56 protein-coding genes and 1 tRNA gene (1 of these 57 running past the window's edge) are annotated in these 57,671 nt (G+C 40.7%); 35 read left to right on the forward strand and 22 right to left on the reverse strand.

What is annotated here, in order from left to right; translation table 11 throughout:
- The first annotated feature begins 184 nt into the window (after positions 1 to 184).
- The gene (locus CWB80_RS07750) at positions 185 to 763 is read left to right on the forward strand and encodes a hypothetical protein (protein ID WP_138598915.1); all 579 of its coding nucleotides are present in this window, start codon (positions 185 to 187) and stop codon (positions 761 to 763) included.
- 515 nt (positions 764 to 1,278) lie between these two features.
- On the opposite strand, the gene CWB80_RS07755 is transcribed toward CWB80_RS07750, so the two are convergent.
- Positions 1,279 to 1,683 carry a hypothetical protein gene (locus CWB80_RS07755; RefSeq protein ID WP_138598914.1) on the reverse strand — a complete coding sequence of 135 codons (405 nt, stop codon included), beginning with the start codon at positions 1,681 to 1,683 and terminating at the stop codon, positions 1,279 to 1,281.
- Between the two features lie 992 nt (positions 1,684 to 2,675).
- Here CWB80_RS07755 and CWB80_RS07760 point away from each other — a divergent pair.
- The 7 genes from CWB80_RS07760 (at position 2,676) to CWB80_RS07790 (ending at position 8,363) form a co-directional block, all read left to right on the forward strand.
- Complete coding sequence (locus CWB80_RS07760) at positions 2,676 to 3,548, forward strand: hypothetical protein (protein WP_138598913.1); 873 nt, start codon at positions 2,676 to 2,678, stop codon at positions 3,546 to 3,548.
- Between the two features lie 369 nt (positions 3,549 to 3,917).
- Complete coding sequence (locus tag CWB80_RS07765) at positions 3,918 to 4,931, forward strand: DNA cytosine methyltransferase (protein ID WP_138598912.1); 1,014 nt, start codon at positions 3,918 to 3,920, stop codon at positions 4,929 to 4,931.
- Entirely contained in the window at positions 4,921 to 5,949 is a 1,029-nt protein-coding gene (locus tag CWB80_RS07770; protein WP_138598911.1) for a DUF262 domain-containing protein, read from the forward strand. Before CWB80_RS07765 ends, CWB80_RS07770 begins: the two co-directional genes overlap by 11 nt.
- Before the next feature lie 7 nt (positions 5,950 to 5,956).
- Positions 5,957 to 6,631 (forward strand): MAE_28990/MAE_18760 family HEPN-like nuclease, encoded by a 675-nt coding sequence (locus CWB80_RS07775; RefSeq protein ID WP_138598910.1) that lies wholly within the window; start codon positions 5,957 to 5,959, stop codon positions 6,629 to 6,631.
- Between the two features lie 233 nt (positions 6,632 to 6,864).
- Positions 6,865 to 7,704 (forward strand): DUF2971 domain-containing protein, encoded by an 840-nt coding sequence (locus CWB80_RS07780; protein WP_138598909.1) that lies wholly within the window; start codon positions 6,865 to 6,867, stop codon positions 7,702 to 7,704.
- A gap of 187 nt (positions 7,705 to 7,891) precedes the next feature.
- Positions 7,892 to 8,092: a YodC family protein gene (locus CWB80_RS07785; protein ID WP_138598908.1), complete on the forward strand. Its 201-nt coding sequence runs from the start codon at positions 7,892 to 7,894 to the stop codon at positions 8,090 to 8,092.
- A gap of 4 nt (positions 8,093 to 8,096) precedes the next feature.
- On the forward strand, positions 8,097 to 8,363 hold the full coding sequence (locus tag CWB80_RS07790) for a DUF6953 family protein (RefSeq protein ID WP_138598907.1): 267 nt from the start codon (positions 8,097 to 8,099) through the stop codon (positions 8,361 to 8,363).
- Between the two features lie 171 nt (positions 8,364 to 8,534).
- Here the strand turns inward: CWB80_RS07790 and CWB80_RS07795 are convergent, their stop codons facing one another.
- The 3 genes from CWB80_RS07795 to CWB80_RS07805 form a co-directional block, all read right to left on the reverse strand.
- The gene (locus CWB80_RS07795; protein WP_138598906.1) at positions 8,535 to 8,771 is read right to left on the reverse strand and encodes a hypothetical protein; all 237 of its coding nucleotides are present in this window, start codon (positions 8,769 to 8,771) and stop codon (positions 8,535 to 8,537) included.
- A gap of 742 nt (positions 8,772 to 9,513) precedes the next feature.
- A complete protein-coding gene (locus tag CWB80_RS07800; RefSeq protein ID WP_138598905.1) occupies positions 9,514 to 9,906 on the reverse strand; it encodes a hypothetical protein in 393 nt (130 codons plus the stop codon).
- A 49-nt stretch (positions 9,907 to 9,955) separates the two neighbouring features.
- A complete protein-coding gene (locus CWB80_RS07805) occupies positions 9,956 to 10,270 on the reverse strand; it encodes a hypothetical protein (protein WP_138598904.1) in 315 nt (104 codons plus the stop codon).
- Between the two features lie 108 nt (positions 10,271 to 10,378).
- On the opposite strand from CWB80_RS07805, the gene CWB80_RS07810 reads away from it, so the two are divergent.
- From CWB80_RS07810 to CWB80_RS07820, 3 genes are all read left to right on the forward strand, one after another.
- The gene (locus CWB80_RS07810) at positions 10,379 to 10,711 is read left to right on the forward strand and encodes a hypothetical protein (RefSeq protein WP_138598903.1); all 333 of its coding nucleotides are present in this window, start codon (positions 10,379 to 10,381) and stop codon (positions 10,709 to 10,711) included.
- Between the two features lie 182 nt (positions 10,712 to 10,893).
- A complete protein-coding gene (locus CWB80_RS07815) occupies positions 10,894 to 12,690 on the forward strand; it encodes a tyrosine-type recombinase/integrase (RefSeq protein ID WP_171041499.1) in 1,797 nt (598 codons plus the stop codon).
- A gap of 73 nt (positions 12,691 to 12,763) precedes the next feature.
- Positions 12,764 to 13,819 carry a tyrosine-type recombinase/integrase gene (locus CWB80_RS07820; protein WP_138598901.1) on the forward strand — a complete coding sequence of 352 codons (1,056 nt, stop codon included), beginning with the start codon at positions 12,764 to 12,766 and terminating at the stop codon, positions 13,817 to 13,819.
- Between the two features lie 144 nt (positions 13,820 to 13,963).
- On the opposite strand, the gene CWB80_RS07825 is transcribed toward CWB80_RS07820, so the two are convergent.
- A tRNA-Leu gene (locus CWB80_RS07825) sits at positions 13,964 to 14,048 on the reverse strand.
- 420 nt (positions 14,049 to 14,468) lie between these two features.
- Here CWB80_RS07825 and CWB80_RS07830 point away from each other — a divergent pair.
- The gene (locus CWB80_RS07830) at positions 14,469 to 14,969 is read left to right on the forward strand and encodes an RDD family protein (protein WP_138598900.1); all 501 of its coding nucleotides are present in this window, start codon (positions 14,469 to 14,471) and stop codon (positions 14,967 to 14,969) included.
- A gap of 64 nt (positions 14,970 to 15,033) precedes the next feature.
- Here the strand turns inward: CWB80_RS07830 and lptG are convergent, their stop codons facing one another.
- The gene (gene lptG / locus CWB80_RS07835) at positions 15,034 to 16,101 is read right to left on the reverse strand and encodes an LPS export ABC transporter permease LptG (RefSeq protein ID WP_054552636.1); all 1,068 of its coding nucleotides are present in this window, start codon (positions 16,099 to 16,101) and stop codon (positions 15,034 to 15,036) included.
- The gene (gene lptF, locus CWB80_RS07840; RefSeq protein WP_138598899.1) at positions 16,098 to 17,210 is read right to left on the reverse strand and encodes an LPS export ABC transporter permease LptF; all 1,113 of its coding nucleotides are present in this window, start codon (positions 17,208 to 17,210) and stop codon (positions 16,098 to 16,100) included. The genes lptG and lptF overlap by 4 nt, the downstream gene beginning before the upstream one ends.
- A 322-nt stretch (positions 17,211 to 17,532) precedes the next feature.
- Between lptF and pepA the strand changes: the two genes are divergently transcribed.
- The 3 genes from pepA to CWB80_RS07855 all read left to right on the forward strand — a co-directional run bounded on the left by pepA (position 17,533) and on the right by CWB80_RS07855 (position 22,499).
- Complete coding sequence (gene pepA, locus CWB80_RS07845) at positions 17,533 to 19,047, forward strand: leucyl aminopeptidase (protein WP_062570143.1); 1,515 nt, start codon at positions 17,533 to 17,535, stop codon at positions 19,045 to 19,047.
- Between the two features lie 126 nt (positions 19,048 to 19,173).
- Positions 19,174 to 19,620 (forward strand): DNA polymerase III subunit chi, encoded by a 447-nt coding sequence (locus tag CWB80_RS07850; RefSeq protein ID WP_054552639.1) that lies wholly within the window; start codon positions 19,174 to 19,176, stop codon positions 19,618 to 19,620.
- A gap of 23 nt (positions 19,621 to 19,643) precedes the next feature.
- The gene (locus tag CWB80_RS07855) at positions 19,644 to 22,499 is read left to right on the forward strand and encodes a valine--tRNA ligase (RefSeq protein ID WP_138598898.1); all 2,856 of its coding nucleotides are present in this window, start codon (positions 19,644 to 19,646) and stop codon (positions 22,497 to 22,499) included.
- A 110-nt stretch (positions 22,500 to 22,609) separates the two neighbouring features.
- Here the strand turns inward: CWB80_RS07855 and CWB80_RS07860 are convergent, their stop codons facing one another.
- Entirely contained in the window at positions 22,610 to 23,887 is a 1,278-nt protein-coding gene (locus CWB80_RS07860; RefSeq protein ID WP_054552641.1) for an outer membrane protein transport protein, read from the reverse strand.
- Between the two features lie 336 nt (positions 23,888 to 24,223).
- On the opposite strand from CWB80_RS07860, the gene CWB80_RS22895 reads away from it, so the two are divergent.
- On the forward strand, positions 24,224 to 24,547 hold the full coding sequence (locus tag CWB80_RS22895; protein WP_054552642.1) for a hypothetical protein: 324 nt from the start codon (positions 24,224 to 24,226) through the stop codon (positions 24,545 to 24,547).
- Here the strand turns inward: CWB80_RS22895 and CWB80_RS07870 are convergent.
- From CWB80_RS07870 to CWB80_RS07915, 10 genes are all read right to left on the reverse strand, one after another.
- Entirely contained in the window at positions 24,507 to 25,724 is a 1,218-nt protein-coding gene (locus CWB80_RS07870) for a cyclic di-GMP phosphodiesterase (RefSeq protein ID WP_138598897.1), read from the reverse strand. The genes CWB80_RS22895 and CWB80_RS07870 overlap by 41 nt on opposite strands.
- A gap of 186 nt (positions 25,725 to 25,910) precedes the next feature.
- Positions 25,911 to 26,246 carry a ribonuclease E inhibitor RraB gene (gene rraB, locus CWB80_RS07875; RefSeq protein ID WP_054552644.1) on the reverse strand — a complete coding sequence of 112 codons (336 nt, stop codon included), beginning with the start codon at positions 26,244 to 26,246 and terminating at the stop codon, positions 25,911 to 25,913.
- A complete protein-coding gene (locus CWB80_RS07880; protein WP_082389235.1) occupies positions 26,246 to 26,932 on the reverse strand; it encodes a 1-acylglycerol-3-phosphate O-acyltransferase in 687 nt (228 codons plus the stop codon). The genes rraB and CWB80_RS07880 overlap by 1 nt, the downstream gene beginning before the upstream one ends.
- Positions 26,933 to 27,095: 163 nt before the next feature.
- Entirely contained in the window at positions 27,096 to 29,393 is a 2,298-nt protein-coding gene (gene parC, locus CWB80_RS07885; RefSeq protein WP_054552646.1) for a DNA topoisomerase IV subunit A, read from the reverse strand.
- A gap of 10 nt (positions 29,394 to 29,403) precedes the next feature.
- Complete coding sequence (locus CWB80_RS07890; RefSeq protein WP_138598896.1) at positions 29,404 to 30,504, reverse strand: PQQ-dependent sugar dehydrogenase; 1,101 nt, start codon at positions 30,502 to 30,504, stop codon at positions 29,404 to 29,406.
- 51 nt (positions 30,505 to 30,555) lie between these two features.
- Positions 30,556 to 32,445 (reverse strand): DNA topoisomerase IV subunit B, encoded by a 1,890-nt coding sequence (gene parE / locus CWB80_RS07895; protein ID WP_054552648.1) that lies wholly within the window; start codon positions 32,443 to 32,445, stop codon positions 30,556 to 30,558.
- Positions 32,446 to 32,478: 33 nt separating this feature from the next.
- Positions 32,479 to 33,039 (reverse strand): YqiA/YcfP family alpha/beta fold hydrolase, encoded by a 561-nt coding sequence (locus CWB80_RS07900; RefSeq protein ID WP_054552649.1) that lies wholly within the window; start codon positions 33,037 to 33,039, stop codon positions 32,479 to 32,481.
- Entirely contained in the window at positions 33,024 to 33,806 is a 783-nt protein-coding gene (locus tag CWB80_RS07905) for a metallophosphoesterase (RefSeq protein ID WP_138598895.1), read from the reverse strand. The genes CWB80_RS07900 and CWB80_RS07905 overlap by 16 nt, the downstream gene beginning before the upstream one ends.
- On the reverse strand, positions 33,793 to 34,251 hold the full coding sequence (locus CWB80_RS07910; RefSeq protein WP_138598894.1) for a DUF1249 domain-containing protein: 459 nt from the start codon (positions 34,249 to 34,251) through the stop codon (positions 33,793 to 33,795). Before CWB80_RS07910 ends, CWB80_RS07905 begins: the two co-directional genes overlap by 14 nt.
- Positions 34,252 to 34,260: 9 nt before the next feature.
- Complete coding sequence (locus tag CWB80_RS07915; RefSeq protein WP_138598893.1) at positions 34,261 to 34,893, reverse strand: NUDIX domain-containing protein; 633 nt, start codon at positions 34,891 to 34,893, stop codon at positions 34,261 to 34,263.
- 150 nt (positions 34,894 to 35,043) lie between these two features.
- Between CWB80_RS07915 and tolC the strand changes: the two genes are divergently transcribed.
- The 3 genes from tolC to CWB80_RS07930 all read left to right on the forward strand — a co-directional run bounded on the left by tolC (position 35,044) and on the right by CWB80_RS07930 (position 38,050).
- Complete coding sequence (gene tolC, locus CWB80_RS07920; RefSeq protein WP_054552653.1) at positions 35,044 to 36,384, forward strand: outer membrane channel protein TolC; 1,341 nt, start codon at positions 35,044 to 35,046, stop codon at positions 36,382 to 36,384.
- A 104-nt stretch (positions 36,385 to 36,488) separates the two neighbouring features.
- Positions 36,489 to 37,415, forward strand: a complete 927-nt coding sequence (gene lpxL / locus CWB80_RS07925; RefSeq protein ID WP_138598892.1) for an LpxL/LpxP family Kdo(2)-lipid IV(A) lauroyl/palmitoleoyl acyltransferase — start codon at positions 36,489 to 36,491, stop codon at positions 37,413 to 37,415.
- A gap of 59 nt (positions 37,416 to 37,474) precedes the next feature.
- A complete protein-coding gene (locus CWB80_RS07930) occupies positions 37,475 to 38,050 on the forward strand; it encodes a TcpQ domain-containing protein (protein WP_054552655.1) in 576 nt (191 codons plus the stop codon).
- On the opposite strand, the gene glnE is transcribed toward CWB80_RS07930, so the two are convergent.
- On the reverse strand, positions 38,047 to 40,833 hold the full coding sequence (glnE, locus tag CWB80_RS07935) for a bifunctional [glutamate--ammonia ligase]-adenylyl-L-tyrosine phosphorylase/[glutamate--ammonia-ligase] adenylyltransferase (protein ID WP_054552656.1): 2,787 nt from the start codon (positions 40,831 to 40,833) through the stop codon (positions 38,047 to 38,049). The genes CWB80_RS07930 and glnE overlap by 4 nt on opposite strands.
- Before the next feature lie 72 nt (positions 40,834 to 40,905).
- Here glnE and CWB80_RS07940 point away from each other — a divergent pair, with 72 nt between their 5' ends.
- The 6 genes from CWB80_RS07940 to ruvX all read left to right on the forward strand — a co-directional run bounded on the left by CWB80_RS07940 (position 40,906) and on the right by ruvX (position 45,166).
- Complete coding sequence (locus CWB80_RS07940; protein ID WP_054552657.1) at positions 40,906 to 41,799, forward strand: DUF350 domain-containing protein; 894 nt, start codon at positions 40,906 to 40,908, stop codon at positions 41,797 to 41,799.
- A gap of 28 nt (positions 41,800 to 41,827) precedes the next feature.
- A complete protein-coding gene (locus CWB80_RS07945) occupies positions 41,828 to 42,295 on the forward strand; it encodes a hypothetical protein (RefSeq protein ID WP_054552658.1) in 468 nt (155 codons plus the stop codon).
- A 62-nt stretch (positions 42,296 to 42,357) separates the two neighbouring features.
- Positions 42,358 to 43,092, forward strand: coding sequence for a 16S rRNA (uracil(1498)-N(3))-methyltransferase (rsmE, locus tag CWB80_RS07950; RefSeq protein ID WP_054552659.1), 735 nt, complete (start codon positions 42,358 to 42,360; stop codon positions 43,090 to 43,092).
- A 68-nt stretch (positions 43,093 to 43,160) separates the two neighbouring features.
- Entirely contained in the window at positions 43,161 to 44,114 is a 954-nt protein-coding gene (gene gshB / locus CWB80_RS07955; RefSeq protein WP_054552660.1) for a glutathione synthase, read from the forward strand.
- 24 nt (positions 44,115 to 44,138) lie between these two features.
- Positions 44,139 to 44,696 (forward strand): YqgE/AlgH family protein, encoded by a 558-nt coding sequence (locus tag CWB80_RS07960; protein ID WP_054552661.1) that lies wholly within the window; start codon positions 44,139 to 44,141, stop codon positions 44,694 to 44,696.
- Between the two features lie 20 nt (positions 44,697 to 44,716).
- Complete coding sequence (ruvX, locus tag CWB80_RS07965; RefSeq protein ID WP_054552662.1) at positions 44,717 to 45,166, forward strand: Holliday junction resolvase RuvX; 450 nt, start codon at positions 44,717 to 44,719, stop codon at positions 45,164 to 45,166.
- 67 nt (positions 45,167 to 45,233) lie between these two features.
- On the opposite strand, the gene CWB80_RS07970 is transcribed toward ruvX, so the two are convergent.
- Positions 45,234 to 46,367: a PilT/PilU family type 4a pilus ATPase gene (locus tag CWB80_RS07970; RefSeq protein ID WP_054552663.1), complete on the reverse strand. Its 1,134-nt coding sequence runs from the start codon at positions 46,365 to 46,367 to the stop codon at positions 45,234 to 45,236.
- A 14-nt stretch (positions 46,368 to 46,381) separates the two neighbouring features.
- On the reverse strand, positions 46,382 to 47,422 hold the full coding sequence (locus CWB80_RS07975; protein ID WP_054552664.1) for a type IV pilus twitching motility protein PilT: 1,041 nt from the start codon (positions 47,420 to 47,422) through the stop codon (positions 46,382 to 46,384).
- 2 nt (positions 47,423 to 47,424) lie between these two features.
- Between CWB80_RS07975 and CWB80_RS07980 the strand changes: the two genes are divergently transcribed.
- From CWB80_RS07980 to CWB80_RS08020, 9 genes are all read left to right on the forward strand, one after another.
- Positions 47,425 to 48,138: a YggS family pyridoxal phosphate-dependent enzyme gene (locus CWB80_RS07980; RefSeq protein ID WP_138598891.1), complete on the forward strand. Its 714-nt coding sequence runs from the start codon at positions 47,425 to 47,427 to the stop codon at positions 48,136 to 48,138.
- 17 nt (positions 48,139 to 48,155) lie between these two features.
- Positions 48,156 to 48,977, forward strand: a complete 822-nt coding sequence (gene proC / locus CWB80_RS07985) for a pyrroline-5-carboxylate reductase (RefSeq protein ID WP_138598890.1) — start codon at positions 48,156 to 48,158, stop codon at positions 48,975 to 48,977.
- A gap of 23 nt (positions 48,978 to 49,000) precedes the next feature.
- On the forward strand, positions 49,001 to 49,534 hold the full coding sequence (locus CWB80_RS07990; protein WP_058586592.1) for a YggT family protein: 534 nt from the start codon (positions 49,001 to 49,003) through the stop codon (positions 49,532 to 49,534).
- A gap of 58 nt (positions 49,535 to 49,592) precedes the next feature.
- Complete coding sequence (locus tag CWB80_RS07995; protein WP_054552668.1) at positions 49,593 to 50,033, forward strand: DUF4426 domain-containing protein; 441 nt, start codon at positions 49,593 to 49,595, stop codon at positions 50,031 to 50,033.
- Positions 50,034 to 50,040: 7 nt separating this feature from the next.
- Entirely contained in the window at positions 50,041 to 50,640 is a 600-nt protein-coding gene (locus CWB80_RS08000; RefSeq protein ID WP_138598889.1) for an XTP/dITP diphosphatase, read from the forward strand.
- Complete coding sequence (gene hemW, locus CWB80_RS08005; protein WP_138598888.1) at positions 50,637 to 51,770, forward strand: radical SAM family heme chaperone HemW; 1,134 nt, start codon at positions 50,637 to 50,639, stop codon at positions 51,768 to 51,770. The genes CWB80_RS08000 and hemW overlap by 4 nt, the downstream gene beginning before the upstream one ends.
- A 40-nt stretch (positions 51,771 to 51,810) precedes the next feature.
- The gene (locus tag CWB80_RS08010; RefSeq protein WP_138598887.1) at positions 51,811 to 53,646 is read left to right on the forward strand and encodes a DUF885 domain-containing protein; all 1,836 of its coding nucleotides are present in this window, start codon (positions 51,811 to 51,813) and stop codon (positions 53,644 to 53,646) included.
- A gap of 99 nt (positions 53,647 to 53,745) precedes the next feature.
- Positions 53,746 to 54,429 (forward strand): hypothetical protein, encoded by a 684-nt coding sequence (locus CWB80_RS08015; protein WP_138598886.1) that lies wholly within the window; start codon positions 53,746 to 53,748, stop codon positions 54,427 to 54,429.
- Between the two features lie 4 nt (positions 54,430 to 54,433).
- Positions 54,434 to 55,690, forward strand: coding sequence for a lipopolysaccharide biosynthesis protein (locus CWB80_RS08020; protein ID WP_138598885.1), 1,257 nt, complete (start codon positions 54,434 to 54,436; stop codon positions 55,688 to 55,690).
- Here the strand turns inward: CWB80_RS08020 and CWB80_RS08025 are convergent.
- Positions 55,679 to 56,395, reverse strand: a complete 717-nt coding sequence (locus tag CWB80_RS08025) for an SIMPL domain-containing protein (RefSeq protein WP_054552674.1) — start codon at positions 56,393 to 56,395, stop codon at positions 55,679 to 55,681. The two genes, CWB80_RS08020 and CWB80_RS08025, sit on opposite strands and share 12 nt — an antisense overlap.
- A 169-nt stretch (positions 56,396 to 56,564) precedes the next feature.
- Between CWB80_RS08025 and CWB80_RS08030 the strand changes: the two genes are divergently transcribed.
- On the forward strand, positions 56,565 to 57,671 hold the start of the coding sequence (locus CWB80_RS08030) for a bifunctional acetate--CoA ligase family protein/GNAT family N-acetyltransferase (RefSeq protein ID WP_138598884.1). The gene runs 1,563 nt beyond the window's last position; 1,107 of the gene's 2,670 nt are visible here — the first part of the coding sequence; its start codon is at positions 56,565 to 56,567; its stop codon lies off the right edge, out of view.

Here is a 57,671-nt window from a genome sequence, read left to right on the forward strand (position 1 = left end):
TCGATCAACTGCTTGTTACTGATGGTAAATGCTTCTGTTTGTTTGGCGACGATAGAGTACCACCAACAGGCAGTTGATCTCTTCTCACCGTTTAACCATGAGTGGTGCACTTATTATCTGAATTCGGGATTCATACTTGAATAATTCTTGCAATGCGTTTTAGCTATATTAAACAACTAGGAGCTTGAAGTTAGAGATGGGGAAAAAATATTTAAACTTTACCGACCCTTATGAAAGTAAGTTTCCTGATGTAGTAAAGGTTATAAAAATTTATTTACAATTTTTTATAGGTTTTATTCTAATTACTATTCTTACTATTAAAGGGTTGTGTGAAGCATTTGAAACGTTGGGGTTACTCAGTACATTTGAAGATAATTCAATTGTCAATAAAGTGCTTGGTATAGATACATTTAGTTATATTGCAAATGCGTTAGCAATATCTGCAGGCATTGAGCTTGGACATATGTTATTTACTAACGGCCCAGATGAAGCCATTGAACCTTTAATGCTTGGAGTCACTTCCGCTGCATTTTATACCCTTTCAGCAAACTCTGGAGGCAGTTGGGTCTTAGGTATATATGCTTTAAGTATTTTAGTTCTCATGTTTTGCCTTAAGAAATACAAAGACTGGAAGTTAGATCATACAGATGAGGAGCCTCCATCAACAGATAACTCAGAAAAGTATTCAGTTAAAGTTGCTGAAGGTTCAATTGGTAGCTTCACTGTTGATGTCAAAAATATTGACAACAAACCTATCAAATAGAACTTAAAATTGTTTGGGGACATCAGGATAGAAACCCCATAAAGAAAAATTTTATGATTAGAAATTTAAAAACTTCTATCACAGAGAATTTAAGCGTCTTGAAGCATACCTTTAATATGCCATCAAACAGTATCTGATGCATCTACATTACCCCACTTTGAGAAATAAATGAGGAAGCACTTAAGATAGAAACTGGGCGAAGTCGTAAATACATATAAAACAGACCTTATTGGAACACAAAAAAAGCCCACTGATGTGGGCTTTGGTAAGGACACTAACTAACGAGAATTTGATTACCAACTTTTTGTATTAGCTGAGAAGAATTTTGCTCAAATCTAAACTGGCAGTCACCGATTGAAAAACGGGTAACTGTCAGATCTAGTGCAAACTATTTCTTATTTGAAGAGTATTTTCTTTTCAAAATTTCTTTGATCAGATAATAAACCGCAGCGAATAAGATGATTGTTGCTACACCTGCCCAAAATGGTACCCACCACATCCCTTCCTTCACTAACCTAAAAATCTGTATTATCACTAATACCTGCATCATCAAATCCCCAGTCTGACGCACCGTGGTCGTCATCAAACGTTATTATCCCGCCTTCATCCGATAACATAAAACTATGGTCTGTGTGGTTTACATGGCATTCATCAGTACTCGATATTGACTCAGACAAAGCTAAGTTGTCATTAATATCAATTAACGATACAGGCTCTGTGAGGAGCTCTGAAATATCACTTTCATCTGAAAGCACGCAAGCAGTTGCAGCAGCCATATCTATCTGCACTGAGAGGTTTAAAGGATTGGTCAGTATGTCATCACATACATCAATTGGGGTTATTTGTGTGTCTATATCTTCTTCTATAAATGGCTCCACAGAGCAATGGCCGAATAGTTTTAAACTTAGTAAGTCTGTCATAATTGCACCTTAATTTTCGTTTTGGCGCTATTTGACTTTAAGAATTTAAAACTTATTTGCAAACATATTTTTATAAAAACTTTTATCGACTAAAAAGTTTCAAAAGATAAAAAGTGTTGACTGCTTTTATCTATGGCTTTGTTTCTCGTGCAGCGCTAAACACCAGCCTGTTTACGGTTTAATCACAGCGAATGCTATGCAGGCAAACCATCTTATCTATCTCATAATTTGTTCTCCTTGGCTCTTTGTAGAGCTTGTTTATTAATAAAAGCAAAGATACTCATCCCGCTACAATTCGAGATTCTGTATCTGTTTTTTGTCAACGAGATAATCGTACACGCATTATCAAAGATTAATAAAAGTAGATTATGCAGAAAGTGTTCTGGTGTTAATTACAAAGCGAAGCGTTATCTCGCATCAAAGCAATCGCTTTGACTGCAACAAAAAGCAGTTGTGAAACAACTCAATAAATCGCGGAGTAAGAATAATTGCGAAGCCAATTTTCGAGCGCAGCAGCGCATGTCCGACTGTGGCGGACTAACCCCGCTTTTGTTTTTGTGGAGCAAAAATTTACTGTGGAATAGCGAAGCAATGAAACAGTAAACCTAAAAGTGAGGACACGAACGATTGCCAGCGTTACAAGCAACATGATTTATCAATGCGCAGCCTGGCATGGCAAAAGGGGGGTTAGTGCGGCGCAAGCCGACATGCGCTAAGCGTCAACCCTAGAAGCGAACGCTTCGTAGAGCCAGCTCGTTGACGAATGTCAACATTAGAGCTGGCGTGGGTTGTAAGCGTTTAATCGCAAAGTGAAACCTTTGCGATTAATGAAGTGAAACGCCTTATTTAGTTTATCTATAAGTATTTTCATTAGGTGTACTGAAGCGAATGCTTCTCCTAATGAAAAACCGATAATTCATCGCTAAGTTAGCAAAATTCGTATCACTCAAACCTTCATATCTCTAAGTAAACAAATCACGATGGAGATAAAAATGACGATAGATAAAGATACTTCTGGTATTACCAACAGTAATGTATATCTGCCCTACTTTGACATCGATATGCATTACAAAAAATATAAAAACCGACGACAACAAGGCCAAGCAAAACTAGAGTGGACAATAAAATATGCAATGCGGTTTGGATTTGTATCAGCGATTGTGTGTGCAGAGGCATGGCAAACGAACAGAGCAAAAACCTTAGAGTTTTTAAACAAGCTCGTTGGTATGGGATTACTTCAAACAGCTAAAACAATTCGCGCAGCAGATGGTCGCGTCTATGTATTAACATACGCAGGCGCACAATATGCACGTGAGTTAACACAAATTGACTTTCCTTATCGCTCAACATCAGAGCCAATACACCAAGTGAATCAAAACTCCATTATGCATGACAGCATTTTAAGTTTTGTTCTTGCGCTTGGTATTCAAAATAGTAATACAGACGGTACACCTAATCCGCTATGGAAAGCCTATTTGACTGAATTAGAGTTCAAACGCCTCTTTCCATCAAATAATGTAAAAAACGTTGATGCGCTAGTATTGCTAAACAATAACGAAGTCGCTGCAATTGAAATAGAGCACTCATTCAAGCGAAAACAACAGCATGAACAAAGTATTTTAAAATTTAAAAGCGCACTCTTTGGTGAGCAGAAATTATATGACAAAGTCTTTCTCATCGTAGCATCAACAAAAATTCAGCAAGACACCCAACGATTCTATAAGCAACTACTCAATGAAATGCCAACACGGTATGACAAGAAAACAAAGCAACCACTGCTGACGGAGGCAGAAGCAGAGATACTGAAAGACAAAATAATTATTAGAACAAAGTTTTTGGGTGTGATTGAAAGTAAGTTTTATTGAAATTCAACAATGCTTGTAATTGTGGTCACATGGAGTGTTGGTTTTATGAGAGGTTAAAAAATTATAGCACCTAGCTTTCATAAACTTACCTTGATGCAGTGCTAATAATACTGATGTAGATAACTTCCTTTGTCTCAAAGTTGCTTAGCAATTTTGACCTACGGCCTATGAAAAGCAAAATAGAGCATGGAACTAGCCAACAAGTTGTATAACACAATTCTGAGGTGAAATACGAGACCTCTGACTCGAAGTCTGTTTTTAAAGAAAAGCCTGAATTCTTATATTGATACTGATCTAATTTAACATGTTTTGGAAATTCAGTTGATATATAATACTAAAAAGTAATGACTAGACAAAAGTTAAACTCAAATGAAAATTGTCGATTTATTCTCCGGTCTCGGTGGAATGACTATCGGATGCATTCAAGCTTCATACGCATTAAACGTTCCATTAGAAATAGCATTTGCATGTGATGCATCTTCTTCATGTAGTAATTTTTATCGACATAATTTCCATACGTATATACATAATTATTATGAGGGTGATATTCTAAATATAGAGCCTCAAAACTTAATTTATGATGCCCCCATAGACTACCTTTTTGCGGGCCCTCCATGTCAGGGGCATTCTGATTTAAACAACTCGACAAGACGTGATGATCCAAGAAATTTACTTTACTTAGAAACATTGAAACTCATCAATCACTTCAACCCAAATGTGTTTGTAATAGAAAATGTACCAACTGTAGTTCATTCTAAAGAACGAGTGGTAGAACAGTTATCTAGGCACCTGAAAGGCAAATACTCTGTTGAAGAATATGTTGTCGACTTTCTTAAACTTGGAATTGCGCAAACTCGAAAACGCCACATATTAGTAGGAAGCAGAGTTGCTTTGCCTGAAAACTTCTTAAACAGAATTTATGCAGGCCTAAAACAAACTAATTTGAGACAGGTAATTGGAGATTTAGAAGAAATCAGTTCTACTCAGCTTATAGATGTACCTTCTAGAATGATGCCTAATAACAAAAATAGAGTAGATTTTCTTTTTGACAATAACTTGTATGACCTTCCAAATTCAGAGCGCCCAAAATGTCACCAAGGTGACCATAGCTACAAATCCATGTATGGTCGTCTAAATTGGGATAAGCCAGCTCAGACCATAACAGGAGGATTTGGCTCTATGGGACAAGGAAGATTTGTACACCCATCGAAAAAAAGAGTTATAACACCAAGGGAGGCAGCCCGAATTCAGGGATTGCCAGATTGGCTGGATTACTCTAAAGTTCCTAAAAGAGGTGACATACAACAAATGATTGGAAATGTAGTCCCACCTATTTTATCAAAGCAAATAATCTTGGAAATGGAAGGATATAATGAAAAATAACCAAGATGTTGAAGATCTAAGTCAACTTGAATTACAGCTTCGAGATACTCAAACAACTATTACATACGATACTAAAGAATATGTTGTTGAGGTAATTGTATCTCGATTTGAAAAAGGATTGTTTTACATCCCAGGTTACCAAAGAAAGTTTGTATGGGATTTAAAAAAACAGAGTAGGTTTATTGAATCTGTGCTGATGGGGTTACCTATCCCTTTTATGTTTGGCATCTCTAACCCTAATGGAAAAACGGAGATACTAGATGGCGCTCAAAGAATTAATACGCTAGCATCATTCATTAAAAATGAGTTGACACTTAAAGACCTAGAGCGCATTGATCAACTAAATGGGCTAAAGTTTTCTGACCTACCAACTTCTCAACAAAACAAGTTGTTGGATAGATCAATTCGTATGGTAATTCTACCAGAAACTGTTCCAAATCAAGCTAGACTCGATATGTTTGAGCGCATAAACTCTGGTAGTGAACACCTTAATAAGAGTGAAATAAGAAAAGGCGCCTATTCAGGCCCCTTTTACGATTTTGTGGCTCAATTAGCTGAAGATGAACTTTTCAATAAATTATGTCCAATCTCCGAGAAGTCTAAAGATCGAGGAGAAAGGGAAGAGTTAGTTTTACGATTTTTTGCTTATTCCGAAAAATATAAAGAATTTAAACATTCAGTTTCACAGTTCTTAGATAATTATCTCGTAGAAAAAAATAACGAAGGCTTTGATAAAGATATACTCCTTCAAGATTACAAAAATATGCTGGAATATGTAGCAGAAAATCTCCCTGCAGGCTTTGCAAAAGCAGTAAACTCAAAGTCAACACCACGTGTTAGATTTGAGGCAATAGCAATTGGGGTTAATTTGGCTTTAAAGGAAAACCCTGAGCTGCCCCCAATGAAAGAAGATGTTACTCAAACATTAGAATTTAAAAAGCATGTTACAACACATGCGAGTAATTCAGGACCTAGACTAAGGGGCAGAGTCGAGTTCGTTAGAGATTATTTGTTATAGGGATTATATGGAATCATTCACGGCAGAGTATAATAAGAGAAAGCTAGAAATAGAAGCTTATTTAAATTTGTTGACAGCCTTAGACAAAGACGGTGCGAATATAACTGATATTGATGGCAATATATTCCCCGTTTCATCTTTAGCAAACAAAGTCTGTAAAGCCTCTACTCACCTTATAATATACAACTTAGTCGAGGCAACCGTTTCAGAAGGTGTTAAGAGTATTTACAATAAAATTGCAGATGAAAAGCTTGGCTTTATCGAAATTATGGAGAAACTCAGAAAAGTTTGGTGGCATTCCAAGTCAATTAGTCTTACTACTTGTGCAAGTAATAACTTGATTGACAATATATATGACTATTATTGCGAGGCCCATAACAATACCCCTCTAGATTTTAGCAACTTTATTTCAGGAGTTTCAGGAAATCTTGACGCAGATATTATCAGAAACGTTTGCCATACATACGGAATTACTCCTGTAAGTGATGGAAGAGATCTAGGAAGTGTAAAGCAAAATAGAAATGACTTAGCTCACGGTAACAAGTCATTTTCAGATATTGGTCAAGATCAGGTTCCTTCAGATCTTTACAATGTTAAAATTAGAGTCTTTGATTTTTTAGATGAATTTGTAGCTAACGTAAATACATACCTAACGGAGCTACATTACAAGAACGTTTCGTAGTTTCATAAATGCTATTCGTTATACTTAAATTTTTGTCATTTTTGCACTTTACTTCCATTCCCCCTAATTCTGTTAGGAGTGGAACAAGCTATTAAGTTAGTACGCTAGTATTTAAATGGTAATAGTTTATTGTGTTTGGTGCAGCCTACTAACAAAAGAAGTAATATATTGCGTGTCAAAGAGATGCTCAAATTGCGCACAATTAAGTTGTGAAATTTAAAAACTGGATATATATGACTTTGTATCACTACACTGACCAAAATGGATTTATGGGTATCTTCATCAACCAAGAGTTGTGGGCAACCAAAATTCAATACCTAAATGATGAGAAAGAATATGCTCTCGCATTAACTCTAGCTAAAGAACACTTGGAAGACTTAATAGAAGAAGCCAAGACACATCAAGAAAGAGCGTTAATAACTAAATTAAATTACTATATTGATATTATCCCCAATATCAAGAATATGAATATATGTGTGTCTTCTTTGACTGAAAATGGGGATTTGTTAAGCCAGTGGAGAGGATATTCACGCACCCTGGGTGGATATTCTATCGGATTTAATGAATTTGCTTTTGAGCCTTTTATTACCCTTCAAGGCTTTGAATTAGCTCAATGTGTATATGAGAACAATGCACAAAAAGAACTTGTCAAAAGTATGATTGACCAAGTCATTGATGAGTTTAACTCAGAACCCGAACCTGGATACAAAATGGAAACATATTATGAAAGTGGTAATGAGTTTCTTGACCGACTGGCAAAAATAGCCCCTTTATTAAAAGACTCTAGCTTTGCAGAGGAGTGTGAGTGGAGAGTTATTGCAACAGTTAACTTCGAAGATTTAGAATTTCGTGCTGGTAATTCAATGCTAACGCCATTTTATAAAGTAAATCTAGATAGTGTGGACTTCAGTAGACTGATTGATGAAATTATAGTTGGTCACACCCCTCATCCAGAGCTTGCCATTAGCGCAACTGAAGCATTTGTTTTGAAACATTTCCCTCCTTTGGATAAAGACGATTATCAATGCCCAATTAAAGTAAAACAAAGTAATATACCATTCAGAAATTGGTGACCTATAAGTTTTACGAGTTGCTAAAAGTTCTAGCTTATGTTTGCTTTTCTCTATTTTTAAAATTATTTATTAACTCACAGGAAAACGATTAGGCTACTAAATTAAAATGCCGTAACGCTATTGAAGATAGATAATTAAGCCATATATAAAAATATACAGACCATAATCTTTAAAGTGAGAGTGACGTATGAGTAAGACACCTGATTTCAATGTTGGTGATATTGTTAAGCTAAAGTCCGGAGGCCCTGATATGACAGTTAAAGAAGTACGCATAAATATTAGAGATGAGTTTACAGGTAATTATCGTTGCCAGTGGTTTGCAGGAAAGAAGCTTGATCTTGGAGACTTCCCTCAAGAATCACTATTGAAAGTTGAGGCTGTTATTTAAATTGATGGAAGCGAAAGATATTGCCGAATGGATGCAGACTGAGCTCACGCTTCATGGTTGTATCTATCAGGACGATGCGGTTGATTATGCCATTAAATCTCAAGCTGAAGAATTGCTAAGAGAGAATCCTGATGGCAATTTGGTTCTGGGTAGAAATATATTAACTGAATTCAAAAAGCTAAATGAGAACACGGTTGTATGGGTAAAACCTGATAGGTATTGGCGTTGGCGTGTTGATGAAGATGAGGCTGGGAGAGAAGCTAGAGGGTAGTATTTAATCAAACACAATTAATTCGTTCATAGGCTCGCTGAAATATTAACAACAGGGCTATAACTCAATAGTTGCCCTTTAGAACTAAAAGGCTTCTGACCAAAAATAACTTAACCATAGCGTCCCCCTCTACCACAAACTTAAAAAAAAGCGCCCATTAGGCGCTGAGTATCACAGGTATTTTTCTCTTAAGTTCGATTCAACATAGCCTAAGATTTCTGCAAAAATGAATGCGATAATAAGTCGTGCATATCCATCAATACCCGAAAATGCATAACTTGATGCAGCTTTGTAGATGGAAAAATAGTCCACGACCCAAAATCCAACCGCAATAACTACAGATATATAAATTACATTCACAATAACTCGAACTAAATCTAGAACGAACTTTAAGCGTAATGTCTTCACACAGTTTCTCCTGTTTTATGTACTGTGCAAATACATATGTTTGATCGATGAGAAATCTAAAGAGAAAAGCAGACACACTGTGCCTGCTTTTCTATTTTATTGCTCTGTCATTCATCTGAGTTTGCTGCAACGCATTCGTGCAACTCACACAGCTAACTCTCCCTACAGTTAACTCTTATCGCAAACCGCTTATATATGCGAGCTGACTTCCTAAAGAAGCCAAATCTAGGTCCACCGCCAGGGTGCGGTGGTAACGACATTTGCTAAGTGATGATTGAGCGTCCTGCTTATTTCAGTATGTCTCGCACTATTAAGTAAGAAATAAACAAGCAAAATAAGTGCGTTTATTACCAGTTTAGTAAAGTGAATTCTGGTTTACTATCTTACTAGCGCCGCTATTTTTTACTTGAGCTAGCATGTGATGGATAGTAGAAATGACATTGCTATTGTTCTAAGGCCGTATAGTGAAATCATGCTCCGTTTGCGATGTGTTATAGTTAATTACTAGCAAAGGTAACGAGCTATATTTTTTCCTCACATTGAATTGGAGAAGTGCTATGAACTTTCAGATTGAATACTTAACTTTTCTGGTCCCCCTATCAATGATGATTGGCGGCGCTATTTGGGTATATCTAGATAATAAAAAAGCGAGTGCCAACGAATAGTGTCATTGCAAGTAAGGGCATGACGCTATCTGGTAGTAATATGTTCAAGAAAAAGCGACTCTTTCGAGTCGCTTCAATTAACCATCATTTTCAATGATTGTGCTCCAATGCCACTGCGCTAATTCGAAAAACAAATCAGGCGGCAGTAGAAAGAACTGTTCAAATTCATCAGCCCAGAGCTCGCAGAAATCTTTTATTTGGTCAATGTACAAGATAAGTATGCGATACATACCGCTCCCTTCAAGATACTGACTTTCAAGACTGCTCTCTCGAGCAATTGACTTACTAACACTTACTCCGACGACTTTTCCAACATCATCACGATGAACGTATATGTATTGTGAAAAGTCTAACTCAAGCCTGTCTTCGTTAGTGACATTTGCAAGCCAAAGGCTCGTCGATGCGTCTTGAAATGGTGACTTAGACTCTCTTGTGTACTTTCTGACAATTTGAAATTTTGTTTGGCTCATGTTTATCTCCTGTATGTACTTAAAGATAAACATGTTCACTGCATGCGAATTAATACGAGTTATCGAAGTCAAATTCCAACTGACGTTCATCAACAAAGCTTTCACTATCACCAACGTCATTACCCATTAATAAGTTAGTGTTGCTGCAAAGTAGTAATAATAGAGACCTTAGAAGAGATAACTGTTCATAGCTAAAACTAATTTTGTAGCTACTAGAAAAGCAGTGAAATAACAGCTTCTCTACATCAAAATCATCTTCCGTAAAGTTTAGGTCATAAATAGCGTCATACTCTTGATAAAGGCACTGACTAACTTTCTCTAAAAAATCGGCTGCTACAGCTGCATTAAATTTGTAATTATCCATTTCATTTACTCCATGTTATTAAAATCAAAAATAAGAAGCGGCAGACAATGCAAATTTTGCATAAGTAGCTCGTATTTATTTTCGAAGACAAACTTTTTGGAGATGAATATGACTAACTCAAACGTTGTGGAACTATTTCAGAAGCGACCTGCAGTTGCTAATGATGAAGAATATATTGCTTTATATGAACAAAATGATGGCTACATATATTACGTAAGAAACTATGTTGCCCAGCAGGAGTTTATAGTCGTTAGCGACTCTTTTATGCAAGCGTTGCCTGAAGAAATGCGCCCAGCTACGAACGTGTTTTTCAGTTGTAATTTCTACTTATTGAAACAGTTCAAGCGAGATGTGCAATCACATATTCAACACACTGGACAATTTTTATATTTTTATCACTTGTTTGATAAATCAGTTAACGCGTTTTTTGACTCGTTATAACCTAAAGCCAGCTATGCTGGCTTTTTCATAAGACTGTACCTGTCAAATTTATAAATAATTTTTTTTACCCCATTTTCAAAAATCTTAAAAAACCATTTTTTTTCTTTATCTGGCAAAATTGACTTACGTTAATTTTTAGTAGGTTAAAGATGCATACTTCACACTCAAGTAATGTTAATTCAATGGCGCATACAAATGCGCCATTGGTTAACTGTGCTTGTGCATATGCATCAACAAGGTGGCTAACAACTGACGAGCTTGAGACAAGGCTAGGGTTTCCTAAAGAAAGAATAATAAAGTTAGCCAAAAAAGGTGAACTGCAAGGTGATTACGATGAAGATGAAGACACTTGGTGGTTTTTGCCAGAAGAAGCGGAAGAGTACAACAAGCGAATGCGAGAGGCTTTATCTCAGAAAAAACAGCAGGATCAAAGAGAATCCACCTCATCAAAGCAGAAAGTTACTGAAGTACCTGAAAGTGCTAAGTCCGTACCCACAGAGAAAGTTGCTGAAGTATCTCAAAGTACGACGCCCGTATCTACAGGGGTAGCTGTTGAAGTATCTCAAAGTACAACACCCGTATCTACAGAGAACTTTGCTGAAGTATCTCAAAGTACAACACCCGTACCCACAGAGAATCCATCGACTCTCCAAGATACTACAACAAAACTTAAACACACAGCTGTCGATCAAGAAAAAAGCCATATATCAAATTTCGACTCTTCAGAAATAGCAATTGCTCAGGCTGCAATAGCCAAAGAGGCTGAATCGCAAAGGCTCTATTATGTGCTAAAAGCCAAAGAGCGGATTGATGAATTTTCTATGTTGAATACACAAGAAAAAGGCAAACTTACTCAAAAGTACCTGAAAGATTTAAAATCAGGTTTACCAAAAGGTTCAATTCCTGATTATGTCGAATTATATAAGCTAGGGGTAAAAAAAAGAGGCAATAAATATTATCTTTCTTTTAGAAATAAGAGTGATGAACACAAAGCTATAGCTTCCATTTTTGACTCTGAAGGTACGAGATTAAGCCTTGAAACAGAATGCTTAGAAGAAGCCAAGGAAAAAGCAAATCAGAAAATACATGAAGCCTCTTTAAAAAGTCCAAAACCGCTAAAAGAAACAAAGGGGCGTTATTTAGGAAACGCGTTAGCACAAGCACACACTCAAACATCTTCTTCCACGGCAAGTACAGCTGACGCAAAAATCAAAAAGCTTGGGGTTTGGCACTACATTGCTGGTGACTTACCACTAGAATATTTTGATGTAAGCTTCGTGAATATGGTTATACAGGAAATGCATGAAAATGAATGGTCTGATAGTACGAAACATCAATACGGTGTCGAATTAAGAGCTGCCAGTAAAATTGCGTATGAATTAAAGTGGATATCACACCAACCAACAATCCCATCTTTTAAATCAGGGGAGCGAGAGTTTATTGATTTACCATATTCCACTTGGCAAAGATTCGTAAATCACTACGCTAAAACAATGCAAGAAAAAATGTTTCTAATGCTGTTATGGCATATGGGGATAAGATACACCTCACTGCTGGAAGCTGATGTCTCACAATTCGACTTAAACAAAAAAATCATGCACCTACCTGCCCTAAAAAATAAAGCAAGAGTGATGGTGGAAGTCCCTCTCAGTGATGAGGCTATTCAATGTATTACATCCCTTCTTAAATATCGAAAAGAAAATAGCATTTCGTCCAGCAAGCTGTTTGCAGATAAAAAAGGCAAATTGCCGAGGCTCAATTATCTTCGCTGGCGAGCTGCAATTAAAGCAGCTAATTTACCTGACAGTTTTGTTCCTCATCATGTGAGACACTACTTTGCGACCGATCTAAGACGAAATGGGGCAACTTTAGAGACCATCGCGAAGGCTGGAGGTTGGACATCAACAGAAAGTGTTAAGCGCTATTGTCATATCGGTGTTACTGTAACAGAACTTCAAGCTGTAAATAGTCGAACATAAATAATAAACCCTTCTGTATTTTCCTCTTTTTATCATTAAGTTAATAGCATAGGTATTCACTGGAGCATAACCTATGATCTATAAGAAAAAAGAGAGTAAGTATTGGTACACAAAGTTTGAGCTAAGCTATGGAGATAAGCGCAAGCGTATAAACAAAAGCACCAGACAAACATCAAAAGCTAAGGCAGAAGCCTTTGAAGCATGCTTAAAGCAAGAACTTTGGAGGCAAATCACTGATCCGACGCCTGAAGCACACTGCTTTTCTGAAGCTGTTGAGATTTATCTTGAATCGAGACAATCAAATCGCACAGTTAAAGAAAAAGCATCAAAACTAGAATGGTGGAAGGTCAAATTAGCCGATCCTAATGTCCAGAAAATAGACACTCACTTAGTACTCTCGACTATTGCAAAAAAGCAAGAAATATCAATTGCTACTCGCAACAGATACTTGGCAGAGCTTAAGGCGTTTTTAAACTTCTGTCACCAAGAGCTTGGCTGGATAGATAGAGTACCCGTAATTAAGATACAGAAAGAGCCTAGACGTGCCTTTTTTAAACTAGATAACGCTGATGTTATAAAGCTCTTAGAATGCGCGCCCTACTACCTAAGAAGTGTCCTCATTTTCGCTTTACTCACAGGAATGAGGCGAAGCAATATTTTTTCACTACGATGGTCACAAATCGACTTCTGCAAACAGTGTATCTATATTGATGCGAAAGATCACAAATCGAAAGATCACGTCATAGTACCATTATCTCACAAAGCAATAACGATGCTTTCACAGCTAAAAGAGCAGAGAAGCTCTACTTATGTATTTGTAAATAATAACAATAACCCTGTTAAAGATATTAAAGATGCAATGTGGAAACGCATTACCAAACAGGCACAATTGGATGGTTTAAGGTTTCATGACTTAAGACACAACTGGGCAACTAGGCATATTGAGGCTGGTACAGACCTGTTGGCCTTAAAAGAACTGGGTGGCTGGAAAACTTTAGAAATGGTGCAACGTTATGCTCACCCTTCGCAAGAGTACCTTGCTGAGCAAGCGAAAAATATTGATGGACCAAAATCCAGCTTACAAGAATCCAAGCTAATAGAAGTGAGCTGTGACAAAAACAACTCATGACCATTGTGACAAGTAAAAAGCAGAAACAAAACTGTGGCAAAAAATCGTCACAGTTTGGGTTAATTTTATAAAAAAATGGATGTGACTAAGAAAAACTATATTGCAGAAAAGAAAAAACCCGTTGAAAATCAACGGGTTAAAAAGTGGTACCAGTAGGCGGACTTGAACCGCCACGCCCGAAGGCAACGGATTTTGAATCCGTCATGTCTACCAATTCCATCATACTGGCTTCATTTTTCTTTAACCTTCTAAACACGAGAAGATAAAGAAAAACCACTTTAGAGCGAAAGCTTTTTTTACTGCTTTTGTCTCTATGCCAAGCATTATACAAAGAATGGGTAAGGCAGCAAGCGTTTTGTGCGGCGTCACTGATCAACCGAACAATAATTAAACAAGTTGTTAACTTTAGAGTTTGTCAGTGTCCACTACCCTACTAGTTTTATAGGTATTGAAATTTTAAAGCTTGGATGATTAAAGGTATGGTGGGTTTTGCTTTAATAAATAGTGATGTTTGCATACTCATTTTGATTGTGTAATTAAGGTTAGCAAAGCCAGTTCAGTTCCCAGCATACTAAACAGCCGTTAAGTATTTCTTGTTTGCGAAGGACTTTGCTAAACTACTGCGCAATTTAATTGGATGAGATTGTTTATGTCAGCTGAGTTTCCACGTGCCGGTTTCTGGCGCCGCTTTGCCTCTTTAATTTACGATACCTTGGTTATCATTGCCTTTGCGATGCTGACAACCGTACTGTATTTATTAGCTATTCAAGGGCTTATTTCTTTAGAGTTACTTAGCATTGGTGACGCCGAAGATGTCTCTGCTTTCATTCAAAATTCACCCTTACTATACGGTATCCGTAGCGCATTATTAGTAATAGTGAGTATCAGTTTCTTTAGTTACTTTTGGACTAAAAGCGGCCAAACAATTGGTATGCGCGCGTGGCGTTTGAAGGTGCAAACCCTCGATGGCCATTTAATTAGCTGGCATCAAGGTGCACTTAGAGCCATTACTGCACTATTAGGTTTAGGTAACTTAGTGGTGTTGGTCGATTTTAAAAATAAACGCGCATTGCAAGATTACATTGCAAAAACTGAAGTGATCACTTTAACTAAAGAAGAAAACAAACGTATTTATCGCTCACTTGATTAAAGGCAAATCAAGCATAAAAAAAAGCGTGGTTCAAACCACGCTTTTTTATGATTTAAAACGAATTTTACACCCGTTTATTCAACAGGTATGTTGCAAACCCAATAAACAACAGACTTGGTAACACAGCACCAACCACAGCTGGAATTTGGTAAACCATTACCACAGGACCAAATATCTCATTGGTTAAGTGGAAAGTAATACCAGTTATAACACCCATGATGATACGTGCGCCCATGGTTACTGTGCGAAGTGGTCCGAATATAAACGACAGAGCAACTAACAACATAACGGCGATAGATACTGGCTGCATGATTTTGCGCCATAGCGCCAACTCATAGGTGCTAGTATCTTGTTCATTTTGCTGTAAATAACCTAAATAAGACCAAAGCCCAGTAAACGACAACGATTCGGGCTTAACTGATACAACGCCTAATTTTTCAGCAGTCAGCTGCGAGTCGTAGAACTCTTCTTTGTACTGCTCAGTCGTGATCTGCTCTGGCGTGATCATGACTTTATTTACATCACGAAGTAACCAGCCATCTTTACGATTTAATGCTTCTTCTGCCTTGGTAATTTGCGTAAGTTGCAACGATTTATCAAAGTGATACATATGCACGCCACGTAAAGTACCTTGCTGATCGACATCTTCAATATTAATAAAGTTACTACCATCTTTCGCCCACACACCTTGCTTAGCATTAAATACATCACCACCATAAATCGCTTGGTTACGTATTTCTTTTGCTTTGAGCTGTGCTTCTGGGGCGCCCCATTCACCTAGCGCCATCATACAAATAGCCATAAACATCGCGGTTTTCATGACTGAGACAATAATTTGCAAACGTGACATACCCGCCGCTTGCATAACAACCAACTCACTATTTGATGCCAATGCGCCTAGACCTGTTAAGCCACCAATCAATGCAGCCATTGGGAAGAAGATAACTAAGTCACCTGGCATGCTATACAGGGTGTAAATCAACGCTGTTGCAATATCGTAGCTACCACGGCCAACTGATTTTAACTGCTCAATAAACTTAATGAGGGTACTGATACCTACCAGCACCATTAACGCAAAACCGGTTGTTTGAATTATGCTGCGACCTAAATACCAGTCGAGTGTTTTCATCATGCGCTTAACTCCCGCTTAGTCACAACTGCCTTTAACCATGCGCCGAGCGGACGACCTTTAATAATCAAGAAACCACCAATAAACAAGGCTGATAAATGGATCCACCATAAGCCAATTGAAGGCGGTATTTTTCCATCTTCAACAGCAAACTTAGCGGCATTCAACAAAATGAAATACCCTAAATACAAGCTAATTGCGGGCACTAATTTAGCGAATTTACCTTGGCGCGGATTCACCACACTCAGAGGCACCGCGAGTAAAGTTAATAATGGAATTGAAAGTGGAATAGCTAAACGCCACTGCCACTGTGCAATGGCTTCAGAGGTTTTCATTTTGAATAAATCAAGGGTTGGAATTGCTTCTAACTTACGGCGCTGGTGCTCTATTTCTTGATCTTGAATTTGTACACTGTAACCATCGAACTCAGTTAAGTTCAAAGCAGCAGACTCGCCGTCTGTTTCGTAACGCTTACCATCATTAAGAACAAGTTGCTGTTCACCGTTATCTTGTTCAATCACCACACCACGCTCTGCATACACTAAACGGGCTAAGTCACCTTTTTCACGATCAGGTAACTGCGCAACAAATACCTTGTGTAGCTCTTTACCACTGTTTTCAATGTTGTGAATAAAAACGACCGCTTTTTCGTTACCTGTTTGCTGGAAACGCCCAGCACGTAATGCCGATAAGCCTGCATCGGCTTTTGCTTGTTCTTTTAATTGATATTCTTGCTCACTGGCCCATGGTGCGACATAAAGAGTTAGGGCACCAGCTAAAATAGCCATGGCAGTACTTGAGATAAGCGTTACCCGAACTACGTACCACTCACTGACACCGCAGGCTCTGAAAACTGTCATTTCGCTGTCAGCATAAATGCGACTGTACGCCAAAATAATACCCAAAAAGATACTCAAAGGCAGGATAAGTGAAGCAAGTTGAGGAAGTTTTAGCGCAATCATCGAAAGCACAAGTTTAGCTGGAAGACCCCCTTCAGAGGCGTCTCCTAAAATAACAACAAACTTTTGAGACACAAAAATAGTCATCAAAGTTAAAAATACGGCGACCTGCGACTTGAAGACTTCAGTGGTCAAATAACGAAAAATTAGCAATGCTCGCCCCTGTTAAACATCGAGTTTCACTGGAATAGTAAGGATTTTTGAGTAAACTAGTTATTTTACTCACTTTATTATATGTCATCAGTGTCAAATATCATACCTAGCAAGCGCATATAATCTTGCATTAATGGTACAGATGACATCTATTATGTGATATTGATATTCACATTAAGATAAAGTTCAAAAACACATAAATAGAGTCATGGTTTATGTACTAAGATTAGTGCTACTAAACTAAAAAATGTAAGAAAAGACTCGAAAAAGAAATTCTTACCCTTATAAATTAAGGTTATACGACTCAATATCAGGAGCAACAATGGAATTTAGCGTAAAAAGTGGTAGTCCAGAAAAGCAACGTAGCGCATGTATTGTAGTAGGCGTTTATGAGCCACGTCGTTTATCCCCCATTGGTGAACAATTAGATAAAATCAGTGACGGTTATATCTCAAACTTATTGCGCCGCGGCGATCTTGAAGGTAAGCCTGGCCAAGTATTACTATTACATCATGTACCTAATGTACTAAGCGAACGAGTATTATTGGTAGGTTGCGGCAAAGAGCGCGAGCTTGATGACAAACAATACAAACAAATTATCTCAAAAACGATAAACACACTTAACGAAACAGGTTCAATGGAAGCGGTATGCTTTTTAACTGAGCAACATGTTAAGAGTCGTGACACTTATTGGAAAGTACGCCAAGCAGTTGAAACAACTCAGGACTGCTTATACACCTTCAATCAACTGAAGAGCAAAAAAAGCGACCCTCGTCGTCCTTTACGTAAAATTGTTTTCAACGTACCAACGCGTCGTGAGTTAACCATTGGCGAAAGTGCAATTGAGCATGGCTTAGCCATCGCTGCAGGTAGCAAGTTATGTAAAGACGTTGCCAATATGCCGCCAAATATCTGTAATCCTGCGTATTTAGGTGAGCAAGCGCAAGAAATCGCTGATAACTTCGATAATGTGACTGTTGATATTATTGGCGAAGAAAAAATGGCAGAGCTTGGCATGAATTCATACCTGGCGGTTGGCCGTGGTAGTGCTAATGAATCGGTTATGTCGGTGATCAACTATCAAGGTGGCGACAAAGACCAAGCGCCAATCGTGTTAGTCGGTAAAGGCTTAACTTTCGACTCAGGCGGTATTTCAATCAAGCCAGGCGAAGCCATGGATGAAATGAAATACGACATGGGTGGTGCAGCGGGTGTTATTGGTACTATGCGCGCACTTGTGCAAATGCAATTACCAATTAACGTTGTCGGTGTTTTAGCGGGTTGTGAAAACATGCCTGGCTCAAACGCTTATCGCCCAGGTGATATCTTAACCACTATGTCGGGGCAAACAGTTGAAGTGTTAAACACCGATGCTGAAGGCCGTTTAGTACTGTGTGATGCACTAACCTATGTTGAGCGCTTTGAACCAGATACCGTTGTTGATGTAGCAACACTAACAGGTGCGTGTATTATCGCGCTGGGTTCGCATGCCACAGGTTTACTATCAAACCACAACCCACTGGCCCATGACCTACTAAAAGCATCTGAGCAAAGTGGCGACCGTGCATGGCAGTTACCTTTATGGGATGACTATCAAGAGCAACTTGAAAGCCCATTCGCTGATTTCACCAACTTAGGTGGCCGTGCCGCAGGTACGATTACAGCGGCATGCTTTTTATCTAAATTCACCAAAAAATATAACTGGGCGCATTTAGATATCGCAGGTACAGCATGGCGCAGCGGCGGTAAAAACAAAGGCGCAACCGGTCGTCCGGTGCCTATGTTGACTCAGTATTTGCTAAACCGCGCAGGCGTGAGCGAAGCAAGTCACGATTAAGCCTTACCGCAAGCTTAAAACTAACCCTAAATAAGGCGCCAAATGGCGCCTTATTAATTGAAGCAATTCGCGTTCTATGTCAAAATCCCTGCTTTGATCTGTGTATCTGTGGGGACGAAAGTCACTATGAATATGAACGCACAATTTTACGTTCTAAAACAAGATGATAGTGCCCACCAAGCGGCTGGCGCTGTTTTCGATCTGGCAGCTAAAATTGCTGCGGATCAGTATCGTCTAGGTCATCGCGTATTTATTTACGCTGATAACACCGACACGGCCCACACAATCGACGACATCATTTGGTCATTTGAACCAGATAGTTTTGTACCACACAACTTACAAGGTGAAGGCCCTAAAGGTGGCGCTCCGGTTGAAATTGGTATGACTCCACCTGTCGGCAACAGAAAAATATTAATCAACCTAGCTGAGCACCTACCGGATTTTATTCGCCGTTTTCAGCAGGTTTATGATTTCGTACCCGTTGAGCCAAATGCTAAGCAAGCCGCCCGTGAGCGGTTTAAAAAGCTTCGCCAACTGGGCGCCCATATTGCAACGCAAGAAATTGACATTTAAGCATTTATTTAAGGTTCTGTGTAATGGATAAAACCTATAATCCGCAAGATATTGAACAGTCTTTATACCAAGGCTGGGAAGAAAATGGCTACTTTAAACCGTCTGGCCAAGGTGACGCATACTCAATTATGATCCCGCCACCAAACGTCACGGGTAGCTTACACATGGGCCACGCGTTTCAAGATACCATCATGGATACGCTAACGCGTTTAAAGCGTATGCAAGGCAACAACACATTATGGCAAGTTGGTACTGACCACGCGGGTATCGCAACACAAATGCTTGTTGAGCGTAAGCTTGCTGCTGAAGAAGGTAAAACACGTCACGACCTAGGCCGTGAAGCATTCATCGATAAAATCTGGGAGTGGAAAAACCACTCTGGCGGCACGATCACTAAACAATTACGTCGTTTAGGCGCGTCTGTAGATTGGGACCGTGAGCGTTTCACTATGGACGAAGGCCTTTCTGAAGCGGTGAAAGAAGTATTCGTACGTCTTCACAAAGAAGATTTAATCTACCGTGGTAAGCGCCTAGTTAACTGGGATCCTAAACTACACACGGCGATTTCTGATCTTGAAGTTGAAAACAAAGACAAACAAGGTCATATGTGGAACCTACGTTACCCTCTTGCTGATGGCGTAAAAACCAAAGATGGTAAAGACTACATCATTGTTGCGACAACACGTCCTGAAACAATGCTAGGTGATACAGGTGTTGCTGTTAACCCTGATGATGAGCGCTACCAAGATCTGATCGGTAAAGAAATTTTACTGCCTATCGTAAACCGCCGTATTCCAATTGTTGCCGATGAACATGCAGACATGGAAAAAGGCACAGGTTGTGTGAAAATCACGCCTGCCCACGACTTTAACGATAACGAAGTGGGTAAACGTCACCAACTACCAATGATCAACATCTTCAATAAAGATGCAGCGGTATTAAGCGAAGGCGAAAGCTACACATTCGACGGTAAAGAGCTTGAATTAGATGCGCCAATTCCTGAGCGCCTACATGGCCTTGACCGCTTTGATGCACGTAAAGCGATTGTGAGCGAATTTGAAGAACTTGGTCTACTAGAAAAAATCGAAGATCACAGCCTAACTGTACCTTACGGTGACCGTTCTGGCGTAGTGATTGAGCCACTTCTTACTGATCAGTGGTACGTGCGCGTAGCACCTCTAGCAGAGCCTGCAAAAGAAGCAGTTAAAAATGGCGACATTAAATTTGTTCCTCAACAATACGAGAACATGTACTTCTCGTGGATGAACGACGTACAAGACTGGTGTATTTCACGTCAGCTTTGGTGGGGTCACCGCATCCCTGCTTGGTACGACAACGAAGGCAACGTATACGTTGGTCGTGACGAAGCTGAAGTACGCCGCGACAACAACCTTGCTGATGATGTTGCACTTAAGCAAGACGAAGACGTTTTAGATACCTGGTTCTCATCTGCGCTTTGGACTTTCTCAACGCAAGGCTGGCCTGCAAACACTGATGATTTAAAAACGTTCCACCCGTCTGACGTATTGGTAACAGGTTTCGATATTATTTTCTTCTGGGTTGCGCGTATGATCATGATGACCATGCACTTTATCAAAGATGAAGACGGCAAGCCACAAGTACCCTTTAAAACCGTTTACGTAACTGGCCTTATCCGTGATGAAAACGGCGATAAGATGTCTAAGTCGAAAGGTAACGTACTTGATCCTATCGACATGATTGACGGTATCGACCTTGAAAGCCTAGTTGAAAAGCGCACTGGTAACATGATGCAGCCACAACTAGCGAAGAAGATTGAGAAAAACACTCGTAAAACATTCGAAAACGGTATCGAAGCACACGGTACAGACGCACTGCGTTTTACCCTTGCGGCAATGGCTTCAACGGGCCGTGACATCAACTGGGATATGAACCGCCTTGAAGGTTACCGTAACTTCTGTAACAAGCTATGGAACGCGAGCCGTTACGTATTAATGAACACTGAAGAGCAAGACTGTGGTTTCGCTACAGATGCTGAGAAACAGTACTCACTTGCTGATCGTTGGATTTTAGGTCAATTTGAAGCAACGGTTAAAACCTATACTGAGCATCTAGAAAACTATCGTTTTGACCTAGCAGCAAACACCATTTATGAGTTCACTTGGAACCAATTCTGTGACTGGTACCTAGAACTGACTAAACCTGTACTGTTTAAAGGTAACGAAGCACAACAACGTGGTACTCGTCATACCCTAATCACGGTATTAGAAAGCCTACTTCGCTTAATGCACCCGTTAATGCCATACATCACAGAAACGATTTGGCAACGTGTTGCACCACTTGCAGGTATCGAAACTGCGGGCACTAGCATCATGGTTCAAGGGTTCCCTGTATATAATGAAGCAAATGTTGATAGCCAAGCGATGGACGACCTTGAGTGGGTTAAACAATTCATTCTTGCTATTCGTAACATCCGTGGTGAAATGGATATCAGCCCAAGCAAACCATTATCGGTATTGCTTGCGAATGCGTCTGACGAAGACAAGCGCCGCTTAACGGATAACGAAGCATTCTTAGCGTCGCTTGCTAAGCTTGAAGAGTTCACGCTTCTTGATAACAAAGACGATGCACCAGCGTGTGCAACATCGTATGTTGGTAACCTTGAGATCATGATCCCAATGGCTGGCCTAATCGATGTTGAAGCTGAATTAGCTCGTATTGCGAAGCAGCTTGAAAAAGCAGAAAAAGGCTTAGCACAGGTTCAAAACAAGTTAGCTAACGAGAAGTTCGTAAATAATGCGCCAGAGGCTGTACTTGCTAAAGAGCATGCTAAGCTGGCTGAGTTTACCGATGCGAAAGACAAACTATTAGCGCAAAAAGCGAAAATCGAAAGTCTATAACAGCATATATCAAGCGCGATTTATTCGCGCTTACAAAAAAGCCGCGCTATAACAATGTTATAGCGCGGCTTTTTAATGCTCTGTAGCAGCGACTTTACGTCGCGTTACAATTAAAATTTGTAGTTGTACTGAGCACCTACTAGAACTGCGTGACCTTTTGATTCATAGTCCCATGAAACATCTTGGCCAACTGATGCAGCTAGGCTGTCTTTTTCAGAGAAGTTTTGTGTTTTACCACGAAGAATACTTACACCTAGGTCAATATTTGAGTTTTCGCTGAATGCGTAGTTACCACCAAATGAGAACCAGAAACGATCTGTATCAGGGATAGAGATTGAAAGGTGAGATTGGTCTGCTGGCGACTCATCGTATGCAATACCTGCACGAAGTAAAAGAGCGTCGCTGTACTGGTAGTCAGTACCGATAGAGTAACGCATTGAATCAGAGAAGTTCTCTTCTTTAGAGAATACAGGTGCTTCTTGACTAGGCGTATAAGCTTCTAATTTTTGGAAGCTATCCCAGCCAGTCCATAAAATGCTGTAGTGCACGCCAAGCTTCTTATCGATTTGGTGTGAACCAGAGAACTCAGCAATGGCTGGTAAGGTTAATTTTAACTCACCCGGAACTTTAGTACCCGCTAAACCGCCAACAGCAGCTGGTAGTTGGTTTGAGTACTCACCTTCAAAATCAATATCAGTTTCACTACGGTAGTTAAAACCAAAACGGTTGTTTTCGTCTAACTGATACATAGCACCAATGTTCCAACCAAAGCCGTAGTCGTCACCTTCAAGGTGAGCGATTTGCGTGCTCGCTGGTAAACCTAATGGGTTTGCACCTGCATTACGCACCACTTTCGCATCAGCATAAACATAGTTTAAACCAAGGCCTAGGCTGAACTGTTCGTTGATTTTGTATGAAGCACTTGCATTCATGTTAACAGTCACGATTTCAGTTTCGCCTGCGATAGAGCCTGCTGCGTAATCGTCTTTAAATTCAGTTGAAAGACCAAAGTTTGAAAAAGCACCAAAGCCTAAAGATACTTTGTCGTTTAATGGCATAGTGAAGTAACCAGCAGGAATAAATGCTGATGGCGCGATGCTATCGTCATCGATAGAGCTTTCATCTAAGCCGTATGCAGCACTTTCACCTTCTAAGCTAACATCTGGAATTACAGCAATACCTGCCACTGAGATTTGCTTGTCTTTAAATAAAGACATAAGTGCAGGGTTACGAGCAACAACTGAGGCATCGTCAGCAACGGCTGCTTCACCAGCGTATGCACGGCCTAAACCTGAAACGTTTTGCTCTGCTAATTGGAAAGCTGCAGCAAAGCTGTCAGCAGAAACAACAGCAAGTGATGCTGCAATTAGTGTTTTCGTGAACTTCATAAATCTGTGTCCTCTTGCAAACTTGTGCGAAAACTAATCCAACAATGAGGGCAACCTATTAGTTAAGCATAAAAGATTAGCACTGTATGTTGGCGTTAGATGTTTTATTCTAATGATTATAAACTTTCGAACATTACCTTAATTAAGATCAAAAAACTGTAATTTTTCGTTAGAAATAGGTAAAAAACCCGCATTTTAACAACAAGATAACAACTTATTAAAACTCATCAGATCTCTGATTACAAACCAAACAAACGATATTAATTATCATTTGCATTGACTTATCGCATTTGTAGCTTTAGACTAAAAATAAAAGTTTCTCAGTTGAGTTTGAGTATGGAAATCGCCTTTATTATTGTGGCACTAATGTTATGCGGTGTGAGCGTTCATTATTTTTGTAAAGCAAATTATTGTGCATGTACTAAAGCAGGTGATTGCGACAACCCAGTCAATCACTATTGGTTAGGCGCTATGTTTAGCTCAGTTTTGTCTCTTTTATTGTGTTGCGTAGCCTTACATGTCGAAAAAGGGACGCTATTGTGGTTAGTTTTAATGATAAGTTGTTTTAGTGGGGCATTTATTTCAGCTAAACGCAGCGCCAAAAAACGCTGTGTTAAGTCTAAACAAGCAGATGCTCTTTTAACAAACGAGCCAAATTAAGCTGATAATCTAAGGGTTTAATACTGGCAATAATTTTTAGTTCTTTTTCCACGTTCAAATCGACATCTTTCGCCGTCACGTGGTGCTTATGTTTAGCATTATAAAATACTTTCACTTTTGGTTTGATTGGATTCTCGTGATTCCCTTCCATTACTAACGCTAAACGATCATTATTTAACTTAACAATAGTACCGACAGGGTGTACACCTAGACATTTAATAAAGCGCTGCACTAATTCAGAATCAAACATTTGTTTGTTCGCAAGTAAATAACGCAAAGCCGAAATAGGTTCTTCTCCCATTTGATGAGGCCTATCTGCCGTCATAGCATCATAAACATCAGCAATTGCCATCATTCTTGCAGGGCGGCTAAGCTTTTCAGCGGTAATACCGCGTGGATAACCTGTACCATCTAAACGTTCATGATGATTTACTATCATATCAAGCATTAGTGGAGTAATGCCCTTCTCGCCTTTCACTAAACCTAAACTCTGCGCCACATGTTTTTTAACGACTTGCATTTCGTTATCATTCAATGCGCTTGGCTTAGATAAAACACCTTGCGGCATTTTAGCTTGGCCAATATCATGCAGCAAAGCTCCCATCGCCAGTTCTTTGATCGTCTTTTCTTTATAGCCTAAATACTTAGCAAACACACTCACCAAAATCGCAGTGTTGATCATGTGACGCCAGTTATAAATATGTTTATCTTTGAGACGAGTTAAAATAGTTAATGCATTGTGATTTCGAAAAACGGAGCCGACTATATCAACAGCAATGTCGTCAAGCACTGCCATATTCATTTTTAGTCCAGCTGTAATATCGGAATATAAACTTTGTAGCTTACGACTATGCTGCTCATAGTGAACACTAGCTTTTAGAAACTCTTGTTGAACCGTGATCCCTTGCGGCTCTTCATTAGCAGCAGGTTTTTGTTCAACCTTCGGTTTAGCCGGTTCAGGCTTTGGTTGGTATTTTTTAGGGAGTGCAACATCGCTTTGTGTAAAGTCGATGAGTAGCTCTTCAACCCCCTCAGAGATCAGGCGCTGAATAATTGTTTTATCACGCACTAAACCACGTGTTTTGATCTTAATACTATTTACATGCTCTTGTTGCTTACTGACACTGTCAACAAACATCCCTGGAACAAGTTCGGCAATGGGTAAAGTAATAAGCATAGGTAAGCTTAGCGCATATAAACATCGAGTTTTTTATTATCGCTAATTGATTACAAATGTCTATAGATTGAATAACGAATACGAAATAGGTATTAGTCAGAAGGGTAAACTAACGAGTCAAGCAACTCGCTAGATTGTGGTAGTTCAGTCTAAGAGCTGACGGCAGATAGCTGACAGCTCTAAATCTTACTCCTGAAAGTAAGTGCCCCAGCCGTCGTATTCAACGTCTGTTTGCTGAGCAAGCGCTTCTAACTTGTCTACGTCTTCCATAATGGCTTCTACATCAAGTTCACACTCAACAACCACGTCAAAGCTCCATACTTTCTCGCCGTCTTCTAGCTCAAGTTCAGCTGGTTCTTCAACATCGTAACCTAGTTTAAAAGCGGCTAAAGCTGCTTGCTCTAATTTTTCAAAATTTTCGCTAACAAAGTGGTGTTCCACTTCATAAAGTACTTCAGGATCTGAGCCATCTTCAAGCAATGAAGTAACGATGTCTTCAGTAATTTCGCGCCAATTTTCCATTATTTGTTTCTCACTTGAGCATCTAATTCAGTTATTTTAGCGGCCATAATCTGATGAACATGTGAAGCATGGTCACGAGCAGATACGTCTTTATCAAGATAAATCGGCGCTAACATTTCGAGGTAAATTGTACCATTATCCCAGCGATTTAGCTTAATAGTTTTGTGCGTTGTACTCATACAAACTGGCACAACCGGCACATCAGCACTCATTGCTGTGTGAAATGCCCCTGTTTTAAAAGGTAATAAACCGCGACCATAGCTTCGCGTGCCCTCAGGAAACATCCACACCGACAAGCCTTTTTGTTTTATTTTCTCAGCTGATTTAGAAATTGTGCCCGCCGCTTTTGAGCGGTTAGCACGGTCAATTAAGATATTGCCCGATAACCAATATAGCTGACCAAAAAACGGGATCCATTTGAGGCTTTTTTTACCAAGGCTTACGCAGTTCTCTGGCACCATGGCAGGTAAAGTGAATAGGTCATAGTTATTTTGATGATTTGCTACATAGACAGCAGGACCAATATTTTTTGGAGTCTCGTGATATTTAAGCTCTAGTTTGACACCTAAAATTTTAGCTACCTTGCAAAACCAACCCGCAATAATATGCACGTTATTTGTATGAAACGGCTTCACAATGCATAAAAGCAGCCCAAAAACACAGCTTAAAACAATAAATAACGCCATGAAAATTATGCGAAAAATAGCTAACAAACGAATTCTCCTCGTATTAATCAGCGCGCATTATAACGTGAAAAATAGCATTTCCATAGCTTTAAGCGCACATGTGTACGCTTAAAATTTCATAACGTTTTAACAATAAAAAGGCCTGCAATTGCAGGCCTCTGGTTTACTCAGTTACTTCACTTGGCGACTCATCACTGTCATCAGTTTGAGTCACTTCGACTACAGCTTCATCAACACGCTGTAAGCCTCGGGGTAACTTATTACCTCGTCTACCACGTTCACCATGATAATGCTCAAGATCAGCCGGTTTGAGTGTCAGTTTTCGTTTACCTGCATGCAGGGTTACGCTACTGCCCGCAGGCACCACAGCCAGCACTTTTACAAACTCTTCACGGGCTTGCACTTTCGCACTTGGGATAGAAATAATCTTATTTCCTTTACCTTTACTAAGCTTAGGTAAATCGCGCAGTGGGAATAACAACATGCGGCCTTCGTTAGAAATTGCCATACAGTAATCTGTTGCTACGTCAGTTACTCTAATTGGCGCGAGTAATTCACCGCCTTTAGGAACACTGACCAGCGCTTTACCGTTTTTGTTCTTACTCACCAGATCTTTAAAGTCACTTATAAAGCCATAGCCTGCATCGGAAGCCATTAACAACACTTGGTTGTCTTCTGCCATCACCACATGCTCAAAGTTGGCGCCAGAGCTTAAGTTAAAGCGCCCTGTCATTGGTTCGCCTTGGCTTCGAGCTGAAGGTAAACTATGTGCATCAGTAGCAAAAGCACGACCACTTGAATCTAAGAACACTGCAGGCTGGTTACTCTTACCTCGCGCTGAGGCTTTATAGCTGTCGCCTGACTTATAACTCAGCCCTTCAACATCTAAATCATGGCCTTTACCAACACGTGCCCAACCTTTTTCGGATAACACAACGGTCACTGATTCTGAAGGGATAAGGTCTTTTTCACTTAGCGCTTTTGCTTCTAAACGTTCAACAACTGGTGAGCGACGATCATCACCATACATTTCAGCCGCTTCTTGAATTTCTTTTTTCATCAAGGTCGACATACGACGCTCTGAACCAAGCGTTTGCTCTAACTTGTCACGCTCAAGGGCAAGTTCATCTTGCTCACCTTTAATCTTGAACTCTTCAAGTTTTGCTAAATGACGTAGTTTTAACTCTAAAATCGCTTCTGCTTGAATATCTGTTAAACCAAAACGCTCCATTAAAACAGGCTTTGGTTTATCTTCAGTACGGATAATTTCGATAACTTCATCAATATTTAAAAAGGCCGTTAATAAACCTTCTAAAATATGTAAGCGTGCTAATACTTTATCTAAACGGTGCTGTAAGCGACGGCGAACTGTTTCACGGCGGAACGTTAACCACTCAGTTAAGATACTACGTAAATCTTTAACTTGCGGACGACCATCAAGGCCAAGCATGTTTAAGTTTACGCGGTAGTTCTTTTCTAAATCTGTGGTTGCAAATAGGTGCGCCATTAATGGCTCAGCCTTGATGCGGTTAGAACGCGGAACAATCACGATGCGGGTCGGGTTTTCGTGATCAGATTCGTCACGTAAATCAGCAACCATCGGCAACTTTTTAGCGTTCATCTGCGCTGCAATTTGCTCAAGCACTTTAGCACCTGAACACTGATGAGGCAGCGCGGTGATCACTATGTCACCTTGCTCTTCAGTGTAAATTGCACGCATCTTGATAGAACCACGTCCGGTTTGATAAATCTTACGAATATCGTCTTTCGGTGTGATGATCTCAGCTTCTGTTGGGTAGTCAGGCGCATGCACTAACTCAAGCAACTCTTCGATTTCAGTTTTTGGCTTATCAAGTAATAAACAACAGGCACTGGCAACTTCACGCACATTGTGTGGTGGAATATCGGTTGCCATACCTACAGCAATACCCGTTACACCATTGAGTAAGATGTGCGGTAAACGCGCAGGTAACACCATTGGCTCATCAAGTGTGCCGTCAAAGTTTGCGGTCCAATCGACAGTGCCTTGACCCAGCTCTTTTAGTAAAACTTCTGAGAACTTAGATAAACGCGCTTCGGTGTAACGCATTGCAGCAAATGACTTAGGATCATCGGCAGCACCCCAGTTACCTTGACCGTCCACCAGCGGGTAGCGGTAAGAAAACGGCTGCGCCATTAACACCATGGCTTCGTAACAAGCACTATCACCATGAGGGTGATATTTACCCAGTACATCACCCACGGTACGGGCTGATTTTTTATATTTTGCTTGCGCCGATAACCCCAGTTCGCTCATTGCATAGATGATACGACGCTGTACAGGCTTTAGACCGTCACCTACATGAGGTAAGGCACGGTCCATAATGACGTACATTGAGTAGTTTAAGTAGGCGTCTTCAGTAAAGCGCCCCATTGTTTGTTGTTCTATGCCTTGCATCAGCAAGGTATCTGTATCACTCATTAACGCTTACCTATTTTTTCTTAGCACTAACGCGATAGATCACATTAGCAAAGTCGTCTGAGATCAATAAGCTGCCATCTGCAAGCTCTGCAAATGCAACTGGGCGACCAAATGTTTCTTCGTTTTGCATAAAGCCTGTGATGAACGGGGTGTACTTAGTAATACGACCTTGTTCAACATTCGCTAGCATCACTTTGTAGCCTGACTTTTTACTGCGGTTCCATGAACCATGCTCAGCAACAAAAAGCTGCTCTTTGAATTTAGCAGGAAACTGCTTACCGTTATAAAAATGAATACCTAAAGGAGCAACATGAGCACCAAGTGCAAGGGCTGGCGATTTGTAGTCAGCAATACTTTTACCTTTACCAAACTCAGGATCTAAAATCGCCCCAGCGTGAACATAAGGGAAACCATAATGCGTACCCTCTTCACCTTCACCAACACGGTTAATTTCACAAGGTGGCATGTCATCGCCCATCATGTCACGGCCGTTATCACTAAACCAAAATGCATTCGTTGTAGGGTGATAATCAAAACCAACTGAATTACGAACGCCTTTGGCAATTGTTTTAATTTCTTTTGTGTCAACATCTAACGAGAAGATACGACCATATTTTTCGTCTTCAGCACAAATGTTACATGGTACACCCACTGGCACAATTAACTCACCAGTTGGCGCAAAACTAATGAATTTCCAGCCATGGTGACGATCAGTTGGAAACTTATCGTATACCACGTCGTATTTAGGATCTTTTAAATTTTTATCAACGTCTTTAAAACGGATGATACGTGACACTTCAGCCACATATAAATCACCATCTTTAATCGCTAAACCTGATGGCATTTCAAGACCTGTGGCAATAACCATTTTTCTGTCAGCCACACCATCACTGTTATGGTCAATCAACGCATAAACATTGCCTGCTTTACGTGAGCCTGCGTAAACAATACCTCTTTTTGATACCGCAATTTGACGTGCATTTTCTACATCATCAGCAAACAGGCTAATAGAAAACCCATCAGCAACTGTTAACTTATCAAGAATATCTTTTGCCATTGCAGGCGCTGATAACAAGCTCAGCGACAATAATGAGGTCAGTAGTTTTTTCATTTTTTCTTGCCCTTTAATTCGTTGCTAGCAACTAGGTTGCTACACCTTTAACTAAACTTCTGCGCGGTTTCCGTGATCTTCTAACCACTGACGACGATCTGACGAACGTTTCTTTGCAAGAAGCATATCCATCATTTCCATGGTTTGCTCTTCTTCATCTAAGGTTAATTGCACTAAACGACGCGTATTAGGATCCATCGTGGTTTCGCGTAATTGTAACGGGTTCATTTCACCTAACCCTTTGAAGCGTTGAACATTAACCTTACCGCGTTTTTTCTCAGCTTCAATGCGCGCTAAAATACCGTTCTTTTCGTCTTCATCAAGGGCGTAGTAAACCTCTTTACCAATGTCGATACGAAATAGCGGCGGCATAGCTACATACACATGGCCTTGTTTGATAAGCGATGGAAAGTGACGAACAAACAGCGCACAAAGCAAGGTAGCAATGTGTAATCCATCTGAGTCAGCATCGGCCAAGATACAAATCTTGTTATAACGCAGACCAGATAAATCACTTGAATCAGGGTCAATACCCAGAGCGACAGAAATATCATGCACCTCTTGCGATGCTAAAATCTGCCCAGATTCAACTTCCCAGGTATTTAAAATCTTACCGCGCAGCGGCATGATTGCTTGGAATTCACGGTCGCGCGCTTGTTTTGCTGAACCACCTGCTGAATCACCCTCTACTAAAAACAGTTCAGTACGGTCATTATCTTGGGCACTGCAATCCGTTAATTTACCCGGTAATGCAGGGCCTGAGGTAACACGCTTACGCACAACTTTTTTAGCAGCACGTAAACGGCGCTGCGCATTTGAGATACATAACTCAGCTAATAATTCTGCCGTTTCTGTATGCTCGTTTAACCATAAACTAAATGAGTCTTTTACCACACCTGATACAAACGCAGCGCATGAGCGAGAAGACAGCTTTTCTTTTGTTTGGCCAGCAAACTGTGGGTCTTGCATTTTAACCGACAATACGTAGCTACAACGCTCCCAAATATCATCTGGTGTTAGCTTTACACCACGTGGTAATAGGTTTCTAAATTCACAAAATTCACGCATTGCTTCAAGCAAGCCTTGGCGTAAACCATTAACGTGTGTACCGCCTTGTGCAGTAGGAATTAAGTTTACATAACTTTCAGCGATTGATTCACCGCCTTCAGGTAGCCAAACAACCGCCCAGTCAGCGCCTTCGGTTGAACTTGAAAAATCACCAATAAACGGCTCTTTTGGTAATACTTCAAAGCCTTTGACTGCTTCAACTAGGTAATCTTTTAAGCCTGTTTCGTAATACCACTCTTGGCTTTCTTTGGTTTGCTTGTTAGTAAACTTAATGCGCAAGCCTGGGCACAATACCGCTTTGGCTTTTAATAAGTGATTAAGCTTAGTAATTGAAAAGTTAGCTGAGTCAAAATAGCTCGCATCTGGCCAAAAACGTACAGTTGTCCCTGTGTTACGTTTACCCACAGTACCAATGACGTTTAGATCTTCAACCTTGTCACCGTTTTCAAAAGCCATACGAAATTGCTGCGCATCACGGCGCACAGTCACTTCAACACGAGTCGATAGCGCATTTACAACCGAAATACCTACCCCGTGTAAACCACCTGAGAACTGATAGTTTTTATTAGAGAACTTACCACCGGCGTGCAGCTTGGTAAAAATAAGTTCCACACCCGGGATACCTTCTTCAGGGTGAATATCAATCGGCATACCACGGCCATCATCGATAACCTCAAGGGAGTTATCTTCATGAAGGATGACATCTATTTTAGTGGCATGGCCTGCCATTGCTTCATCGACACTGTTATCGATAACTTCTTGACCTAAATGATTAGGTCGAACCGTGTCGGTATACATACCTGGGCGGCGTTTTACGGGCTCTAATCCGTTTAAGACTTCAATTGCTTCGGCGTTATAATTTTGCTGACTCATAGTTTTTATATCTTTTATGCGCTTAGCTATGTTTTACGTGATTTTAAGAAAATCTACAATACTTGCAAAGGTTTGTTCGAAGCCGATAAAACTATGATCGCCTCCAAATTCAACGTGTTGCTTACACTGAGAATAATATTTAACCGCCTGCTGAAATGGCAGTACTTCATCGCCCGTTTGCTGTAGCAAATAAATCAATGAAGGGGTGTCTAATTGCGGCAAATATAAACTGCGCAATGCATCCATGTGACGAGTACCAAGTTCATAATGACTATCTTGATACGGGTTATAATTTTCCCCTAAATAGTTACCGAGTAACTCAAATGGGCGAACCGCAGGGTTAATGACTACCGCGGGTATTGAATAACGTTGCGACAAATAGGTCGCATAAAAACCACCTAATGAACTACCTAGTAATACAGTATCATCATTTAGCAGTTGTTCTAATTGTAAAATTGCATGTAATGGCTCATGAGTTAATCGCGGCACCTGATAATCGACATCAAATTGCGCCATGTGCTCACCAAAACGAACAGCTTTGTAAGATTGCTCAGAGCTATTAAAGCCATGAATATAAATTACTCTTTTAGCCATACTACATCCGTGGTTAGCAGTAAGTTTTGTTGCTCATCAATTATTAAGTCGATGATTCGAAATGCGGGGCCTAAATCCTCTTGCTGCCATGCCATCGTGTGTTTGCTAAATTGTATTGAGCAGGCCGGTGTCGCATACACACTAAGGTTACGGTAATTTTGCGTGTACTCATGATGCACATGACCATGGAACACGCCCACACACTGCTCAGTATTGACGCAGGTATTTAAAAATTGCGGGCCATTTTCTAGCATATGTTTATCTAGATAGGCTTGAATAGGCAGTGGGTTATGATGACAAAACACCACACTTTGAACCTGCCCTACCGCTTGGCTTAATTCATCTAAATGCGTTTGTGTTACCCAGCCGGCCGGCGTCGGGCCTTTTGAGTTAGCTAACAGCAACTGCCCACCTAAAAAGGTAATGCGTTTATTGTTTAAAATTTGCGGGCTTATAAGCTTTTCATATTCAGCAAGTTCATCATGATTACCCGGCAGCCAAAACACCGGACAACTCAGCGCTGAGTCTGCTATTAATTTAGCAAAAAGCTGGTAAGACTCAGTGCTGTGATCTTGTGTTAAATCTCCACCAAATACCACACAATCCACATCTAATTCAGCAATCGCTTCTAAACAGCGTGAAAAATACGCTGCCGTATTCACGCTAAAGTATTCACCATGGATGTCTTTTGATAAGTGGCAATCAGTGATGTGGGCAACTTTCAGTGCTGTTTTATCAAAATGGAAGGCGTCACTAAACCAAGCCATTATTTACATCCCAATTTAAAACTGCTCGGCCGTTTTCAACACAAGCCACCAGCCAGTCATACAAAAAGGCGTTAAGCTGATATTTTTCATCTTTTTGGTGCATATTCGGATTAGGGTAAGCATAGGAAGGCTTGATGCGCTGATGAAAATCATGATGCACGATTTCGGCTACTTTCGCATCATGATACATGCGCACAGTTAAATACAAAGGCTTAACCGAAGGCAAATGACCGGCTTCTTGTCTGATAGAAATATCTGTGGTGTATTTTGCTGTATCGTCAACTTTAACCGCAAAAGTGCTGTGCCCTAATTGCACTTTACGTTCCTGACCTATACGTCGCTCATTAGGTAATAGTTTTAGCGCACGCACGTAATTATGCTCACACAAAGTTAAGTACTTAGGTAAGCTTTGAATATAACGCTGCTGGGCACTGACGTACGACAAAATAATCCCCTATGAGTTTTTCCAATCAGACAGTATACGTTGCTTATTCAGTGCTAACCACTGTAATGAGATAACTGTCGCTGCATTATCTATTTCACCCTGTTCTAGGCGCAGCATAGCTTCATCATATGACATTACATGAGTTTTGATATCTTCATCTTCATTATCAAGGCCAAAAATACCGCCTTGATACCCTGCTAAGTCAGTGCGCGCTAAATATAAATACAAACGTTCAGTGGTGCCGCCGGGGCTTGAAAGATACGACATCATAAATTCCAGCTCGTTAAGCTCAATACCGGCTTCTTCGAATGCTTCACGTTTGGCAACATCTTCATAATCAGTACTGCCATCAGCCATGCCTGCAATACACTCAAGTAACCAAGGTGACTGCTTTGATGCGAGTGCCCCGATTCTAATTTGTTCAATTAATAAAACTTGGTCAGTTTTAGGGTCATAAGGAAGTACAGCAACAGCATGGTCGCGCTCTAAAATTTCACGTTTAACTTCTACTGATTTACCACCCGCAAACAAGGCATGATGAAAGCGATAGATATTAATTTTAAAGAAACCATTATAAACACGCTCAATTGGCTTTAACTCTATGTCATCATGGTTAAATTGTGAGACTGCTGATATTTTCATCCTTTATTTCCTTTACACTGCAAGCAAAAATTACGACCAATTATATTCTGTTACACTTGGACATGCAGATTTACGTAATTTTTTTTTGGTTATTCATTAAAAAAGAGTACCATGGTGATAGTACAAAATTGTCTAAGGACTGAACGAACAATGAAAAAAACTCTACTCGCTGCGCTGATCGGGTTTTCAAGCGCACTGACTGCAACAGCTAGTTATGCTGAAGACTTACTACAAGTTTACGAGATTGCTACAGCAAACGATCCTACCGTACTTAAAGCAAAAGCCCAAGCAGATGCGCAAGCTTATGAAAGTGATCGCGCGTTAAGTGCACTATTACCACAAATTGGCTTAAGCCTTGGTTATGAAACAACCAAGTCTGATCTTTATGAGGGTAATGATACTACAGGTTATGCTGGTTATGATTACGATCCTGATGTTTTCAGCCGTGGTATTAGCCTAAACCAAACACTATTTGATTTAGGCGCTTGGAACTCGCTAGGTATTGCTGATAAGCAAGCATTACAAGCAGACGCTCAGTATGATTTTGCACGTCAAGATCTAATCGTTCGTGTAGCTGAGGGTTACTTCAACGTACTAAGTGCAATCGATAACCTTGAGTTTGTTCAAGCAGAAAAGCGTGCCATCGAGCGCCAATTGCAACAAACTAAAGAGCGTTATGCGGTAGGTTTAACAGCAATCACTGACGTACACGAAGCACAAGCTCAATATGATAACTCTGTTGCACAAGAAATTGTTGCTAAGAACAGTGTTGAAACAGCGCGTGAGCAACTTCGCGAAATTACTGGTAAATACCACGCAAAACTAGACATGTTGAATACAGATACATTTTCAACTGTTGCGCCAAATAAACAATCGTCTGAGTACATCAAAATTGCTGAAGACAACAACTTAAATCTGCAAGTTTCTAAAGTAACGGTTGATATTGCAAAAGATCAAATTGATTTAGCAAAAGCGGGGCACTATCCGAAGCTAACATTAAGTGCTTCTTACGGTGACAGCCTAACCGATCTAAATAGCAACTCACATCAACCTCGTGAAGATAGCGCTAAAATTGGCGTTAACTTTAGCCTACCGATTTACTCAGGTGGTGCTACAACTGCAGCAACAGATCAAGCTCGCGCTTTTTATGTTGCCGCAAGTGAAGATTTAGAAGCAAGTTTACGTGCAGTAACTCGCTCGGTTATTACATCATATAACCAAGTAGTGTCTGACATTGCCACGTATAAAGCCTTACAACAAGCTGTTGTTTCTGCAGAAAGTGCACTTAAAGCAACTGAAGCAGGCTTTGAAGTTGGTACACGTACTATCGTTGACGTATTGATCAGCACGCAAAACTTATATAACGCAAAAAGTAACTTAGCAAATGTTCGTTACCGCTATGTTGTTTCAACACTTCGCTTGAAACAAGCTGCTGGTACACTAACTAGTGAAGACCTTATTGCTATTAACCAAGGTTTAAAAGAAATCTAAATATTTCTTCGAAACTTATACCAACAAAGCCAGCCTCGCGCTGGCTTTTTGTATTTTTAAACACTTACAGTTAAACTAGCTTTTTTATTTTTAGAGATTTTTTTGTGGTTAGTTCATCACCGTTTAAAGCGTCTTTTTTGGGCCCTCGCTACTGGTTAACTTGGGTTGGCATTTTCTTTTTATATCTTATCTCTTGGTTGCCACATAAATTGCAACTAGCGCTTGGAAAACTGCTCGGCCGCCTAGTACACCGTTTTATGAAACGTCGTCGCCATATTGCTGAGGTGAATATTCGTTTGTGCTTTCCTGGAATGCCAGAGCATGAACAACGCGAACTAGTTCGTAAAAATATGGAAAATACCGGTATTGCGATGATGGAAACCGGCATGGCTTGGTGGTGGCCCGAGTGGCGAGTTAAAAAAGTGTATGGCTCGATAAAAGGGTTAGAATATTTTCAGCAAATTCAGCAATCAGGCAAAGGCGTTTTACTTCTTGTTCCACACATTTTACACCTTGAAATGGCGAGTCGGGTAATGGGCTTAAAGCACCAAGGTATTGGTTTTTATCGCCCACATAATAATCCTCTAATGGAGTATTTTACTACCAATGGTCGCTTACGCTCTAATGAATATCTAATCGGTAAAAAAGATGTCAAAGGCCTACTGCAAGCCCTCAAAAACAAGAAGGTTTGTTACTACTTGCCAGATCAAGACTATGGCCGTAATCGTTGCGAGTTTGCACCGTTTTATGCGGTAAAAGATACAGCAACAACTACAGGTGCACTGCTGTTTGCCAATAGTAAGAACTGCGAAACCGTAAGTTTAACGAGTCGTCGTGATGAGAATGGATGCTATCATCTAGAAGTGCTTCCTATTTTAGAAAATTTCCCTAGTGGCGATAACCTTGCTGATGTAACACGCGTTAACCAGCGTATGGAACAAGCAATAAACGTGGCTCCTGAGCAGTACATGTGGCTACATCGCCGCTTTAAAACTCGTCCAGATAAGAATGCACCTTCTTATTACAAGTAGAGTGACATTTTGCTGTATGTATGGTTTTATTAAGCTAATTAACAACAAGAGTATTAGAAATGTGGTTTTGGGTTAAGCATTTATCATTAGCTGTCATTTTGATTGCTGCTGCTATTTATTTTTTATTTGGCAGCGGCCCCGTATTAGATATCAAAAATACTCAAAATGCAGCAGCCCAAGGTCTATCACGCTTTTATTCAGCCCTTCGAAATCAGGTCAATGACAAAGATAACGAGCGAGATAAATATGTTCTTAAATTACCGACACCTGAAACTAGTCTAGATGTCGCACTATTTGAGCGTGAAAAAGTCGTTGAGCCTTCATCGCCAAACTGGACAGGAGATATACAACCTCGTCGCTTTGAAAATGGCACGACTTTAAAAGATGTATTATCTGATTATGCTAAAAATGAAGATATTGTGTTGTATTGGTATCTTAGTAAAGACTACGTAGTAAAAGATCACTTTCGAGTTGATAGCAACTTCGTTTCTGCATTGTATCAAGTAGGTCGAGCAATCAACGATGATTTCGAAAATGAGGTTTACACTTATTTTTGTTTTAAGCAAAGAGCGGCTGTGATCACTGAGCTGCCCTCTGCTTATGTACGTGAAAATTGCCGCCGTTTAAAAAGCTAAAACACCTGTAGCCACGCCTGACTAACTAAGTCGATATGCTGAGTTAACTCAGCACGTGGCGCACAACGCCCCTGCTGATTCAAACTCATTACATGATAACGTGAACGATAGGCTATATACGCAGCCACTAACTCTTGCTGCATTTGCTCACTAATACAGCCTAAACGCGCCGCATCGGCTAGTATACGCACATTATCAGACCAGCTCGTTAGCTCTGGATGTTGCTTAGCATTATTTAGCACCAGATACTGAGTAATAAATTCAATATCTGTAATACCGCCCCTATCTTGCTTCAAATCAAACAGCTCATCGTTACCCTTAGCAAGGTGAGCGCGCATTTTTTCGCGCATCTCAACAACATCCGTTTTTAATTTTTCGTTATCACGGGTTTGGCATAACACATCTATACGAATTCGCGCGAAACGATCTTTTAATGATGCTTGACCGTAAATCATGCGTGAGCGAACGAGAGCTTGATGTTCCCAAGTCCATGCTTGAGTTTGCTGATAGTGGTAGTAACTTTCTAAATTAATAGCCAGTAAGCCTGACGCCCCTTCAGGACGTAAACGAGTATCAAGCTCGTACAAAATACCAGACGCCGTGCGAGTATTGAATAAATGCATTAAGCGCTGTGCAAGTTTTAAATAAAACTGACGCGAATCAATCGACTTATCACCATCGGTATAACTGCTGCCATCGTGGTTATGCACAAACACAAGGTCTAAGTCTGAATCGTAGCCAACTTCAAAGCCACCCGTTTTACCGTAGGCGATTACCGCAAAGCCTTTTTCTTGCTCTGACGTATTAACGGGCTGACCAAAGCGTTCAACACACGCATGCCATGCAATATTGACCGCTTGCTCTACAATTGCCTCAGCAAGCGCTGTAAGGTGGTCGCTTACCTTCATCACGCTGAGTACACCAGTTGCATCAGCCGCTGCAATGCGTAGCTGATGCGTTTGCTTAAACTGACGAAGAGCTTCCATTTGCAGCTCTAGATCACCATGCTCAATGCGCAAGAAGTATTGTCTAATTTCATCTTTGTAAGCAGATAAAGGTGTCGGTTTATAAAGCACCTGAGGATCGATCAGCTCATCAAGTAAAATTGGGTAACGAGAGATATGTTCGCCAATCCATTTACTATGACAACATAGTGCAACCAGTTGATTTAAGGCTCCAGGGTTTTCATACAACAGCTCTAGATAAGCGGTTCGTGAAATGATCTTATTCAATACTTGGCAGATCATCATAAAGGCGTCACTGCTCGCTTTTGCTATCGTTAATTGTTTAAGTAAAAGCGGCATTAATTTATCTAAAATGTCACGACCTCGACTACCAACCTTCGCCTTAGTTAAACGCGCCTTAAAATCTTCCAATGCTGCTTGCCAATCAAGGTTCGGCTCACACATCAGGCTAACATCCGTCATTTCCCATGCGCTGATGTACTCATTTTCACACGGGTCGCTGGTTTCACTTTCAAAACCAATCACCTGTTCGAATTCACCATGGACTTGAGACATGATCTGCTCGATACTAGACAAACACTGATTAAAATCGTCTTTATTGAGCAAATAACATAAACGTTGTTGGTTTAATTCGTCATCAGGTAGAGTTTGCGTTTGCTTATCAGCAAATATCTGTAAGTACTGCTCAATTTGACGTAAGTCTAAATAGTTTTGTGTAAGTAAATCAGCCTCTTTGTTGGACATAACCTGATTGTTAACCAGTTCTTTTAAAGCAACTAATAATGACTGAGTTTGCAGGTTAGCTTCGCGACCACCTCGCACCATTTGCAGCGCTTGTACCACAAATTCCACTTCTCGAATGCCCCCTGCGCCTAATTTAATATTGTTTGTAAGGCGTTTTCGGCGTACTTCTTGAGCTATCATTTGCTTCATTTTACGCAGCGATTCAATCACCGAGAAATCAATATAGCGGCGATAAACAAATGGCCGTAGCAATTCATAAAACTCATTCCAATAACGGTTTTCTGTGCCGATTAATCGCCCTTTTAGCATGGCGTAGCGTTCCCATTCACGTCCTTGCTCTTGATAATAATCTTCCATAGCATGAAAGCTCATCACCAAAGGCCCACTTTCACCAAATGGTCGCAGGCGCATATCAACCCGAAATACTTGGCCATTTACCGTAGTTTGATTAAGCGCCATAATCAGCTTTTGCGCCACTTTGGTATAAAACACCTGCGCTTCAATAGAGCGACGCCCACCTTGCGTTGCAATATCACGAGGGTAAGAAAAAATTAAATCAATGTCAGAGGAGTAATTAAGCTCTCCTCCACCTAGTTTCCCCATGCCTAAAACTAACATTTGCATTGCATTACCGTCATCATCAAGCGGCATACCACTAACTTTAGCTACCTGCGCAAACGCCCACTGATTGGCACTATCGATAAGCTGATTTGCAAGCGCTGAGATATAAGCGATGCTATCAGCGATTGGGTTTGCACAGCACAAGTCAAGAAAAGCCACTTTCAACCAGTACTTTTCTCGATACAAACGCAGTTTTGCCATTGCAGCATTGTCGTCAAGCTCATTGATTTCTGTACTACTTAACGGAGCTTCAACTGCACGATTAGCAAGCTCCTTATCATCAAGTAACCAGTCTTTTAAGTTTGGCTGAGATTGTAAGCAGTTCCACGCAAAGTCGCTTAAAGACAACAAGTTAATAATTTTCTGTTGTTCAGTTTGCCCCTCATACAAGCTCGCGAAGCGGGTTTGGCCTAACTGATGAAGTGACTCTGGAAGCGCGTGTAAATTACTCATTAAATACTCTCTTTTAACTTGCCAATAACCGTACTAGAATGATAATCAAAGAATTATTTAGCAGGGACCTGCATGTCATATTTATCACTATCTAACACTAGTTTAGTCGCGATTGCTATTAGTTTCGCTGTAATCTGCGCCACTATAGTACTGCTACGTATTCTAACGCAAATCAAAGCAAAACAAGCGCTTAAAGAAGAGCTTGCGCAACATGATAACTTTGCCATGGGAATAAGCTTTGCCAGCGAAATCATGGTCGTTATAGCAACTATCGCTTATATATTTGATGAGATTAGCTTAAGTGCAGCCCAATCTAATCCGCTAAAAGTACTTTTACTCATTGTGCTGTTGTTTGCTTTTATAAAAATAGGCCATTTAATTCATCGTAAATGGATTTTGCATCGCTTTAATGAAGAAGCCGCTATTCTAAAGCAAAATGTCTGCGCCGCCTTGGTCGATTCAGGCATGCTAATCGCAAACTGTATTATTGCTCTTGGTCTTTATAACTGGTGCCATACCCAAGGCTATAGCAGCTTATTGATCGCCACAGTGAGCTTTTTTGTGCTGCAAGGTATGTTTGCCCTTGATAGTAAAATCCGTGAGTATCGTTTTGCAAAAGCTAACCAAGGTGCGTCGCTACAAAGTAATTTTAATCTAGAAAATACTTCCATCGGTATCCGCTACGCCGGTAAGTCTATTGGCCTTGCTCTTGCCGGTTATGCTGGTCTTGCCAGTGCATCATTTATTAGTGGTAAGATGGTAGAAAACTTATTCACTTTGGTATCTCATTGCGGTGCTATGTGGGTATTACTTTATATTTTGAGCTACATTATTAAGTATATTTCTTTACCGAATATAGATACTTCTCTTGAAGTTGATCATCAAGATAATATTGGTATTGCGTGTATTGAGTTTGCCGTTTTTGGCGCAATAGGCTATTTACTTATTAGTATGTTTTCAATTTGATACGGAAGTTTTAGTACCGTGAGACTCTATGCCCTTTAAAGTTAATGATTATTTACTAGTTGATATAGACAATGAGTTTAGCCGAGCCTTTACTGAGCATTACTTTGCGAGCGTTGAAGGCTCAACGCTTGTTGTGGCAGGCGCAAATAGCCGCCACATGGTCAAACTTATGTTTGATGAATTAATAAAAGATTACTGTTATTGCGACTTCAGTAATGAAATAAGTGTCTCTGAACTGGCCAGCTACCTGCATGAACACCACAACATTAAAGGTGTTTTAATTAATTTAACCGATTACCAATTAGCGGATGATGCACAAAAATTTATATACAATTCCCTACATAAAATACGTTATTTAGTAAAACAAGAAGAACAAGGTTTTAGCTTTGCGCCTTGCCCCGACAGCGCCCATATAAATCACCTTTCCTGTCAAACAACTATCGCTGAAACGACGACAGATCTTTTACCGTTAGCTGAAGAGTTAAATAGAAAATAAATAATTGCACCTAAGCCGCTGTATACTTACCATATTGCTAAATTTATTGATAAGTGACAGTCATGCGAGTTCCACACATTTACCAACCTTCAGCGATTTCTTTAAACACCCCAGTAGCACTAGATGATGATGCCGCAGGTCATGTTGGCCGCGTATTGCGCATGCAAGTCGGTGATAAGGTCTCGATTTTTAATGGTGAAGGAGGTGAATACCTCAGTGAAATTATTGAAGTGAGCAAAAAAAACGTGGTCGTTAAGCCACAGGAATTTGTTGATCATGATGTTGAGTCGCCTTTAAAGATTCACTTAGGCCAAGGTATTTCTCGTGGTGATAAAATGGATTTCACTATTCAAAAATCAGTCGAGCTTGGTATTACAGAAATCACCCCTATTTTTAGTCAACGTTGTGGCGTAAAACTAAGTGGCGATCGCCTTGCTAAAAAACATCAACAATGGCAAAAAATTGCAATTGCCGCGGCTGAACAATCTGGCCGCAACGTTGTGCCTGTTGTACACCCGCCTATCGATATAAAAGAGTGGCTAGAACAAGCAAGTGATGCGATTAAACTTACTTTGCACCCGCGTGCTGAGCACAGTATTAAAACGATTCAAATCCCCAGTGAAGGGGTACGCTTTTTAGTCGGTCCTGAAGGTGGATTTACCGATGAAGAAATTAACATTGCTAAACAGCAAGACTTTGTTGATATCCGCTTAGGGCCACGTGTTCTGCGAACAGAAACAGCCGCTCTGACGGTACTGAGCGCATTACAATTGCAATTTGGCGATTTAGCGAATTGAAAACAGTAAAAATACCCATATATCAAAGTAACAAAACACAGTATGGCATACGATTCTAAGGCAAAAATATGGCAATTAAGCTAGGCATAATCTCTGATCCAATTAGTGGCTTTAATATTAAAAAAGACACTGGCTTTGCAATGATGATGGAAGCACAAAAGCGCGGTTACGAAATTTACTACATGGAAATGGATGACCTTTCTCTACGTCAAGGTCAAGGCTATGCAACAGCTGCCAAAGCCCGTGTATTTGATGATGTTAATCACTGGTATGAATTAGAAGAAAAAGCCACCATTGCTTTAGCTGATTTAGACGTTATTTTAATGCGTAAAGATCCGCCTTTTGATACTGAGTACATCTACGCTACCTATATTTTAGAGCGTGCTGAGCAAGCTGGTACGCTGGTTATCAATAAGCCGCAAAGCTTACGCGATGCCAATGAAAAGCTATTCACGGCTTGGTTTAGCGAACATACGCCAGATACTTTAGTAACACGTAGCCAAGCAGACATTCGTGCATTTTTAGCTGAGCATAAAGATATTATTTTAAAACCCCTTGATGGTATGGGTGGTGCTTCTATCTTTAGAGTTAAAGAAGATGATGCCAATATTGGTGTGATCTGCGAAACATTAACCGAGCATGGTAGTCGTTTTGCAATGGCACAAAATTATATCCCTGAAATCAAGCAAGGCGATAAACGCGTTCTTGTGGTTGATGGTGAAGTAATGCCGTACTGCCTAGCGCGTATCCCGCAAAATGGCGAAACGCGCGGTAACTTGGCAGCAGGTGGTAGAGGTGAAGCACGTCCAATTAGTGATTCAGACCGTAAAATTGCAGAGGCTGTTGCACCTACACTGAAAGAAAAAGGCCTTATTTTTGTTGGTCTAGATATCATTGGCGATCGTTTAACTGAAATCAATGTCACTGCGCCAACGTGTGTAAAAGAGATTGAAGCTGCTTATGACATTTCAATCACTGGTCACTTATTTGATGCCATTGAAAGAAAACTGAGCCATACTTAATTTAAACAACAAAAGGGGCGACCTATGCAGTCATTAGAGAACCATTTCTTAATCGCAATGCCAAGCATGCAAGACCCTTTTTTTAAGCGTGCTGTTACGTATATTTGTGAGCACAACCAAGATGGTGCGATGGGCTTGGTAATTAACCAGCCTATCAATATCACCGTGGGCGAGCTTCTCGATAAAATCGAAATTGATAACGATAAAAGTAAACAAGCAGCAGGCTTAGCTGTATATGCTGGCGGGCCTGTAAAAACCGATCGCGGTTTTGTTTTGCACTCACCAAAGCCTGGTTATGCAGCGAGTCAAAAGCTCAGCAGTGATATTATGATCACCACTTCAAAGGATGTGTTAGCAAGCCTAACAACGAGTGAAGCACCAGAACAATTTATTATCACATTGGGTTATGCTGGTTGGGATCAAGGACAGTTAGAGCAAGAACTGCTGGAGAATTCATGGTTAATTATCAAAGCAGACCCTGAGATCATCTTTAATACACCTGTTGAAAAACGTTGGGAAAAAGCGGTTTCGATGCTGGGTTTTGATGTCGGTCAATTAAGCTCTGAAGCAGGCCATGCTTAACATTTATAATTTTTAAGACTATGACAAAACGAACGTTTAAGGCACTCGGTGAACGCACCGTAATGGGTTTTGACTTTGGCACCAAAAGTATTGGTATTGCCATTGGTCAAGAACTCACAGGAACAGCATCAAGTTTACAAGCTGTAAAAGCGAAAGATGGTATTCCAGATTGGCAACTAATTAAAAAACAAGTGGACGAGTGGCAACCCGATTTAATGGTGGTTGGTTTACCGCTTAATATGGATGGCACCAATCAAGAAGTTACTTTTAAAGCTAAGAAGTTCGCTAACCGCTTACACAACCACTTTGCTATACCGGTTGAAACGCAAGACGAACGACTAACCACCGCAGACGCAAAAGCGCGTTTATTCGAACAAGGTGGCTACCGAAACCTCGGCAAAGGTAATGTTGATAACATGTCTGCTGTGATTATTTTAGAAAGCTTTTTTGAGCAGTTTTATGGTGAGTAGGCGCCTTCAACGTATTTAAAGAGTGCCAGCACAGACAGTGCTGGCATGTAATTCCCTTTTGTTTTAACTAAGATTTACCTTTTTCGTCCAGGCCATCAATAGTCACACCCTGTAAGAAACCAGCCCCTTTTTGTTCATTGTTTTGTAGCTTAATCATTAGGCGTAAGTCATTTGGCGAGTCAGCATGGTGCAGCGCATCAGCATAGTTAATGCGGCGCTGTTTATAAAGCTCAAATAATGCTTGGTCAAAGGTCTGCATGCCCATTTCTTTCGATTTAGCCATAGTCTCTTTAATAGAACCGATATCGCCTTTTTTAATAAGCTCTGCCACCATAGGTGAGTTAAGCAAAATTTCGATAGCAGCGACACGCCCTTCCCCATCGGCAGTTGGCACCAACTGCTGAGCAACAATGGCGCGAAGGTTTAGTGCAAGGTCGTACTTTAACTTATCGTGCTTTTCTTTAGGCACCAAATGCATGATACGGTCAATGGCTTGGTTGGCATTGTTCGCATGCAGTGTTGCGACACATAAGTGACCTGTTTCTGCAAAGCTGAGTGCATATTCCATAGTTTCTTGTGAGCGGATCTCACCAATTAAGATCACATCGGGTGCTTGACGCAACGAGCTTTTCAGCGCTGATTCAAAGCTTTCTGTATCAAGACCAACTTCACGTTGAGTGATAATGCTTTTACGGTGCTCATGCACAAATTCGATAGGATCTTCAATAGTAAGAATATGACCACGTTGATTGCGGTTACGATAACCTAGAAGCGCAGCAAGCGAGGTTGACTTACCCGTACCAGTACCACCTACAAATAGCACTAATCCACGTTTTGCCATAATCACGTCGGTTAACGTTGATGGCAAACCAAGTTCATTCACATCAGGAATTTGTGTCACGATACGGCGAATAACCATTCCAGCCCTGTCTCGTTGCCAAAAAGCAGAAACACGGAAACGACCTTCATCAGTAGCAATCGCAAAGTTACACTCTTTACTGTCATGAAATTCTTTGCGCTGTTTGTCGTTCATTGCTGACTCGACCAAAGCGAGTGAATCCTCATCTGAGAGTTTTTCATCGCTTAAAGGTATTAATTCACCGTTTACTTTTGCACTGACTGGCAGTTGGCTAGAAACAAACAAGTCAGAGCCTTTTTTGTCGATCATGACTTGCAAAAAATGATTTAAAGGTAAAGACATTTAATATAGCTCCGTTAGCCACCAAACTGGGTTTTATCTTGCGCTTTAGCTCGCGCATCAACATTAGTAATAATGCCGTAGTTAACCAAATTACCTAAACATTGGTCCATGGTCTGCATGCCATGCGATGCACCAGTTTGAATTGATGAGTACATTTGCGCAATTTTATCTTCACGGATCAGATTTCGTATTGCAGGAATACCGATCATGATTTCATGGGCTGCTACTCGGCCGCCGCCTACCTTTTTAAGTAAAGTTTGCGAGATTACGGCACGCAATGATTCTGACAACATTGAACGCACCATGTCTTTTTCTTCACCTGGGAACACGTCAATAATACGGTCAATGGTTTTTGGTGCAGAGGTAGTATGCAAGGTTCCAAACACTAAGTGACCTGTTTCTGCCGCAGTCATCGCTAAGCGAATTGTTTCAAGGTCACGCAGCTCACCCACTAAAATAACATCAGGGTCTTCACGTAGTGCACTTCTAAGTGCATTAGAGAAGCTATGCGTATCACGGTGAACTTCACGTTGGTTAATAAGGCTTAGCTTATTTTCATGTACGAATTCGATTGGATCTTCGATAGTTAAAATATGGTGATGTTTAGTTTGATTAATATAATCGACCATCGCCGCCAAAGTCGTTGATTTACCAGAACCAGTAGGGCCGGTGACTAGCACCAAACCACGTGGATTGTCGGCAATGGTTTTAAAAATATCTGGGGCACCTAAATCATCCAGCGTTAAAACATCACTTGGGATAGTACGAAACACCGCCGCAGGACCACGGTTTGAATTAAATGCGTTAACACGAAAACGCGCAAGGTTTGGCACTTCGAAAGAAAAATCCACTTCGAGATTTTGTTCATAGTCCTTACGCTGATTATCGTTCATAATATCGTATACCAGACTATTTACATCTTTTTGTTCTAATGCTGGAATATTAATACGACGTACATCACCATCAACACGTATCATAGGTGATACGCCTGATGACAAGTGTAAATCCGAGGCTTTGTGTTGCACACTAAAGGCCAATAATTCGGTAATATCCATTTATGACTCCACAACCAACTGATAATTATATGGTTACAATAGCAGAACGACTTACATCCGCCTACGCAAGAATTGCTCAAGCTGCAAAAAATAATCACCGCGATGAGCAATCAATCAACCTATTGGCTGTTTCAAAAACAAAACCTGCCGACGATATTATTGCTGCCTATAAGCATGGTCAACGCCAGTTTGGCGAATCATACGTTCAAGAAGCGGTAACAAAAGTCACAGCATTGGCTGATTATAAAGACATTATTTGGCACTTTATCGGCCCTATTCAATCGAATAAAAGTGCCCAAGTAGCCACACATTTTGATTGGGTACAAAGTGTTGACCGCACTAAAATTGCAAAACGTCTTAATGAGCAACGACCAGCCGACAAAGCCCCACTCAATGTATTAATTCAAGTTAATATTAGTTTAGAAGAGGCTAAGTCAGGCTGCCACCCAGACGAGCTAATGGCACTGGCCGAATTTATCAGTCAATGCCCTAATTTATGCCTGCGCGGTGTGATGGCGATTCCTGCCAAAACCGACGATGCCCAGCTACAATTACAATATTTTGAGCAATTAAGCGCTTGCTTTGATAAACTAAAGGCCCAATATCCCCAAGTAGACACCTTGTCGATGGGTATGAGTAACGATGTTGAAGCGGCGATTGCAGCGGGTTCAACCATGGTACGCATTGGCACGGATATATTTGGCCAACGAAATTAAAAGGTGATAACAGACATATGTCAGACAAAAAAATCGCATTTATAGGCACGGGTAACATGAGCTACGCCATCATTGGCGGCATGGTAAAGAACGGTTTTGCAGCAAAAAACATCATTGCAACCAATCGCAACCAAGAAAAATTAGCTAAGGTTGCTGCTGATTTCGGGGTGCAAACTACCGCGGATAACAACGCGGCACTTCGCGATGCTGATGTGATTGTCTTATCTGTTAAACCACAAATGATGGGCGATCTTTGCCAATCATTCCAAGATTCAGGCGTTGATTTTAGCGACAAGCTATTTATTTCAGTAGCAGCAGGTCTTACCGTAAACCGTTTACGAGAAATGCTAGGTCAAGATGTGAAAATGGTGCGTTGTATGCCAAATACACCATCATTACTAGGCCGTGGTGTTTCTGGCCTTTATGGCGCGGATGAAACCACTGAAGAGCACGAGTTTGTACAACAAGTTTTTGAGTGTACAGGCATTGTTGTGTGGGTTGAGCAAGAGTCACAAATCAACGACATCATTGCTGTTACAGGCTCATCACCTGCTTACTTCTTCTTATTTATGGAAGCTATTGAAGAAAAAGCGAAAGCACTTGGCTTTAGTGATGAAGATGCGCGCCGTTTAGTGCAACAAACCGCACTGGGTGCAGCCGAAATGGCACTGTCGCAACCAGACATCAGTATTTCTCAGCTACGTGCAAACGTAACCTCTAAAGGTGGTACGACTCACGAAGCTGTTGAGCATCTTAAATCACAAGGTTTAGTCGGTACTGTTGCAGATGCAATGGATGCCTGTATCGCTCGCGCTGAAGCGATGGAAAAAGAACTTTAAGCTTACTTTTTGAAGGTAAAACTATGCAAGCCATGCACTTTTTAGTTGGGATTATTTTTGATCTCTTTTTAATGGTGGTCCTTTTACGCTTTTGGTTACAAGCGGCAAAAGCTGACTTTTACAATCCTATGAGCCAGTTTGTGGTGAAAGCCACTTCGTTCGCAGTGAACCCACTTCGTAAAATCATCCCAGGAGTGGGTGGCTTTGATATTGCCTCGTTAGTGCTTGCTTATTTAGTTGCTGTAGCAAAACTCAGTGTTATTTTTCTGATGTTTTATAATGCTTGGGCGCCAGGTCCGGTATTTATTCAAGCGTTAATTACGGTCGTTAAAGAAGGTTTAAACTTACTATTTTGGGTATTAATTATTCGTGCTTTACTTAGCTGGGTAAGCCAAGGCTACAACCCTATTGAGGCTGTATTCCACCAGCTAACTGAGCCAATGTTGCGCCCTATTCGTAAGATTATCCCACCACTAGGTGGTCTAGACCTATCAATCTTAGTGTTGATTATTGGTCTACAGTTTTTACAGTTTTTAGTAATGGATTTAATTGGCTAAGCGTTTAACGTGAAGCAGTAAGGGGCCGAAAGGCCTCTTTTGTTAAGTGAGATATACCATGAAGCAATTTATTTATTTTTCTTTGATTGTATTGAGTTTATTTACAACCTTTGCCAAAGCTGATGAACAAGCAGGCGCCCAGTACAAGGTTCTTGGCCCTTGGGAAGTTCATTACATTGCATTTCCATCGACTTTTATTCAGCCAAACATTGCTAAAAACTATGATTTAGAGCGTAGCCCTAGCAAAGGGATTATTAATATTTCGGTATTAAAAAACAGCGATAAAACAGCGCAGACAGCAACTTTAACTGGCACTGCACGTAACCTACTTGGTAATAAAAAGCAGCTTACATTTAAAGAAGTTGTTGAAGGCGATGCGATTTATTACCTCGCGCAAATCGATTACAGCAACGAAGAAATTTACCGTTTTGATATCGAAATTAATCAAAACGGCAAACTACAAACGCTGAAATTTCAGCAAAAATTTTACGTAGATTAATAGACCTATGAACAACACCTTGGTTTTAGCCACGGGTAACCCTGGCAAAGTAAAAGAGCTGGCAAGCATGCTCAGCCCACTTAATATTAACGTGGTTCCACAAAGCGACTTTCAAGTGCCAGACGTGCCAGAAACAGGCACCACATTTGTTGAAAACGCCATTATTAAAGCGCGCCATGCAGCAAAGATCACAGGCATGCCTGCGATTGCTGATGACTCAGGCCTTGAAGTAGACGGCCTAAATGGTGCGCCAGGTGTGTACTCTGCACGCTTTGCCGGAGCAGCTGCTAGCGATCAAGATAATATCGATAAGTTACTAAAAGAGCTTGCTGATAACCCTGTCCGCAGTGCGCGTTTTTGGTGTGTGTTAGTATTAATGCGCCACGCCGACGACCCTACACCACTTATTTGTAGTGCCAGTTGGGAAGGCGAAATCACCCATAGCCAAAATGGTCTGGGTGGATTTGGTTATGATCCTGTTTTTTACGTACCATCTGAGCAATGCACGAGCGCCCAGTTAACTAAAGAGCAAAAAAATGCCCTTAGCCATCGCGGCCAAGCTTTAAAACAGCTACTTGCGCAATTGCAGCAAAAAGGTGGCCTGTGAGTTTACCGCCTTTAAGTTTATATGTGCACGTGCCTTGGTGCGTGCAAAAGTGCCCATACTGTGACTTTAATAGCCATGATCAAAAAGGCACAATCCCCGAAAAAGAATACGTTCAGCATCTTATTGATGATCTCAAGGCCGATTTGCACTTTGTGCAAGGACGTAAAATCCACAGCATTTTTATTGGCGGCGGCACCCCGAGCTTATTAACCGGTGACGCTTATACTCGCCTACTTGGTGAAGTAGATAAATTAATTGGTCTAACTGATGACTGTGAAATTACCCTAGAGGCAAACCCAGGCACTGTCGAAACAGGTCGCTTTAAAGAATATGTTGCCGCTGGCATCAATCGTATTTCAATTGGTGTGCAAAGCATGCAAAATGACAAGCTAAAAGCCCTTGGCCGTATTCATGGTGCTGATGAAGCAAGTTATGCGGCTAAACAAGCACACCAAGCGGGGCTAAACAGCTTTAATCTTGATTTAATGCATGGCTTGCCAGGGCAATCTGTTGAAGATGCCTTGAGCGACCTTGAAAAAATTATTGCCCTTAATCCTCCTCATATCTCGTGGTATCAACTAACCATTGAGCCAAATACGCAGTTTGCTTCTAAGCCACCGACCTTACCTCATGACGACACCCTTTGGGATATTCAAGAACAAGGTCAAGCGTTACTCGCAGCAGCAGGTTATGAGCAATACGAGATCTCAGGTTTCGCAAAGCCCGGCTACCAATGCCGTCATAACTTGAATTATTGGCGATTTGGCGATTATCTCGGTATCGGCTGCGGTGCCCATGGTAAAATTACTGATGAAAATAAAGTCATCACCCGTACGGTGAAAGTAAAACACCCACGAGGTTATATGGATCTTGCCAAACCGTATTTATATCAGCAATGGCAAGTAGCAGAAGACGACTTAGCGTTTGAATTCTTTATGAATCGTTTTCGTTTAGTCGAACCCTGCCCCAAAGCTGATTTACCTTTGCTTACAAGTTTGTCACTGCAAAGTCAGGAACAAGCCTTGACTGAGGCAATTGCAAAAGGCTTACTAATTGATGATAAAGATAACTGGCAGGTAAGCCAAAAAGGCCATCGCTTTTTAAATGACCTGCTAGAATTATTCGTTTAAGAATTATAATTAAATTTCTAACAACTACAAAGGAACGATAATGCGTAAACTGACCTTCATCGCTGCGGCGGTAAGTGTTGCATTGCTTGGCGGCTGCCAACAAATGCAAGAGCAACCGAAGCCTGCACCAAGTGTACAAAGCCAACCTGTACAAAGTGAAATCGATAAAGCTAACGCCTTCTTCGAAGATACTTTTAACCGTGATGTAATGAAAAGCCCTATTTATCAAACATACATGGGCATCAAAAAAGATTACGATAAATGGGATGATGGCAGCGAAGAGCGCGTTTTAGAAGACTTTGAACAAACTAAAGCTGACCTAGTTGCGCTTAACGCAATTAACCGCGACCTATTAGATGACGCAACAAAAGTAAGCTACGACCTTAAAAAGCAAGATTTAGAAAACGAAATTGCTGATTTCAAATGGCGCCATTACAACTACCCTGTGAACCAAATGTTTGGTGTTCACTCGATGATCCCTGCGTTTTTAATCAACCAACATCAAATTGCCGATGTATCTGATGCTAAAGCGTATATCTCACGTTTAAATGGTGTTACAACGGTTATTGATCAACTAATCAAAGACCTTGAAGTACGTGCAGATAAAGGCATTATCGCGCCTAAATTTGTTTTCCCACACGTGATTGATTCAAGCAATAATATCTTACGCGGCGCACCATTCCATGACGGTGAAGACTCAACGTTACTAGCTGACTTTAAACGTAAAGTTAATGCATTAGAGATTGCCGACAGCGAAAAATCTGCACTTATCAGCGACGCTGAAAAAGCCTTAAAAGCAGCAGTAAAACCTTCTTACACTAAGCTAATTAACTTCTTAGCTCAGTTAGAAAAACGCGCTGATGACCGTGATGGTGCTTGGAAATTCCCTGACGGCGAAGCGTTCTACAACAACGCTTTAGCACGTACCACAACAACTGATTTAACAGCGAAAGAAATCCACACTATCGGTTTAGCTGAAGTCGCGCGCATTCACGACGAAATGCGTGCAATCAAAGATAAAGTAGGCTTTAAAGGTGACCTTAAAGCATTCATGCAATTCATGAAAACTGATAAGCAGTTCTACTACCCTAACACCGCTGAAGGTAAACAACGCTACCTTGATGAAGCAACAGCGCTTATCGATAACATGAAATCTCGTCTAGACGAGCTATTCATTGTTAAGCCAAAAGCTGACCTTAAAGTTAAAGCAGTTGAAGCATTCCGTGAAAAAGCAGCAGGTAAAGCGTTCTACCAACAACCTGCGCCAGATGGCTCACGCCCAGGTATTTATTACGCAAACCTTTACGACATGGAAGCAATGCCAACATACCAAATGGAAGCACTTGCATACCACGAAGGTATTCCAGGTCACCACATGCAAATTGCTATCGCGCAAGAGCTTGAAGGTGTACCTAAGTTCCGTAAGTTTGGCGGCTACACAGCGTATGTTGAAGGTTGGGGTTTATACTCTGAGCTAGTACCAAAAGAAATGGGCTTATACGAAGACCCTTATTCAGACTTTGGTCGTCTTGCGATGGAATTATGGCGCGCATGTCGCCTAGTAGTAGATACAGGTATCCACGCAATGAAGTGGACACGTCAAGAAGGTATCGACTACTACGTAAATAACACACCGAATGCGACGTCTGATGGCGTTAAAATGGTTGAGCGTCACATTGTAATGCCTTCACAAGCAACGGCATACAAAGTAGGTATGTTGAAAATTTTAGAGCTTCGTGAAGCGGCTAAAGAAAAACTAGGCGATAAATTCGATATTCGTGAATTCCACGATGTAGTACTTAAAAATGGTGCAGTACCATTAAATGTACTAGAGAAGTTTGTTGACCAATGGGTTGCTAAGAAACAAGCAGCTTAACCAATAAAGACTTGAAAAAGGCCGCTCAGCGGCCTTTTTTATTTATTTAAACAAGTAGTTGAGCTATAAATGTATAAATAATAAAAAACGAGTATCTCCATGCAAAGCGCGATTGAGCAATTGAACAGCCGACTTCAACATCATCAGTTAAAAGAACTCATTGCCGATTACCAAAGTTTATCGGGAGTTTTGCAAGCGGCACAATTACAGCATATCTATCAATTAGCGTGCAGTAGTGAAGTTAAATACTTGTTTTTACAAAATGTGGCAGCGCATTTACTCGAAGCAAGCCCGCTGCCAAGTGAAGCTGTAGGCTTAATTGATGATATCGATAAACTGAGCTTTTTCACGCCTGGTCTTAAGTTTCAAAATGCTTTTTGTATTACCGACAACCAAGGTAACACCCTATTACATCATTTATTTACGCAGTGTCAGGCTGATAACCTCCCCTTTAATTACTTGCGTTCGTTAATGTTATTTGAAAGCAACGAAAGCTTGGGTGTTGCGTTAAAAACATTAAATAAGCAGCAGCTCACTCCTATAGGTTGCTTTATAGCGCTAAACAGCACGACTCAGATGCTAGCCAAACATGAATTCTCTGCATTATTAGCCATGATGGAAGTCGACCAAAGTCACAGCCCGAGCGCAGTCAGCGCCTTGGTAAATACCCTTAAGCAATTTTATGGTGCCAATCAAGCAACGAGTAGCGACAGTAAAGTGCTGCTTTGCGCGGCCTATTTGCAAGTGCCAACGGCACAGTTATTAAACGCGCTCAATCAATAACTCCATGAATAAGGATGTTGTTAAAGCGTTTTTATCGCTCAGTAGTTTTACCGCCCTTAACCATGGTAGCCGTATTGTGCTTACCTTGTGCCTTGCAAGGTTATTAAGTACTGATGAGTTTGGTACTTTCGCGGCGTTACTCGCACTGTGTGAAATTTTGTTATTACCTGCGAGTATGGGCTTTGCATCATCTTTAATGCGTATTAGCTACCCGCTCTACAAAGCTCAGCAACATGACTTACTACGCGGCTTAAAACATGTTTATTTAGCTGCATCGTGTTTATTCGGGGTGATTTTTGTCGCTGCTGTGGTGATTAGCTTTCAGGCTATTTCACCGCACCAAAGCGCTCAAGAGCATGTGGCCTATTTACTATTACTGGTGCCGATTGGCGCCATTATGCAGAGCCAATCGGCTTTTTTAGTGGCTTTGAATAAACCAAAAATTGGCTTGATAACGCAGCAGTGTATTTTTGAATTGCTAACAGCGGGGTTTTGCTTTTTCGTGTACTTGATACGTGGCGACTTATCGTTAGTCGAGATTTGTATCTTGTTGTTTTGTAGCATCTTGTGCGTAGTCATTTATCAATATTGGTTAATCAAAAAAATGATCGTTGCAAGCACTGCCCGCTACCAAACCAAGCAATGGTGTAAAGACTCATTGATCATGCTCGCCAGTGGTGCAGGCACCGTGTTGGTAGCAAAACTCGATGTCTTACTGGTGCATCACTGGTTTGGTGCACAAGGCGTGAGTATCTTCTTTCCTGCGGTAGTGATTGCTGGCTTACTGACTATTTTAGGCAATGCCGCCAACCAATATTTAAAACCCATTTTAATGGCCGATGAGACGACCGAGCAGCAACTTAGCGAGTTAATGAAAGTGGTATGGCGTTTTAACTTTGCCGCTATTTTGCTACTTGCCTTGCTCGCAAAGCCACTACTCACTCTCTATGGCGAAAGCCAATTACAAGAAGGATTTTGGATTTTAATGCTGCTGTTACTCGGGCAATTATTATTACCAGCAAGAATTTTAGCCAGTAGCATGATCAAGTTAAAAGGCAACCCGCTTATCAACTTGTATGTCTTACTTGGTGCAACCAGTGTCACGGTTTTAATGGCAGTACTATTAAAAGATCAGTTTGGCTTATTGGGGGTGGCTGTGGCGTTTAGTGGCGGCTTTATGCTTGGAGCGATTTGCCGCATGGTGATTGTGTGCACACGCATGCGGCTACCTTTATCTGTGGTATTGGGTTTAGTCAGATAGATAATATTCAACACTGGTAACTACACGCACTTTTTTCAGCTGAGGTGTGTTTGAATCTCTATCAGAAATTGAAAACTGCCCCTGACGCGCTGTTTTAATTTTACCTAATTTAGACTGTGAATCTTTGGCAAATTTCATTGCTACTTCGCGGGCTTTTTCGGTTGCTTCTTGAATCATATTTGGCTTAATTTCATTTAAGCCATTAAATAAATATTGAATCCGCGTTTCGTAATTATCTTGTACTATCGCAATGCCTTGTTTGGCTAATTGGCTTACTGCGCCTAAGGCATTTTGCACTTTTTCAATATCATTTGAATAAACAATGACATTATTACGAGCAATATAACGAAACTGCTGATTCTCGCCGCCATATTCGCGAGCTTGTTTATCAATAATCGATTGGCTACCAAGGCTGATTTCTTCATCACTAAAACCATGTAGTTTTAAAAAAGCCACAACCGCATCACTTTTCTCTTCAACTCGACCCACTAGTTTTTCAAGGTTGTTATCGGCATCAGAAAACTGTAAAGGCCAGATAACGGTGTCGGCTGGCACTTCCATTTCTGCTAGCCCTTTAACATGAACTGTGCGCTCCATGCCCTTTACATCAAGGGCTGCACTTTTCAAAATAAAACCTAATCCGAGCAAACCGACCGCCAATGCACACGCTGCAATAACGATATTAAATGGTTGCGCTTTATTCATGCTTTTCTCCTTGATGTAGGTCACTGTTTTTGACTCGAAAAGTAGTTATAAACAGGTTATCTTATGAGTATAACTTTTAATACTTTGGAAGCGTGTCGGTTCTAGTTTGAGTGTATTAAACTTAACAGACCCTGAAGTTTTAACAAACATCGCAAGCGAAGGAAACAGCATGAGCGTTAAACGTATTAGCCAACTTTTTAATCCTAAATCGGTCGCGGTGATTGGCGCCTCAAATTCCCCTAACCGAGCGGGCTTTGTGGTGATGCGTAATTTACTACAGGGGGGCTTTAAAGGCCCAATCATGCCTGTTAGTTTAAATCACAGCGCTGTACACGGGGTATTAGCCTACCCAAGCATTGCTGCACTACCCAAAGTGCCTGATCTTGCGGTTATTTGTACTAATAAAAACACCTTAATTAACATCATTAATGAGCTTGGAGAGCTTGGTTGTAAGCATGCGGTGGTAATTGCAGCGGGTTTAAACGTCGAACAAAAGCACGCATTAAAAGAAGCAGCTGCTGAGGCAAATGTTTCTTTACTTGGGCCTAATTGTTTGGGCTTACTTATTCCTCATATTGGTTTAAATGCCAGCTTTTCACATACGGTTGCAAGCCCAGGAAAGCTTGCTTTTGTATCGCAATCTGCGGCTGTTTGCTCAACCATTCTAGATTGGGCGAAAAACAAAGAAATTGGCTTTTCATATTTTGTATCTGTGGGTGATTGCCTAGATATCGACTTTGATGAGTTACTCGACTTTTTAGGCCGAGATGCAAAAACTAAAGCTATTTTGTTATATATCGATAATATTGAAGATATTCGCAGCTTTATTTCCGCAGCGCGAGCCGCTGCGTTTAGCAAACCTGTAATCGCCATTAAAACCGGTAAAACCAGTGCTGGTGCCCTCGCTGCAGAAATACACACTGGTGGCAAACAAAGCTCAGATGCAGTCTATGATGCGCTATTTCAGCGAGCAGGTATGCTTAGGGTAAACGACTTACGAGAGCTTTTCGCTGCGACACAAACGCTGGCAATGCACCCAAAACTTCTTAAAGTCGAGCAGCTAACCATTTTAACCAATGGCGGCGGCCCAGGTGTCATGGCTGTGGATACGCTCTTGCAAAGCTCAGGAAAGCTGGCGGAGCTCAGCGATGAGACCAGAGCTGCGCTTAATAAAGTCATTCCGCAATCAGAAATGACCTCAAATCCGGTGGATATTTTTGGTGACTCAGCGCCAAGACGCTATCAACAAGCCTTAGAAATCTTGCTACAAGCCAAA

It is taken from the genome of Pseudoalteromonas sp. S1650 (assembly GCF_005887195.1).
GTDB classification, from domain to species: Bacteria; Pseudomonadota; Gammaproteobacteria; order Enterobacterales; family Alteromonadaceae; genus Pseudoalteromonas; species Pseudoalteromonas simplex.

Bases quoted from the DNA above. Each gene is read 5' to 3' on its own strand.
- CWB80_RS07755 (WP_138598914.1), bottom strand. From the start codon at position 1,683: ATGACAGACTTACTAAGTTTAAAACTATTCGGCCATTGCTCTGTGGAG.
- CWB80_RS07760 (WP_138598913.1), top strand. From the start codon at position 2,676: ATGACGATAGATAAAGATACTTCTGGTATTACCAACAGTAATGTATAT.
- CWB80_RS07765 (WP_138598912.1), top strand. From the start codon at position 3,918: ATGAAAATTGTCGATTTATTCTCCGGTCTCGGTGGAATGACTATCGGA.
- CWB80_RS07770 (WP_138598911.1), top strand. From the start codon at position 4,921: ATGAAAAATAACCAAGATGTTGAAGATCTAAGTCAACTTGAATTACAG.
- CWB80_RS07775 (WP_138598910.1), top strand. From the start codon at position 5,957: ATGGAATCATTCACGGCAGAGTATAATAAGAGAAAGCTAGAAATAGAA.
- CWB80_RS07780 (WP_138598909.1), top strand. From the start codon at position 6,865: ATGACTTTGTATCACTACACTGACCAAAATGGATTTATGGGTATCTTC.
- CWB80_RS07785 (WP_138598908.1), top strand. From the start codon at position 7,892: ATGAGTAAGACACCTGATTTCAATGTTGGTGATATTGTTAAGCTAAAG.
- CWB80_RS07790 (WP_138598907.1), top strand. From the start codon at position 8,097: ATGGAAGCGAAAGATATTGCCGAATGGATGCAGACTGAGCTCACGCTT.
- CWB80_RS07800 (WP_138598905.1), bottom strand. From the start codon at position 9,906: ATGAGCCAAACAAAATTTCAAATTGTCAGAAAGTACACAAGAGAGTCT.
- CWB80_RS07805 (WP_138598904.1), bottom strand. From the start codon at position 10,270: ATGGATAATTACAAATTTAATGCAGCTGTAGCAGCCGATTTTTTAGAG.
- CWB80_RS07810 (WP_138598903.1), top strand. From the start codon at position 10,379: ATGACTAACTCAAACGTTGTGGAACTATTTCAGAAGCGACCTGCAGTT.
- CWB80_RS07815 (WP_171041499.1), top strand. From the start codon at position 10,894: ATGGCGCATACAAATGCGCCATTGGTTAACTGTGCTTGTGCATATGCA.
- CWB80_RS07820 (WP_138598901.1), top strand. From the start codon at position 12,764: ATGATCTATAAGAAAAAAGAGAGTAAGTATTGGTACACAAAGTTTGAG.
- CWB80_RS07830 (WP_138598900.1), top strand. From the start codon at position 14,469: ATGTCAGCTGAGTTTCCACGTGCCGGTTTCTGGCGCCGCTTTGCCTCT.
- lptG (WP_054552636.1), bottom strand. From the start codon at position 16,101: ATGATGAAAACACTCGACTGGTATTTAGGTCGCAGCATAATTCAAACA.
- pepA (WP_062570143.1), top strand. From the start codon at position 17,533: ATGGAATTTAGCGTAAAAAGTGGTAGTCCAGAAAAGCAACGTAGCGCA.
- CWB80_RS07850 (WP_054552639.1), top strand. From the start codon at position 19,174: ATGAATATGAACGCACAATTTTACGTTCTAAAACAAGATGATAGTGCC.
- CWB80_RS07855 (WP_138598898.1), top strand. From the start codon at position 19,644: ATGGATAAAACCTATAATCCGCAAGATATTGAACAGTCTTTATACCAA.
- CWB80_RS07860 (WP_054552641.1), bottom strand. From the start codon at position 23,887: ATGAAGTTCACGAAAACACTAATTGCAGCATCACTTGCTGTTGTTTCT.
- CWB80_RS22895 (WP_054552642.1), top strand. From the start codon at position 24,224: ATGGAAATCGCCTTTATTATTGTGGCACTAATGTTATGCGGTGTGAGC.
- CWB80_RS07870 (WP_138598897.1), bottom strand. From the start codon at position 25,724: ATGCTTATTACTTTACCCATTGCCGAACTTGTTCCAGGGATGTTTGTT.
- rraB (WP_054552644.1), bottom strand. From the start codon at position 26,246: ATGGAAAATTGGCGCGAAATTACTGAAGACATCGTTACTTCATTGCTT.
- CWB80_RS07880 (WP_082389235.1), bottom strand. From the start codon at position 26,932: ATGGCGTTATTTATTGTTTTAAGCTGTGTTTTTGGGCTGCTTTTATGC.
- parC (WP_054552646.1), bottom strand. From the start codon at position 29,393: ATGAGTGATACAGATACCTTGCTGATGCAAGGCATAGAACAACAAACA.
- CWB80_RS07890 (WP_138598896.1), bottom strand. From the start codon at position 30,504: ATGAAAAAACTACTGACCTCATTATTGTCGCTGAGCTTGTTATCAGCG.
- parE (WP_054552648.1), bottom strand. From the start codon at position 32,445: ATGAGTCAGCAAAATTATAACGCCGAAGCAATTGAAGTCTTAAACGGA.
- CWB80_RS07900 (WP_054552649.1), bottom strand. From the start codon at position 33,039: ATGGCTAAAAGAGTAATTTATATTCATGGCTTTAATAGCTCTGAGCAA.
- CWB80_RS07905 (WP_138598895.1), bottom strand. From the start codon at position 33,806: ATGGCTTGGTTTAGTGACGCCTTCCATTTTGATAAAACAGCACTGAAA.
- CWB80_RS07915 (WP_138598893.1), bottom strand. From the start codon at position 34,893: ATGAAAATATCAGCAGTCTCACAATTTAACCATGATGACATAGAGTTA.
- tolC (WP_054552653.1), top strand. From the start codon at position 35,044: ATGAAAAAAACTCTACTCGCTGCGCTGATCGGGTTTTCAAGCGCACTG.
- CWB80_RS07930 (WP_054552655.1), top strand. From the start codon at position 37,475: ATGTGGTTTTGGGTTAAGCATTTATCATTAGCTGTCATTTTGATTGCT.
- glnE (WP_054552656.1), bottom strand. From the start codon at position 40,833: ATGAGTAATTTACACGCGCTTCCAGAGTCACTTCATCAGTTAGGCCAA.
- CWB80_RS07940 (WP_054552657.1), top strand. From the start codon at position 40,906: ATGTCATATTTATCACTATCTAACACTAGTTTAGTCGCGATTGCTATT.
- CWB80_RS07945 (WP_054552658.1), top strand. From the start codon at position 41,828: ATGCCCTTTAAAGTTAATGATTATTTACTAGTTGATATAGACAATGAG.
- rsmE (WP_054552659.1), top strand. From the start codon at position 42,358: ATGCGAGTTCCACACATTTACCAACCTTCAGCGATTTCTTTAAACACC.
- gshB (WP_054552660.1), top strand. From the start codon at position 43,161: ATGGCAATTAAGCTAGGCATAATCTCTGATCCAATTAGTGGCTTTAAT.
- CWB80_RS07960 (WP_054552661.1), top strand. From the start codon at position 44,139: ATGCAGTCATTAGAGAACCATTTCTTAATCGCAATGCCAAGCATGCAA.
- ruvX (WP_054552662.1), top strand. From the start codon at position 44,717: ATGACAAAACGAACGTTTAAGGCACTCGGTGAACGCACCGTAATGGGT.
- CWB80_RS07970 (WP_054552663.1), bottom strand. From the start codon at position 46,367: ATGTCTTTACCTTTAAATCATTTTTTGCAAGTCATGATCGACAAAAAA.
- CWB80_RS07975 (WP_054552664.1), bottom strand. From the start codon at position 47,422: ATGGATATTACCGAATTATTGGCCTTTAGTGTGCAACACAAAGCCTCG.
- CWB80_RS07980 (WP_138598891.1), top strand. From the start codon at position 47,425: ATGACTCCACAACCAACTGATAATTATATGGTTACAATAGCAGAACGA.
- proC (WP_138598890.1), top strand. From the start codon at position 48,156: ATGTCAGACAAAAAAATCGCATTTATAGGCACGGGTAACATGAGCTAC.
- CWB80_RS07990 (WP_058586592.1), top strand. From the start codon at position 49,001: ATGCAAGCCATGCACTTTTTAGTTGGGATTATTTTTGATCTCTTTTTA.
- CWB80_RS07995 (WP_054552668.1), top strand. From the start codon at position 49,593: ATGAAGCAATTTATTTATTTTTCTTTGATTGTATTGAGTTTATTTACA.
- CWB80_RS08000 (WP_138598889.1), top strand. From the start codon at position 50,041: ATGAACAACACCTTGGTTTTAGCCACGGGTAACCCTGGCAAAGTAAAA.
- CWB80_RS08010 (WP_138598887.1), top strand. From the start codon at position 51,811: ATGCGTAAACTGACCTTCATCGCTGCGGCGGTAAGTGTTGCATTGCTT.
- CWB80_RS08015 (WP_138598886.1), top strand. From the start codon at position 53,746: ATGCAAAGCGCGATTGAGCAATTGAACAGCCGACTTCAACATCATCAG.
- CWB80_RS08020 (WP_138598885.1), top strand. From the start codon at position 54,434: ATGAATAAGGATGTTGTTAAAGCGTTTTTATCGCTCAGTAGTTTTACC.
- CWB80_RS08025 (WP_054552674.1), bottom strand. From the start codon at position 56,395: ATGAATAAAGCGCAACCATTTAATATCGTTATTGCAGCGTGTGCATTG.